Source organism: Brevundimonas sp. Br13 (assembly GCF_055391505.1).
Genome location: NZ_AP044008.1, coordinates 1237599 through 1294494 on the forward strand (window position 1 = coordinate 1237599; position 56896 = coordinate 1294494).

Consider the following 56896-nt stretch of genomic DNA (forward strand, 5'->3'; position numbering starts at 1 on the left):
GCATCGCCAATGCGATGATGGACTCGGCGCCGATCGTCTGCATCACCGGCAATGTGGCCCAGGGGCTGATGGGGACCGACGCCTTCCAGGAGATCGACATCCTGGGCGTCACCCTGCCGATCGTGAAACACTCGATCCTGGTCCGCGACGCGGCCGATGTTCCAGCCGCCGTCGAGGAGGCCTTCCACATCGCCGCCTCGGGCCGTCCCGGTCCGGTCCTGGTCGATCTGCCCAAGGACGTGCAGTTCGCCACGACCACCGACGACTACGGCTTCCACATCCCCAACGAGACGCCGCGCATCGATCACGACGCCGTCGCCGCCGCCGAGGCCGCGATCCGCGCCGCCAAGAGGCCGCTGGTCTATGTCGGCGGCGGGGTGAAGATCGGCCGCGCGACCGAGGCTTTGCGCGCCTTCGTCGCCGCGACCGGCATCCCCCAGGTCTCGACCCTGAACGCCCTGGGCACCGTCCCGACCGACGCGCCGCGCATGCTGGGCATGCTGGGCATGCACGGCGCCCGCGCCGCCAATCATGCGGTTCAGGACAGCGACCTGCTGATCGTCGTCGGCGCCCGGTTCGACGACCGCGCCACCGGCAAGCTGGCCGAGTTCGCGCCCAACGCCCGCATCGTTCATTTCGACATCGACGCCTCCGAAGTCGGCAAGCTGCGGGCGGCCAATGTGGCCGTGGTCGGCGAGCTGAAGGACGGGATCGAGGCCCTGACGGCGCGCATGGCCGGCGGACCGGCCCTGGACATCCAGCCCTGGGTCGATGCGTGCGTCGACGCCGCCCGTACCGGCGCCTATCGCTATGACGCGCCGGGCGAGGGGGTCTACGCCCCGGCCCTGCTGAAAGAAGTGTCCGAAGCGGCCGGCGACGCCTTCGTCGCCGCCTGCGACGTGGGCCAGCACCAGATGTGGGCGGCCATGCACTGCCGCTTCTCCAAGCCCGAGGCCCACATCACCTCGGGCGGTCTGGGCGCCATGGGCTTCGGCCTGCCCGCCGGCATCGGCGCCAAGCTGGCCGATCCGTCCGCGACGGTCGTCACCATCGCCGGCGACGGCGGCTTCATGATGAACATCCAGGAGCTGGCGACGCTGAAGCGTTACGGCATCCCGTTGAAGATCGTGCTGATCGACAACTCCTCGCTGGGCCTGGTGCGCCAGTGGCAGGAGCTGTTCTTCGCCGAGAACTATTCCGAGATCGACCTGTCCGACAATCCGGACTTCGTGAAGGTGGCCGAGGCCTTCGGCATCGAGGCCTTCCGTATCGATCGCCGCGATCAGGTGTCCGAAGGCATCCAGCGCTTGCTGGCCGCCGACGGCCCCTGCCTGGCCCATGTGGTCATCGATCCCCGAGACAATGTCTGGCCGCTGGTTCCGCCGGGCAAGAGCAATGCTGAAATGATGGAGGGCTCCTGAGATGAGCAACACGATCCACGTCCAGATCGACCGTGCGGACGGTTCGCTTCAGCGTCTCATCGGTCTTGTGGAGCGCCGGGGCTTCCACATCGACGGCATCAACATGGCCGATGAAGGCGCCTTCCGCCGCATCGCCCTGACCATCCGCGGCCGCGACGCCGGCCGCTGCATCGACAACCTGGGTCGCCAGATCGACCGCCTGTTCGGCGTCCGCCGGATCGGCAACGACATTATTCAATCCGAGGCTGCGTAATGACCGCCGAACAAGTACGAGTATCCGGCGTATCCCGAACTGCGGAGATCGCCGCCGACCCCAACCGGGTCATCGTCTTCGACACGACGATGCGGGACGGGGAGCAGGCGCCCGGCTTCTCCATGACCGCCCAAGCCAAGGTGAAGATGGCCCAGGTCCTGAAGGACCTGGGCGTCGACGTTATCGAGGCCGGCTTCGCCGCCGCCTCTCCGGGCGACGAGGACTGCATCCGCCGCGTGACCGGCGAGGTCGAGGGGCCGATCTTCTGCTCCCTGTCGCGCGCCAACGAAAAGGACATCAACGCCAGCTTCCGCGCCCTGCGGCCGGCGCCCAAGTCGCATCGTCGCTGCCACACCTTCATCGGCACCAGCCCGATCCATCGCTCGGCCAAGCTGAAGATGTCGACCAACGAGGTTCTGGCCACGGCCGTCCGGGCGGTCGAATACGCCGCCAGCCTGTTCGACGACGTCGAGTTCTCGGCCGAGGACGCCTTCCGCACGGAGCCCGAGTTCCTGGCCGATGTGCTGGAGGCCGCCGCCGACGCGGGCGCCCGGACCCTGAACGTGCCCGACACCGTCGGCTATGCGACCCCGGAAGAGGTGCGCGAGACCTTCCGCGCCCTGGCGGCGCGGATCCACAAGCGCCACCCCCATGTGATCTTCTCGGCCCACTGCCACGATGACCTGGGCATGGCGGTCGCCAACTCCCTGGCTGCGGTCCAGGGCGGGGCGCGTCAGGTCGAGGGGGCGATCAACGGCATCGGCGAACGGGCCGGCAACGCCTCGATCGAAGAGGTCATCATGGCCCTGAAGGTGCGCGAAGACCGCTATGGCGTCGCCATCGGCGCCGACAGCCGCCATCTGGTCCGCGCCTCCAAGATCCTGTGCGAAATCACCGAGACGGTCATCGCCCGCAACAAGTCGGTGGTCGGCATCAACGCCTTCGCCCACGAGGCCGGCATCCACCAGCACGGCATGCTGGCCGACAGCCGCACCTATGAGATCATGCGGCCCCAGGACGTGGGCTTCGAAGGCAGCTGGTTCGTTCTGGGCAAGCACTCGGGCCGCCACGCCATCGCCAAGCGGGCCGAGACCATCGGCCGGCCCATCGAGGGCGACCGTCTGGCGGCCGTCGTCGCCGGCTTCAAACAGCGCGCCGACCAGATCGGCGAGATCAGCGACGCCGAACTGATCGCCATCATTGATCGCGTCGACGGCGTTGAGGAGACGGTGGCCCAGTATGCCTGATCCAAAGACCCTGTTCGACAAGGTCTGGGACGCTCATGTGGTGCGGCCGGAAACGGCCGATACGCCGGGCGTCCTGTATATCGACCTGCATCTGGTGCATGAGGTCACCAGTCCCCAGGCCTTCAGCGAGATCGAGGCCCGCGGCCTGAAGGTGCGCCGGCCCGACCGGACCTACGCCACCCTGGACCATTCGACCCCGACCCTGCCGGCGGGGCTGAACGGGCTGAAACCCTATGTCACCCCCCAGGCCGAGGCCCAGGTCCATACGCTGGAGCGAAACTGCGCCGCCCACGGGGTTCCCCTGGCCGGCTGGGGATCTGAAGACCGGGGCGTGGTCCATGTCATGGGGCCGGAGCTGGGCCTGACCCAGCCGGGCATGACGGTCGTCTGCGGCGACAGCCATACCGCCACCCATGGGGCGTTCGGAGCCCTGGCCTTCGGCATCGGCACCTCCGAGGTCGGCCATGTGCTGGCGACCCAATGCCTGTTGCAGCGCAAGCCCAAGGCGATGCGGGTGACGGTGACCGGACGGCTGGAGCCCGGCGTCTCGGGCAAGGACGTCGCCCTGGCCGTGATCGCCGCCATCGGCTTCGGCGGCGGCACCGGCTACGTCATCGAATATGCGGGCGAGGCGGTGCGGTCGCTGGACATGGAAGGGCGGATGACCCTGTGCAACATGTCCATCGAGGCCGGCGCCCGCGCGGGGATGATCGCCCCGGACCAGACCACGATCGACTGGCTGCGGGGCCGCAAACATGTCCCCGCCGACTATGAGGCGGCGACCGCCGAATGGCTGAAGCTGGCCACGGACCCGGGCGCGACCTTCGACAAGGAAGTCGTGATCGACGGCGCCGCCATCCGGCCGATGGCGACCTGGGGCACGACGCCGGACGCCGGCGCGCCGATCGGTACGCCCGTGCCCCAACCCCAGTCGGATTCCGACCGCAAGGCCATCGCCTATATGGGCTTCACCGCCGGCGAGGCGACGACCAGCCAGCCGGTGGACGTGGTCTTCATCGGCTCCTGCACCAACGGCCGCCTGCCCGATCTGCGCGTCGCCGCCGAGGTTCTGCGCGGCCGCAAGGTCAAGCCCGGCCTGCGAATGCTGGTGGTTCCCGGTTCGGAGGCCGTTCGCCGGGCCGCCGAGGCGGAAGGCCTGCACGAGGTCTTCATCGCCGCCGGGGCCGAATGGCGCATTCCCGGCTGCTCCATGTGCATCGCCATGAACGGGGATTTCGTCGCGCCGGGTCAGCTGGCCGTCTCGACCTCCAACCGCAATTTCGAGGGCCGCCAGGGCAAGGACGCCCGCACCATACTGGCCAGTCCGGCGACGGCTGCGGCGACGGCGGTGGCCGGTGTGCTGACCGATCCGCGCGTCTTCCTGAACGAGGTCGTGGATGCGTAGCGACACCCCCTTCCGCTCATCCCGGCGAAAGCCGGGACCCAGTGCTTTCGCGAAGCACAATGCGCGGGATCGCCGACAGGGCGCGACGGGTGACGCCTATCGCCCACAGAACTGGGTCCCGGCTTTCGCCGGGATGAGCGGAGTTTTTGATGTCTGAGCCCTTCACCACGCTGACCTCGAAGACGGTCACGCTCAGCCAGGCCAATATCGACACCGACCAGATCATTCCGGCGCGGTTCCTGACGACGACCACGCGCGAGGGTCTGGGCAAGGCGGCCTTCTATGACTGGCGCTATGAGGCCGACGGTTCGGAAAAGCCCGAAGCCATTCTGAACCGGATCGATCCGGCCGAGCATCGCATCCTGCTGGCGGGCAAGAATTTCGCCTGCGGCTCGTCGCGCGAACATGCCCCCTGGGCCCTGTACGACTATGGGTTCCGGGCGGTGATCTCGACCGAAATCGCTGACATTTTTACATCTAACGCCTTGAAAAACGGCCTGCTGCCGATCGTCGTCAGCCAGGATGTCTGGGACGATCTGGTGTCGCAGCCGGACCAGCCGGTCACAATCGACCTCGAAGCCCGGGAGATCCGGCGCGGCAATGCCCAGCCCGTGCCGTTCGAGGTCGAATCCTTCGCGCGCCAGTGTCTGTTGAACGGGGTGGACACCCTGGGCTGGCTGCAATCAAACCTGCCAGAGATCGAAGCCTTCGAGCGTTCGAGAGAGACCGTCTGATGACCCAAGCCGCCCCCAAGACCTATGAGATCGTCCTGTTGCCCGGCGACGGCGTCGGGCCGGAGGTGACGCGGGCCGCGCGCGACGTGCTGGCGGTCATCGGCGACTTCTACGGCCACAACTTCAACTTCACCGAACATCTGATCGGCGGCGCCGCCATCGACGAGACGGGCGAGCCCCTGCCTGAGGCGACGCGCGCCGCCTGCGTCGCCGCCGACGCCGTCCTGCTGGGCGCGGTGGGCGGCCCCAAATGGGACGGCGGCAAGCGCCGGCCCGAGGAAGGCCTGCTGGCGATCCGCAAGGCCATGGGCCTGTTCGCCAATCTGCGGCCGCTGCAGGTCTCGCCGGTCCTGGCGCACCGTTCGCCGCTGAAGCGCGAGATCGTCGAGGGCGTCGATCTGATCGTCTTCCGCGAACTGACCGGCGGCGTCTATTTCGGAGAGAAGACCCGCACCGCCGACCGCGCCACCGACCTGTGCGAATATACGGTTCCCGAGATCGAGCGCGTGACGCGCGCCGCCTTCCAGACCGCGCGCCAGCGCCGCGGCAAGGTGACCTCGGTCGACAAGGCCAATGTCATGGAGACCAGCCGCCTGTGGCGCGAGGTCGTGACCCGTATCCATGCCGAGGAGTTCCCCGAGATCGCGCTGGAGCACGCCCTGGTCGATTCCATGGCCATGCACCTGATCAGGAAGCCGCGCGAATACGACGTCATCCTGACCGAGAACATGTTCGGCGACATCCTGTCGGACGAGATCTCGGTGCTGGGCGGTTCGATCGGCCTGCTGCCGTCGGCCTCGCTGGGCACGGAAGGGCCGGGCCTGTTCGAGCCGATTCACGGATCTGCGCCGGACATCGCCGGTCAGGACCTGGCCAATCCGGTCGGCACGATTCTGTCGGCGGCCCTCTTGCTGCGTCACAGCCTGAAGCTGGAGGACGAGGCGGATTCCATCGAGGCTGCGGTGGCGGCCGTCCTGGCGGCCGGCGCCGTCACCGCCGATCTGGGCGGGGCTCTGGGCACGCGGGCCGCAACCGAGGCGGTGATCGACGCCATTCGCGCCATCCACTGGGCGGCGGCGCACCGGGTGCAGATGCACTGGGCGTAAGGCGCATCGCCGCCTCCCGAATTTCATGCCGGGAACATCGTTCCTCGAAACAAGAATCTAAGCCCCGAGCCCCGCACCGAGAACGGATCGTGCGGGGCTAAACTTTTTTAACGGAACCGTTGCAAGAAAGTTGCACCGTTTCCGCCTGACCCCCTTGCGTCAGACGCGATTGCAGTAAAACCTTCGCACTTGCGAGATTGCCAAGGGGGTATTTGCTTATGTCGCACGTTTGGAATCGACTTCCGGGGGTCGCTGCGCTCCTGCTTCTGACCATCGGGCTCTTTTACGCCGGCGGGGCCTTCGCCCAGACGCCTGCGGCGGCGCCCGCCCTGCTGGCGCACCAGTCGGCGCTGGAACTGGACGGCGCGGGCACGGCCTGGCTGGGCACGTCCACGGCCCTGGTCCTGCTGATGACCCTGCCGGGCCTGGCCCTGTTCTACGGCGGCATGGTGCGGCGCAAGAACGTCATCGCCACCATCACCCAGTCGGTCGGCGTCTTCGCCGTCGTCTCCCTGGTCTGGTTCATCGCGGGCTACAGCATCGCCTTCGGCGCCAACGCCGACGCCGCGCTCCAGCCCTATGTGGGCAGCCTGGACATGCTGTTCCTGAACGGCGTGAGCCTCGCCACGGCCAACAGCCTGCTGACCGGCATTCCGGAATATCTGTTCATCGCCTTCCAGATGACCTTCGCCATCATCACCCCGGCCCTGGTCACCGGCGCCTTCGCCGAGCGGATGAAATATTCGGGCCTGCTGCTGTTCACGGCCCTGTGGTCGCTGCTGGTCTATTCCCCCATCTGTCACTGGGTGTGGGGCGGCGGCTTCCTCGGTTCGGCCGGCGTGCTGGACTTCGCCGGCGGCGCGGTGGTTCACGTCAACTCGGGCGTGGCCGGTCTGGTCTGCGCCATCTTCCTGGGCCGCCGCAAAGGCTATGGTGTCGAGCCGATCAATCCGCACAACCCTGTCCTGACCATGATCGGCGCCTCTCTGCTGCTGGTCGGCTGGATCGGCTTCAACGCCGGTTCGGCGGGCGCCGCCAACGACCTGATGGGCGTGGCCCTGCTGAACACGGTGCTGGCCGCCGCCGCCGCCGCCCTGACCTGGAAGATCATCGAACTGATCGAAAAGAAGAAGGTCTCGCTGATCGGCATGCTGTCGGGCGTGGTCGCCGGCCTGGTCGCCATCACCCCCGCGGCGGGCTTCGTCGATCCCAAGGGCGCGGTCATCATCGGCCTGATCGCCGGTCCGGTCTGCTACATCTCGTCGGTCTGGATCAAGAAGCTGCTCCGTTACGACGACTCGCTGGACGCCTTCGGCATCCACGGCGCGGGCGGTCTGATCGGCGCCCTTCTGACCGGCGTCTTCGCCACCACGGCGATCAACAGCCTGTCGGAAGGCGCCAATGTCGGGGCCCAGGCCATCGGCCTGGCCTGGACGATCGCCTACAGCGCGGTCGGGACCTTCATCATCCTGGTGATCTGCAAGTTCACCACGGGTCTGCGGGTCAGCGAGGCGGAAGAAGCCGCCGGTCTGGACACCTCGTTGCACGGCGAGGCGCTGGAACACTGAAACCAGAGGGCGCGGCCCGCCGGCCGCGCCCTCCCTTCCGGCGATCCCATCGGGTGCTGGAACAAAAATAACGAAACCAAGGGGATAGATAATGAGAATGAAACTGTTCGGTACGGCCGCCGCTGCGGCCCTGGCCCTGGGGCTGACCGGCCTGGCCGCGCCCGCCTCGGCTCAGGACGCCAAGGTGGCCTTCAACGTCGGCGTGACCAGCGACTATGTCTTCCGGGGCTACAGCCAGACCAACGAAGATCCCGCCATCCAAGGCGGCGTCGACCTGACGGCCGGCAGCTTCTATGCCGGCGCCTGGGCCTCCAACGTTGATTTCGGCGACGACACCGACGCGGAAGTCGATGTCTATGGCGGTTACCGCACCGAGGCGGGCGGCTTCGCCCTGGACTTCGGCGTGATCGGCTACCTCTATGCCGGCGAACCGGACGGCGCTGATTACAACTATGCGGAGTTCAAGGCTGCGGCCTCGCGCGCCGTGGGCCCGGCCACCTTCGGCGCCGCCGTCTACTATTCGCCCGACTTCTTCGGCGCGGCGGATAAGGAAGCGACCTACGCCGAGGTCAACGCCGCCTTCTCGCCGGCGCCCAAGTGGACGATTTCCGGCGCCGTGGGTCAGCAGTGGTTGGACGTGTCCGACGACTACCTGACCTGGAACGCCGGGGTCGGCTATGCCCTCAGCGACAATCTGTCGGCGGATGCGCGCTATTACGACACGGACGTGGACGGGGTGCCCGCGGCCGAGGACCGTTTCGTGGTCGGTCTGAAGCTGACCTACTGAGCCCGTCTTCGGTGAAAAGCGAGGCCCCGGAGCTCTGGCTCCGGGGCCTTTTTCGTATCAGCGGGCGTAGCGGCTTTCGACCGGCTCGTACCGATCCCACACCTTGCCGTCGGCCAAGGACCGCAACAGCTTCAGATATTCGGCATGGGTCCAGGCCAGGGGGGTGGCCGAGTCGGTGTTCTGGCCCAGGGCGTAGTCGCGCTCGGTCGGGTCGCCGACCCCGTCCCAGACCTGTTCGGCCAGCATCAGCCCGTCATTGGCGAACCGCTCCATGCCGCGCACATAGGTCTGGCGGATGGCGGCGATGTCGGCGGCGGACGGAGCGCCGTTCAGGCTGACGCGGGCCAGCTCATAGTGGCCGCGCTCGCCGGTGAAGAAGGGCCAGACCCGACCCCGCTGACCAGGGCTCATCTGCCCGCCGACGCCATAGTTGGCGCCCGCGACATGATCCTCGCCATAGCCGTCGACGCCGTAGCGGCGCCAGCCCGGCGTCTGGTCGCCTTCCGGCCCGAAGTCGTAGCGGACCCGGTACAGGTCCTCCAGGCTCTGGTCGTCATACACGGGCAGGGTCGAAACGATGTGCGGATCGTCGGCCTTGCGCACCCCGTAGCGGACCAGTTCTAGGAAGCCGCCATCCACGACCCGGTCCTCCTGAGGCGCGATCTGGCCGTTGGCGGCGCCGATCGGGGCCTTGTCGTTCGGGTTCTCGTTCTGAGTGATGCGGATGAAATAGCGGCCGTCGCCGAAGTCGCCGCTGGTCGTGAACATCCGCTCTTCGATCTTAGAGGCGTAGCTGTCGGCGGCGAGCTGATAACGGGTCGCTCCCGCCGCATCGCCCGAGGCGCGCGCCATTTCGGCCGCGACCGTCAGCCCGGCCACCACGGCGGCGGTGGTGGAGGGGGAATAGCCCTGCTGCTCTTCCCAGCGCTCCTGCTGGGTGAAGGGCGGCTTGATCTCGGCGACGTTCCACAGAAGGCCGATCTTGCCGCCGTCCACCAGGAAGTCGGCCGCCGGCTTCAGCATCGAACGATAGTGGTCGGCCATCTGGGCGTCGGACAGCCAGCCCAGCTTCCACAGACGATAGCCCAGCATGATCGGCATGGCCGTCTGGTCCAGCTGGACCGCCACCCATTCCAGTTCGCCGTCCACATGGGTCTTCTGCAGGAACCAGCCGCCGACGCCGGTATTGCCGGGCGTGTTCGGGCCGACCTGGACCTGGGGCAGATAGTTGAAGGCCGCCAGCGGCGTCTCCTTGTCGCCCAGCGCCGCCAGGGCCATGGCCACCTGATAGAAGTCGCGCGGCCAGACCGCCTTGTAGCCGGTGGAGGATTTCGACGCATCCACCGTGTCGCCCCAGGGGTTGGACAGGGAGGCGATCAGGGCGCCGGCATGGGTGCGGTCCTCCTGCACCTTCAGCATCAGGGCCGAGGCGTAGGCCAGCTTGCCTCCGTCCGTCGCCTGTTCGGCGATGCGCGGCAGTTCGGTCAGGGAGGCGACATAGTCCTCCCAGCCGATGCGATCACCCTCGCCGTTGAACCGGGCCAGAACCTCGTCCAGGCCGACAGCGAAGGCGCCGTCCGCCGCCGCCTGGGCCTCGGCCTCGCTGGAGCCGAAGCCGATCACGAAATCTCGGCTCAGGCTCTGCCCCTGACGCAGGCGCGGCAGGGCGCCCGTCATCATCGTATTGCCCGCCGTCTCTCCGGTGGAGGCGTAGGTCCAGTCCATCCGGCCGTCCTTCAGGTCGGTCAGACCGTCCGATGCGCCGACGAAGCCGACGCCGGCCTTGTCGAACGGACGGCTCGGCTTGAGCACCAGATGGGTGTCGCCTTCCCAGGCATGGAAGGCCTGGCGCGTGACCTGACCCCGGTCGTCGACGCCGGTGTTGGCGATGTGCGGCTCCAGCAGCAGATAGGGCGTGGCCTCTCCGCTCAGGGCCGTGATCTTGACCCGCAGCACCAGGGCGTTGCGGTCCGGGTCGGTGAAGATGCGTTTCTCGATTTCGAACCGGCCGGCCTTGTCGCGCGTGGTGACCCTATAGGCCGGCGACAGGGGGCGGCCCTGGGCGTCCGTATGCAGATATTCGGTCTGCTCGGTGGTGTCGGCGCCCTCCACAGCCAGGCCGTCAGGGGTGACGACGGCGAAGCGAAGCGCCTTGATCTGGGCCTCGTGGATCAGGCCGTACATGGTTTCGGTCAGAACGCCGTCGGCGATGGAGAACCAGACCTTCGACACCGCGCCGGTCGGGCCGCCGTCACGGTACTGGCCGTCGACATAGGCTTCATAGGAGGCCCCGGCGCCGGTCTTGGCGGCGCTGGACCAGGTAGGCGGATCACCCGGCGCGCCCGGAGCGATCCCGGACTGGGCCGAGGCGGCCGAGGCGAGCGCCAGGCCGGCGGCGCCGGCGAGGCAGAAGGAACGGAAGTGACGCATTGTGGTCCTCACGGGTTGCGCGTGGGGGCGGGGGAAAGAAGAAAGCTCAGGGGAACGTCCAGCCGCTGGTTCCACGAGGCCTCATTGTGCTGGGCGCCGGGGAAGACCAGGCTCTGGAAATCGCCGGGGCCGTAGCCGCGACGGCGGAAGACGGCGTCCACCTGGGTCTGGAAGGCGGCGTAGAACTGATCCAGGGTCTCATCGCCCCGGTCGAAGTAGAAGCGGTTCGCGCCGGGCGCCGGCAGGCCGCGCTCGATCACCCCGGTCCAGGCGGCGACCAGACGTTCGCGCCAGGCCTCCAGGCCTGGGCCGTCCAGACCTGTGACCCGCAGCGGCCAATGGGTCGACAGACAGGCGGCGGCGGAGAAGACGTCCGGCCGTTTCATCACCGCGTACAGTGAGATCAGCCCGCCCATGCTGGAGCCGCTGATCAGGGTGTCCTCGCGGCCGGGCAGGGTGCGGTAGGTCCGGTCCACGAAGGGTTTCAGCTCTTCGGTCAGGAAGCGGATGTAGCCGTCCGACAGGGGCGGGCCGCCATAGACGGCCTGAACATCGCCGCGCATGTCCTCGGGCAGGGCCGCGATCAGATCGGCCGGGACATATTCCCGCAGGCGAAGATCCGTGTTCCAGACGCCGACCACGATGGGGGCGCGCACCTGACCGCCGGCGATCAGCCGCGTCAGATGCTCGTCCACCCCCCATTCGCCGAAGTTGGCCGTCGAGGGATCGAACAGATTCTGTCCGTCGTGCATGTAGAGGACGGGATAGGCCGCATCCGACGTCTCATAGCCGGGCGGCAGCCAGACGGAGACGTTCCTCGCCTTCACATGGGCCGAGGTCACGGCCTCGTGGAGGATCAGACGACCGGCCGCCGTCTGCGCCCGTGCGGCGCCGGCGAAGGGCAGGGCGGCCGCCAGGGCTAGGAGCGCGCGGCGGTTCACGCCCTTTGCTCCCGCACCCTCAGGGCGCTGAAGGCCGCCAGCAGGAAGGAGGCGGCGCCCAGCACCAGGGCCCAGATCGCCTGTCCGCTGAAGAAGTGCTTCAGAATCAGGCCCAGCACCGTGGCCGCCAGCAGCTGGGGCACGACGATGAAGATGTTGAACACGCCCATATAGACGCCCATCTTCCGCGCCGGCACAGCCGCCGACAGGATGGCGTAGGGCATGGAGACGATCGAGGCCCAGGCGAAGCCGACCCCGACCATCGGCAGCCACAACAGGCCCGGCTCGCGGATCAGGAAGACGCCGAACAGACCCGCCGCGCCGAGCGCCAGCATCAGGGCGTGGGTCGCCCTGCGGCCGATCCGCCTGGCCAGGACCGGCAGGGTGAAGGCCGCCAGGGCCGCCACCCCGTTATAGACCCCGAACAGAACCCCAACCCAGTCGGCCCCGGCGGCATAGGCGGCCGAGGTGGTGTCGGTCGTGCCGTAATGGACGCTGGTCACGGCGGCGGTGGTGTAGATCCACAGGGCGAACAGGGCGAACCAGCTGAAGAACTGGACCACCGCCAGGTCGCGCATGGTCTGGGGCATGCGATAGACGTCGTTCAGGATCTCGGTCACGGCGTTGACGATGCGGCGGCGCTGCATCAGGCCCACTGCGATCTGCAACAGGCCGAAGCCGACGAAGAAGCCGGCCAGGACCAGCAGCTCCTTCTCCAGATCGAAGGCGGCGATCAGCACCAGGCCGAGCCCCCCCAGAACGGCGCAGACCAGGCCCGAACCCATCCAGCCCCGCACGCTGCGGGCCGGCGGCTCCGGCGCATCGTCTGCCGGGGCGGCGCCCAGGGCTTCAAGGCGCGCGCGTTCGAAGGCGGCGAGCTGTTCGGGGCTGTATTCGCGGGTGCTCAGCACCGTCCACAGCACGGCCGTGAACAGGCCGGCGGCGCCGACGTAGAAGGCGATCTTGACCGACAGGGGCACGACGCCCGCCTCGGCCGTCGAGACCACGCCGAAGACGTTCGACAGCAGCCAGGGCAGGACCGAGGCGAAGACCGCCCCTGCGCCGATGAAGAAGCTCTGCATCGCATAGCCGGCGGTGCGCTGCTCCTCCGGCAGATTGTCGCCGACGAAGGCGCGGAACGGCTCCATGGTGATGTTGATCGAGGCGTCCATGATCCACAGCATGGCGGCGGCGAACCACAGGCCGGGGCTGTTGGGCATGGCGATCAGGGCCAGGGTGGTCAGGATCGCCCCGACCAGGAAATAGGGGCGGCGACGCCCGAACCGGGTCCAGGTCTTGTCGCTGAAATGGCCGACCAGGGGCTGGACCAACAGACCCGTCAGAGGGGCGGCGATCCAGAGGATGGCCAGGCTGTCGACCTCGGCGCCCAGGGTCTGGAAGATCCGGCTGGTGTTGGCGTTCTGCAGGCCGAAGCCGATCTGGATGCCGAAGAAGCCGACGCACATGTTCCAGATCGCCAGGCCGGACAGGCGCGGGCGGTGGGAGAGGAGGGGGGCGGCGGCGCTCATGACCTTCCCCCGCTTGCGGGGGAAGTGTCGCGTCGTGGCGCGCAGCGACACGCGTGACGATGGGGGGAGTTCAGCCTTCTGTCAGAAGACTTCCCTCTCCGACCCTGGATCGCTGCGCGATCGACGGGCCACCTCTCCCGCAAGCGGGAGAGGGTCTTAGTACCGCCCATCACCGCCGCCCCCGCCCGATCGGCACGAAGCGGATGGCCTGGCCGCCGCCGGGCGCCAGGGCCAGGGTCAGGACGTCGGTGGAGGTCACGTCGCGACGTTCGATGACGATGTCCTCGCGCTTGCCGCGATAGTCAGCCTCGGGGCCGTCGCGGTAGATCTCGGCCCGGTAGCGCCGGCCGTCGTCGAGGAAGTCGAGGGGCGCGGTCAGGACGCGCGGATGCTCGTCGGTGATGGCCCCCAGAGCCCAGACGTCGGAGGTCCGATCCTTGCGCGCTATGGCGACATAGTCGCCCATCTCGGCCGCGAGCACGCGGGTCTCGGCCCAGTCGACCGGCACGTCCTTGATGAACTGGAACGGCCCGGGGTTGGCTTCGTAATTGACCAGCAGGTCCGCCGCCATCTGGATCGGGCTGTAGATGACGACGTACAGGGCCAGCTGTTTGGCCCAGGTCGTCTGCACCCCGCCGGGGCTGCGCGTCTCCATGCCGAAGATGCCGGGGGTATAGTCCATCGGCCCGGCCAGCAGGCGAGTGAAGACCAGGTTCGGCTCGTGCTCGGGCGGATTGCCCGGATTGCCCCAGGCCGAATATTCCATGCCCCGCTGGCCCTCGCGGCTGATGATGTTCGGATAGGTGCGGCGCAGGCCCGTGTCCTTGAACGGCTCGTGGGCGTTGATCGCCACCTTGTGGCGGGCGCCCGCCTCGACGACCTTCATATGGTGCTGGGCCATGGCCTGGCTCTCGTGCCAGGCCATCACCATCCGGCGGTCCGGCCCGGCGACCCGAGCGCCGCCCGCATCGGCGACATAGCCGGTCTTGACCGAATGGACCCCCAGCCGCTCGTACAGGGCCATGGCCGGTTCCAACTGCTGCTCATAGTGGAAGGCGTTGCCGCCGGTTTCGTGGTGGCCGATCAGCTGGACGCCCTTTGACCGGGCGTGGGCGCAGACCGCCTCGATGTCGAAGTCGGGATAGGCTTCGGTGAAGCTGAAGTCCGAACCGTTGGCGAACCACTGGCCGTCCCAGCCCTTGTTCCAGCCCTCGACCAGCACCCCGCCCAGGCCGTGTTCGGCGGCGAAGTCGATGTGTTTGATGGCGTTTTCGGTCGTGGCGCCGTGTTTGGGGCCGGAGTTCCAGGTCTTCAGATCCAGGTGCATCTCCCACCAGACGCCGACGTATTTCATCGGCTTGAACCACGACACGTCCCCCAGCTTGTTGGCCTCGTTCAGGTTCAGGATCAGGCTGGACTCGATCAGACCGGCCGCCGTGTCCGACATCTGCAGCGTCCGCCACGGGGTGTTGAACGGCGCCTGGCGCACCACGGCGGCGTTGGTCAGGCCCGGCGTCAGCTGGGCGCGGAACTTGGTGTCCTCCGACCGGCGCAGGTTCATCCCGGCGTAGTCGATGCAGGCGGCCTCGTGGATCGAGACGTGCAGGCCCGACCGCCCCTTGACCGTCATTGGCGTCTGGGCGCTGCCGACCGCGCTGATCGGCGTGCGGCTGTAGAGGTATTCCTCGCGGTTCCATTCCCAGGCGGGGCACCACAGGGCCTCGCCGTCCTCGGCCAGGTTGAACTCGGTGATCTCCGAACCGATGCGGACCGTCTTCAGGGCGGGCTGGTCCGGGAATTCGTAACGGAAGCCCAGGCCGTCGTCATACAGGCGAAAGACGACATCGACGCGCCGTTGCAGGCCGCCGGTCTCGGCGTAGCGGACCCGCCACTCGTTGTAATGGTTGCGGATGAAGCGGCGCTCGCCCCAGGGCTGCTCCCAGGTCTCGTCGAAGGTCACGGGCTGACCGGCCGTGATCGCCAGGCCGCGCTCGAGGGCGGGGGCGTCGGTCAGCAGGAAGCCGAGCTTGGACGGGGCCACGACCATCCGCCCCTGACGCAGCACCGCATACATCGGCCGGCCGTCGTTGTCGGTGAAGGCCTCGACCGTCAGCACGCCGCCGGGCGAACTGGCGCGGGCGTGGGTCGGCGCGGTCTGGGCGCGAACGCCCGTGGCGCCGAAGGCCAGGATCGAGGCGCCGCCGAGGGCCAGGAAGGATCTGCGCTTCATCTGTGAACTCCGTTACGCCGCCTCTTGCCAACCGCCGCGAACGGTGGCTGAAACGTTTGCAGAAAAATTTGCAGGCTCGAAAGCCTGTGCTGAGGACCCGCGACCTTGAGCCGCAAGACAACCCGACTTGAAGACATCGCGCGCCTGGCCGGCGTCTCCGTCGCCACCACCTCGCGGGCGCTGAACGACAGCCCCGCCGTCAACGACCGCACCAAACAGCTGATCTGGAAGCTGGCGAAGGAGCACGACTATCCGTTCCGCCGCTACATGCCCGCCGGTCCGATCGGGGCTCAGGGCACCATCGCCCTGGTGACGCCGCGCCCCCAGGGGCGCGAGGGCCGGATCTCGGACCCCTTCTTCCTGGAGCTGCTGGCCGGGGTGGGCGAGGCGGCGCGCGAACGCGGTTGCGACCTGCTGATGAGCCACATCTCGCCCGCCACCTATGACGAACTGGCGGCGGCGATGAACACCAGTCGCGCGGACGGGGTGATCTTCCTGGGTCAGTCCAGCCTGCACGGCGCCTTCAACCGGCTGGCGGCGGGCGACCATCGCTTCGTGGTCTGGGGCGCCGACCTGCCGGAGCAGGACTATTGCTCGATCGGATCGGACAACTTCTCGGGCGGTCGCCGCGCGACCTCCCACCTGGCGCGGCTGGGCCGCACGCGCATCGTCTTTCTGGGCGACCTCGATCCGCCCGAGGCCATGCAGAGGCACCGGGGCTATCTGGAGGCGCTGGAGACGGCGGGCCTGTCGGTCGACGCCGAACTGATCGTCCCCGCCCATTTCGAGGTCGAATCCGCCGAGGCCGCCGTGGACGCCCTGGTGCGCCGAGGCGTCAGGTTCGACGGGGTGGTGGCCGCCTCCGACCAGATCGCCCTGGGCGCCGTGCGGGCCCTGCAGCATGCCGGCCTGACCGTGCCCGGCGACGTCTCCGTCATCGGTTTCGACAATGTGCCCTTCAGCCGCTATTCGCGCCCGGCCCTGTCCACCATCGCCCAGGATACGATGAAGGCCGGAAGGCTGATGGTGTCCAAGCTTTTGGACCACGGGGGCGCGACGGCCGGTCGGTCGGAACGGGTGCCCACCGACCTGATCGTGCGCGAGACCTGTGGCGGCTGAACGGATCATGCCAGTCTGAAGACCAGGCCGGCGAGCGGAGGCAGGGCGGCGCCGTCGGCCTCGGTCCAGTTGATCGCCTCGATCCGCGTCGCGTTTTCGGGCGGGCTCCAGTCGATCCGCTCGTGACCCAGGTTGAAGACGCACAGCAGCCGCTCTCCGCCGCCGCCGCGCTCCTGGCGTTCGAAAACCAGAAGGTCCGAGGTCTGGATCGGCGCCATGGCTCCGAAGCGCAGGGCCGGGTGCTGATGACGCAGCCGGATCATGCGGCGGGCGACGTGCAAGGTGGAGCCCGGATCGGCTTCCTGGGCATCCACCGCCAGCGGCAGGTGACGGGGATCGACCGGCAGCCAGGGTTCGACGGTGGAGAAACCGGCGTTGGCCTGATCCGCATGCCAGGGCATGGGCGTGCGGGCGCCGTCGCGGCCCAGGGTCTCGGGCCAGTTGGCGATGGCCTCGGGATCGACCAGCCGCTCGAACGGCACCTCGGCCTGGGGCAGGCCCAGCTCCTCGCCCTGATAGACGAAGACATTGCCGCGCAGGCAGACCAGCAGCATCAGGGCCATCTCGGCGAAGGCCTTGCGGTCCCGCCCTTGCGCCCAGCGCGACACGGCGCGCGGCGCGTCATGGTTGGAGAAGGTCCAGGACGGCCAGCCCTCGCCCTGCTGATCCGGCCACATGGTTTCGCCCCGCGCGACCAGTTCGCTCTTCAGCGTGTCGGCGTACAGATACAGGAAGCCATAGGCCGAGTGCAGCCGATCGGTCCCGGCGGTGTATTCCTTCATCTCGCGGTCGGCGTGATCGCCGCCGACCTCGGCGACGGTGAACCGCCCCTCATAGCTGTCGGTCAGGGCGCGGATCCGGTTCAGGAAGCCCAGGATCTCCGGCTGGCTCTGGTTGTAGATCTTGTCCTGGAAGTCGAAGGGGCGGGTGCGCTTCTTGCCGTCGTTGATCGGCGGATTGTCGGTCAGCTTCAGGTCGTGGATGGAGAAGTTGATGGCGTCCAGCCGGAAGCCGTCGACGCCCCGGTCCAGCCAGAAGCGCGCCGCTGCGATCAGGGCGTCCTGGACCTCGGGGTTCCTGACGTTCAGCTGCGGCTGCGAGGCCAGGAAGTTGTGCATATAGTACTGGCCGCGCCGCGCGTCCCAGGTCCAGGCCGGGCCGCCGAACACCGACTGCCAGTTCGACGGCGGCGATCCGTCCGGCTTGGCGTCGGCCCAGACGTACCAGTCGGCGTGCGGTCCGGTGCGCGAGGCGCGGCTGTCCAGGAACCAAGGGTGCTCGTCCGAGGTGTGCGAGAAGACCTGGTCGATCACCACCTTCAGGCCCAGGTCGTGGGCGCGCGCCACCAAGGCGTCGAAATCGGCCAGGGTTCCGAAGATCGGATCGACGTCGCAATAGTCGGCGACGTCATAGCCGAAGTCCTTCATCGGCGAGGTGAAGAAGGGCGACAGCCAGATGCCGTCCACCCCCAGCGAGGCGACGTGGTCCAGATGGTCGGTGATCCCCTTCAGGTCGCCGACCCCGTCGTTGTTCGCATCGGCGAAACTGCGGGGATAGATCTGGTACAGAACGGCGCCCCGCCACCATTCAGTGTGGGCGGTCGCCGGCTGGGCGGCGGTCGCGAGATCGAGGCTGTGGGCGTTCACTGGGGCGTGCTCTTGCAGATCAGATAGTCGAGAGGGGGGATGCGGACGGCGTAGCTGGCCGGCGCCGAGGCCTGGGATTCGCAGTCGCCGCGCACAGCTTGCCACCGCAGCGAACCGGGCTCCACCTCGACCTGGGCCGTGACTGCGGCGGTCGAGCTGTTGAACAGGACCAGGGTCTCGCCGCCGGACTCGTCCAGACGAGACAGGGCGAACAGGCCGGGCGCGTCGCCTGCCGCGCGGACGATCTGTCGGCCCCGGCGCAGGGCGGGATCAGCGGCGCGGATTCGGGCCATTTCGGCGATGGCCTTATAGAGGGGCGCTGTCGTGGCATAGGGCGTCTGCCGTCCGCCGATCGGCTGTTCCGCCGCATAGACCTGGGTCCGGCTGGGCCACATGTCCTGGCGCGAGTTTCCATAGCCGCCGGCGCCGGCGAAGCCCTGTTCGTCCCCGTAATAGAGGGTCGGCACGCCGCGGCTGAACATCATCAGGGCGTGGGCCAGTTTCACCCGGGCCAGGATCTCGGCCTCGTCGGCGTCGGGATTGGCCTGTTTCACGAAGAAGCCGACCCGGCCCATGTCGTGATTGCCCAGGAAGGTCGGCAGGACGGCGGCCGTCTCGGCGCCCTTCGCGTAGACGGCGTCGGCGGCGAACAGCCGGGCCAGGGCGTCGGTTCCCGTCTTGCCGGATGCGACCTCCACCGCGGTCTTCTGGAAGGGGAAGTCCAGCACGGCCGGATAGGCGTCCTCCCGCGTGAACCGCGCCGTCACCGCCGGGTCGGGGTCATAGACCTCGCCGAAGATGTGGAAGTTCGGAATGCCCCTGGCCCGCGCCCGCTCCAGCATGGCGGGGATGAAGGCCCGCCAGAACTCGGGGTTCACGTGGCGGGCGGTGTCGATGCGGAAGCCGTCGATCCCGTATTTGTCGATCCAGCCGCCGAAGACGTCGATCATGCCCTGGACCACGACGGGGTCTTCGGTCAGCAGATCGTCCAGACCGGCGAAATCCCCGTCCAGCGAGCTTTCGCCCGCAAACGTGCTGTCGCCCCGGTTATGATAGTGGATCGGGTCGTTCAGCCAGGCCGGGACCTTGGCCTTCTCCTCGCCCGTCGGGACATAGGGCGTATAGGCGTAGTCGGGCCGGGTCAGGCGCGAGAAGTCCCGCCCGTCGAAGCCCGCGTTGATCGCCGCCCCGTCCACCCCGCCGCGGCGGGTGTAGGGATAGTCGGCCCGGCTGCGGTATTCGCACGGCCGGTCCGGGCATTCGCGGTAGCGGATGACGTCGGCCGTGTGGTTGGCGACGATGTCCAGATAGACCTTCATGCCCCGCGCATGGGCCGCATCGACCAGGGCCCGCATCGCCGTCTCGTCGCCGAAATGGGGATCGACGGCCGTGAAGTCGGTGATCCAGTAGCCGTGGTGCGCCGCGCCGGTGTAGCCGTTGTGCGTCTGCACCGGCTTGTTCTTGAACACGGGCGCCAGCCAGACGGCGGTGGCGCCCAGGCCCTGAATATAGTCCAGCCGCTGCGTCACCCCGGCGAGATCGCCGCCGTGGTAGAAGTCGGTGTCCGACGGATCGAAGCCGCTTTTCAGCCGCTCGGGGGCGTAGCCGCCGTGGTCGTTCGCGGGATCGCCGTTGGCGAACCGGTCGGGCAGCAGGAAGTAAATGACCTCGTCCTGCGGCGGACGCTGACGCAGCGCCGTCAGGGCGTCGGCTGCGGGCGACGCGGCCGGGGCCTCGGCGCGGGCCTGAAAGGGCAGGGCCGAAAGGCTCGCCATCAGAGCCGTCGCTGCGGCCAAGGCGCGGGCGCGGTTCGTCTTGCGGGGGGCAAGGCTCATCCTGTCGGTCCTCCTGTCTGGAAAGTGCAAAGCCTTCCAGATCGATTTGCAAGATTTTGCAGTCCTGGGGCCGCCTGTCAACGCGGATTGGAATGATGCAATGCAGCGAAAGCTTGGCCTTATCCGTCCGTATATCCGCGTATACCGGGCTTTTGTAGCTCTGGAGAGTGCGACGAAAATGCGTCGCCCACATTAACGGCTTGCAACCTTGTCCAAGATTTGCATATTTTTGCGAAGGCTTCGGCTGCGACATTCAGAATCGCGGCGGCCCCCAGGGAGGATGACCATGTCTCTACGTCTTAACCGGCGCGTGCGCCTGCTGTCGGGCGCTGCTGTCGGCGCCGCCGCCTTCGTCGCCGTCGGTGCGGCGCAGGCTCAAACCGCGACCACCGGCCAACAGGCCGATCAAGCGCCGACCGAAGTCGGCGAAATCGTCGTCACCGGCATCCGTCGCTCGATCGAGGCCTCGATCTCGGCCAAGGCCAACAACACCTCGATCGTCGAAGTCATCTCCGCCGAAGACATCGGCAAGCTGCCGGATGTCTCGATCGCCGAATCCCTGGCGCGCCTGCCCGGCGTGACGATGCAGCGCCTTGACGGCCGCAGCCAGCAGATCTCCATCCGCGGCCTGGGCCCGGACTTCACCACCGCCCTGCTGAACGGCCGCGAACTGGTCACCACCGGCGACAACCGCGGCGTCGAATTCGACCAGTTCCCGTCGGAACTGCTGGGCAGCGTTGTCGTCTACAAGACCCCGGATGCGGCCCTGCTGGGTCAGGGTCTGGCGGGCTCGGTCGATCTGCGCACCGTGCGGCCCCTGGCCTACGGCCGTCAGGCAATCGCCCTGAACTATCGGCATGAGTGGAACGACATCGGCGCCCTGAACTCGGGCACGACCGACAGCGGCGACCGCTACACCGTCTCCTACATCGACCAGTTCATGGACGGCACCCTGGGCGTCGCCCTGGGCTACGCCCATATGAGCTCGCCCTATCAGTCCGAGCGGTTCAACGCCTGGGGCTATCCCACCTATTCCGACGGCAATCTGCTGACCGGCGGCGTCAAGCCCTACGTCATGTCCTCGGAGCTGGAGCGCGACGGCTATATGGGCGTGCTGGAATGGCGCCCGAACGACCGCATCCATTCGACGATCGACGCCTTCTATTCCGAGTTCAAGAACACCCAGGTCCTGCGCGGCATCGAATTTCCGCTGGCCTGGGGCGGCTCTTCGGGCGACTGCACCGTCAACGTCGCCTCGCCCGTCTGCCGTCCGGCGCCGTCGCTGCGCCCCGGCTACACCGTGGAAGACGGCCTGATCGTCGCCGGCACCTGGGACAACATCAAGGGCGTGGTCCGCAACGACCTGAACAAGCGCGACAGCAACATCACCGCCCTGGGCTGGAATACCGAATTCGTCGCCAATGACGATTGGACCCTGGGTCTGGACCTCAGCTATTCGAAGGTCGAGCGTGACGACATCATCCTGGAGACCAACGCCGGGACGGGCCGCAACATCAACGGCGCCCTGGACACCCTGGGCTTCGAACTGACCGACGACGGGGTGACCCGGTTCAACAGCCGGCTCGACTACGCCGACGCCAGCCTGATCCGCATCACCTCGGCCCAGGGCTGGGGCTCGGACGTCATTCCGGGCGGACAGGTCGGCTATATGAACACGCCCTCGATCGAGGACGAGCTGAAGGCGGCCCGCATCACCGCCAAGCGGACTCTGCACCAGAGCCCGTTCAGCTCCATCGACTTCGGCCTGAACTATACCGAGCGCAACAAGAGCTTCGTCAACGACCAGTACTATATCGGCGTCCCCGGCGGCGGCGATCTGTTCGTGCCGTCGGAATATCTGCTGGCCCCGACCGACCTGGGCTATCTCGGCATTTCGCAGGTGCTGAGCTATGACGCCCTGGGCGTGGTCAACAGCGGCCTGCTGGATCGGGTTCGCAATCCCAACGCCGACGTCGCCGCCGGCAACTGGGAAGTGACCGAAAAGGTCTCTACCGCCTATATCCGCGCCAACATCGACCACGAACTGTTCGGCATGCCCCTGACCGGCAATGTCGGCATGCAGTTCGTCTATACGGATCAGAGCTCCAGCGGCTTCTCGGCGCGGCAGGTCGGCCCCGGCGTGGCTGAAACGGTCGCCGTCAACGGCGGTGCGGAATATCTGGAGATCCTGCCAAGCTCCAACTTCATCCTGGAGGTCGGCGACGACATGTTCGCCCGCTTTGCGGTCTCGCGCACCCTGGCGCGTCCGCGGATGGACGACATGCGCGCCTCGCGGAACTACAGCTACAACACCAGCCTGGCCCAATCGACGGACATCAACCGTTCGCCGTGGGGCGGCGGCGGCGGCAATCCGGAACTGCGGCCCTATATCGCCGACGTCGCGGACCTGTCGTTCGAGAAGTATTTCGCCAACCGCCGAGGCTATGTCTCGCTGGCCGGCTTCTACAAACACCTCGAAACCTACGTCTATAACCGCAACCAGATCTTCGACTTCAGCGGCTATCCGATCGGCGTGATCTCGCCGACCAACCCCGAACCGGCTCTGCGCCAAGGTCTGGTCGGTGCGCCGGACAACGGCGACGGCGGCTGGATCAAGGGTCTGGAGTTCTCGGTGTCGGCTCCGTTCGACCTGCTCCACCCCGCGCTCGAAGGCTTCGGGGGCGTCTTCAGCGCCTCGGCGACCGACAGCGAGGTCCAGCCCGACCCGACCCAGGCCCCGACCACCCTGCCGGGCCTGTCGGAGACGGTGGTCAACGGCACCCTCTATTATGAGCGTTACGGCTTCCAGGCGCGGGTCTCGGGTCGCTACCGGTCGGACTTCCTGGGCGAGGTCGCCGGCTTCGGCAACGGCCGCACCCTGCGGTCGGTCGCGGCGGAAACCGTGGTCGACGCCCAGATCGGCTACGAATTCCAATCCGGTCCGCTGGAAGGCCTGTCGATCCTGGCCCAGGTCAACAACCTGACCGACGAGCCGTTCAAGACCTTCGAAAACGGCGATGAGCGCCGGACCATCGACTATCAGAGCTACGGCCGGACCTTCGCGGTGGGCATGAACTACCGCTTCTGATTTCTCCCCTGAGCAAACTGTGGCCGCCTCGGAAACGAGGCGGCCTTTTTCTTCTGTGGGCCCACTGCGCGCCAAAGTTTGGTTACAGGCGCCCTTTTTCCGCTGGACGGCGCGTCCGCTATGGCCGAACCAAGGCGACCAGAACCGCGCGGGCACAGCGCGGCGTCTTCGTATCATCCGTAAGGGGGAATATTCATGTCCGCACCAGAGGCCGCAAGACGTCAGGGCACAGGCCTGGCCTTCGCCTATGTCACCACGCTCTTCTTCGCCTGGGGCTTCGCCACCTCGCTGATCGATCCGCTGATCGCGGCGGTGAAGCGGGTGTTCGATCTGAACAACGCCGAGGCCTTTCTGACGACCTTCGCCTGGTTCATCGCCTATGGGCTGATGTCCCTGCCGGCGGCGGCGGTGCTGGGCCGGCTGGGCTACAGCCGTTCGATCATCGGCGCCCTGGTCGTCATGGTGGCGGGCTGTCTGATCGTGCCGGCCGCCACGGCCGCCGACTGGTATCCGGGCGTGCTGATCGCCCTGTTCGTCATCGCCTCGGGCGTCACCCTGCTTCAGGTCGCGGCCAATCCGCTGGTGGCTGAACTGGGCGCGCCCAAGGGCGCCTCCAGCCGTCTGAATCTGTCCCAGGCCTTCAACTCCCTGGGCACCACGGTCGGTCCGTGGCTGGGGTCGCACGTCCTGTTGACGGGCGGCGTCTTCGCCGCCGGCGCCGTGGTCACGGCCGCCACCCGCACCCAGTCGCTGCGCAGCATCGACATGGCCTTCCTGGGCATGGGCGCCTTCTTCGCCGTGGTGGCCTTCTTCATCTTCACCGCCCGCAAGAAGATCAATGCGGCGGCGCCGGCCTCGACCGAGGCGGTCTCCCCGCTGAAGGCTCTGTCTTCGCCCTGGGCCATCTTCGGCGCCCTGGCCATCTTCCTCTACGTCGGTTCTGAAGTGGCCATCGGCGGCATGCTGACCAACTTCCTGGAAAGCCCCGAAATCCTGAACGCCCCCATCGAGACTGCGGGCAAGATGGTCGCCCTCTACTGGGGCGGCGCCATGGTCGGCCGCTTCATCGGCTCGGCCGTCCTGACCCAGGTCCGGCCGGGAATCGTCCTGGCGGTCTGCACCGTGACGGCGGCGGTCCTCTGCTTCGTCGTCAGCCGGATCGGCGGACCGACGGCGGCCTATGCGGCCCTGTCGATCGGCCTGTTCAACTCGATCATGTTCCCGACCATCTTCACCCTGACCCTGGAGCGGTCCACCGCCCCCACCTCGGCCACCTCGGGCCTGTTGGTCTTCGGCATCATCGGCGGCGCCCTGCTGCCCCAGGTGGCGGCGCGCATCGCCGACGCCGCCGGCGCGCTTCAGCCGGCCTTCGTCGTGCCGATGCTGGGCTATGTCGGCCTGACGATCTTCGCCGTGGCCTGCATCCGCACCAAGGCCAAGACCGAGGTGACGACCACCGTCTCGCACTGAGGCCGGTCTTCAGACACGACAAAGGGCGCGGAGAGCCATCTCCGCGCCCTTTTCAATTCCGCGCGGACGGTCAGCCGTCGATCAGGCCCTGAAGGATCGGGGCCAGGCGGTCGCGCATCTTTTCGCAGTCGGCCTGGTCGATGTTGAAACTGCCGCCGCCCAGTTCGCGGCTGACCGACATCCCCATGATGAAACCGGCCAAGAGGCGGGCGCGGACCCGGGCGTCTGGTCCGCTGATCCATTCCTCAAGCGGGCCGAAGAAGCGGGCCGTGCAGGTGTTCTGAACCATTTCAGCGGCCTTGTTCGAGCCGATGGAGCGCAGCATGATCGCCATGCCCTTCAGCTTTTCATCCTTCTTGGGCTCGAAGACGATCTCGTGGGCGACGCGCCGGCCGAACTCGGACTTGTCGCCCGACATCAGGGTGCTGCCGTCGCTGCAGCTGTCCAGGGCCGCCAGGAACAGATCGTCCTTGGAGCCGAAATAGCGGCTGATCAGGGCCGCATCGACGCCGACGTCGCGGGCGATGTCGCGCATGCCCACATCGTCATAGCTCTCGGCCGCGAAACGGTCGCGTGCTGCTTCGAGGATGGCCGTGCGGGTGGCGGCGGCGTTCCTCGGGCGGGGGCCGGGACATAACAAGGGGGCGACACTCCAGAATGAATAACCGTAGCCTCCATATGGCTTTGTCAACGCCTGTTGACAAGCGTCACGACGCCACCCATTAAGTCACCATGCGTTGACAAGGCCGGCTCCCCACCGGTCCTCATCCGCACGACAGGGATTTACCTCCGACAGGGAGATTGCGCAGATGCGCGGGCTGAAGATTGCGGCCGTGTCCGTCATGGTGACGGGCGCGCTTTATGGATGTTCCCCCAAGGCCGAGGGCCAGGCGCCCGGCGGCGCCCCGCCGGTGACGGTGGCCACGCCTCTGCAGCAGAAGGTGGTGGACTGGGACGAGTTCACGGGACGCTTCGAAGCGATCGAGAGCGTGGATGTCCGCGCCCGCGTCGGCGGCTATATCCAGGCGGTCCATTTCCGCGACGGCCAGATGGTCCAGAAGGGCCAGCTGCTCTTCACCCTGGACCCGCGCCCCGCCCAGGCCGCCCTGGCCCAGGCCCAGGCCCAGGTCGCCCAGATGCAGTCGCAGCTGACCCTGGCCCGCGCCAATCTGGCGCGCAGCGAGACCCTGCTGGCCTCCCAGGCCGTTTCCCGGGCCGAATATGACGCCAACAAGGCGGCGGTCGATGCGGCCCAGGCCAATCTCGCGGCGGCCAACGCCGCCGTTCGCACCGCCCAGCTGAACCTGGAATACACCCGCGTCACGGCGCCGACCTCGGGCCGGGTCTCGGATCGTCGCGTCGATCCGGGCAATCTGGTTGCCGGCGGCTCCTCGGCGGGCGACGTCCTGACCACCATCGTCTCGGGCGGTCCGATCCACTTCGTCTTCGACGGTTCGGAAGCGGTGCTGTTGAAATATATGCGAGACGGCGGCGCCAGCCAGGGCTCCCCGGTTCGCATCCGCCTGCAGGACGAGAGCGGCTTCACCCGCACCGGCCGGCTGGACTTTTCGGACAACGCCCTGGACACCTCGTCCGGCGTGATCCGCATGCGCGCCATTGTGCCGAACGCCGACGGCTTCCTGCGGCCCGGCCTGTTCGGCCGCGCCCAGGTCGCCGGCGCTGGCTCCTATGACGCCCTGCTGGTGCCCGACACCGCCGTCGGCACCGATCAGGCGCGCCGCGTCGTCTCGGTCGTCAACGCCGACGGGTCGGTCACGACCAAGCCCGTCGAACTGGGTCCGATCGTCCAAGGTTTGCGCGTGATCAAGTCGGGTCTGGCCCCGACCGACCGCGTCATCATCGCCGGCCTGCAACGCGCCGCCCAGCCGGGCTCCAAGGTCACGCCCAAGACCGGCAAGATCCAACCCGTCGCCCAACAGGCGCCGGACGCCCCGGTCACCCAGGCGGCCCCGGCCTCCACCGCCTCGTTCGCCACCAGCCTTTCGACCGGCGACTAAGCCATGAACATATCCCGCTTCTTCATCGACCGGCCGATCTTCGCGGCCGTGATCGCGGTGGTGATCACCATTGTCGGCGTCTTCGCCTATCCGCTGCTGCCCCTGTCGCAGTATCCGGAGATCGCGCCGCCGACGATCACCATCAACGCCGCCTATCCCGGCGCCTCGGCCGAAACCTTGGCCGAGACCGTCGCCGCCCCCATCGAGCAGGAGGTGAACGGCGTCGAGGACATGCTCTACATCACCTCCTCGTCCACCTCGGACGGGGCGGTGGCGATCACCGTCACCTTCCAGCCGGGCACCGATCTGGACGCCGCCCAGGTGCTCGTCCAGAACCGCGTGGCCCTGGCCGAACCGCGTCTGCCCGAGGCGGTCCGCCAAACCGGCGTGGTCGTCAACAAGGCCGAGAGCGGCTTCCTGATGATCCTGGGGCTGACCTCGCCCGACGGCTCGCTGAACAACGACTATGTCGGCAACTACGCCAACTCGACCCTGCGGGACCGCCTGCTGCGGATCGAAGGCGTGGGCGCGGTCCAGGTCTTCGGCGGCGGCAACTATTCGATGCGGGTCTGGATCGACCCGGCCAAGGCGGCCGAGCGCGGCCTGACCGGGCCGGACATCGTCGCCGCCCTGCGGGCCCAGAACGTCCAGGCCGCCGCCGGCTCCATCGGCCAGCCGCCCTTCCCGAACAGCGCCTCGGCCTTCCAACTGCCGGTCCAGGTCCAAGGCCGTCTGACCGATCCCGACCAGTTCTCCAACGTCGTTCTGAAGACCGACAGCGAGGGCCGTGTCACCTATCTGCGCGACGTGGCGCGGATCGAACTGGGGGCCCAGGACTACGGCATTCGCGGCTTCTTTGACGGCCAGCGCGGCGTCGGCCTGGCCATCGTGCAGCAGCCGGGCGCTAATGCGCTCGGCACCGCCGATCGGGTCCTGGCCGAGGTCGAGGCCGTCAAGGCCGAACTGCCGGCCGGGATGCAGGTCTCGGTGCCCTACAACCCCACCGAATTTGTCGCCGCCTCGGTTGAGTCGGTTCAGCACACCCTGATCGAGGCCGTGGTCCTGGTCGTGATCGTGGTCATGGTCTTCCTTCAGACCTGGCGCGCGGCCATCATTCCGATCGTGGCCATCCCGGTCGCCCTGGTCGGCACCTTCGCAGTGCAGCTGGCGCTCGGCTATTCGATCAACTCCCTGTCCCTGTTCGCTCTGGTTCTGGCGGTCGGCATCGTCGTCGATGACGCCATCGTCGTGGTCGAGAATGTGGAGCGGGCGATCAGCGAGGGTCTGTCGCCCAAGGAAGCCGCCTATCGATCGATGCAGGAGGTCTCGGGCGCCCTGATCGCCATCGGCCTGGTGCTGGTGTCGGTGTTCGTGCCGACCATGTTCGTGCCGGGCATTCCGGGCATCTTCTACCGCCAGTTCGCCGTGGTCATCGCCTCGGCCTCGGTCATCTCCCTGTTCGTCTCCCTGACCCTGTCGCCGGCCATGGCCGCCCTGTTGCTGAAGCCGCACGACAAGGACCACGGCCCGGTGCGCAAGCCCGGCGTCCTGGGGACCGCCGTCTATTACGTCGGCTGGGGCGGACGGAAGTTCAACGAGGGCTTCGACTGGCTGTCGGACCGCTATGGTCGTCTGACGGCGCGTCTGGTGCGCACGGTCGGCATCGTGCTGATCCTGTACGCCGGTCTGTTGGGCCTGACCGCCTGGCGTCTGGTCGACACCCCCTCGGGCTTCATTCCCGAACAGGATCAGGGCTTCCTGATCGGCGTGATTCAGCTGCCGGCCGGCGCCTCCCTGGACCGGACGGAGGCGGTGATGACCCGCGCCCGTCAGATCATCGAGGGCACCGACGGGGTCAACGGCACCGTGGCCTTCGCGGGCCTGGACGGCGCCAGCTTCTCGTTCGGATCGAACGCCGCCACCATCTTCGTGCGCCTCGATCCCTTCGAAGAACGCTCCAAGGAAGAGGCCGCCGCCGCCCTGGCCGGGGCCATCACCCAGGCCACGGGTCAGATCGAGGACGCGCAGATCTTCGTCATCGCCCCGCCGGCGGTCCAGGGTCTGGGCAACGGCAACGGCTTCAAGATGATGATCCAGGACACCTCGGGCGCCGGCTATCGCGCGCTGGAGGGGGCGACCTTCGCCATGATGGGCGCCGCCGCCCAGGCCCCGGATCAGGTCAGCCAGGTCTTCTCGACCTACAACACCGGCTCGCCCCGCATCTCGGCCGACGTCGATCGCGACAAGGCCCTGATGATGGGCGTCCAGCCCAGCGCCGTCTTCGATACCCTCGGCGTCTATCTGGGCTCGTCCTACGTCAACGACTTCAACCTTCTGGGCCGCACCTATCGGGTGACCGCCCAGGCCGAGCCCCAGTACCGCGACGACATCGCCGACATCGCCAACCTGAAGACCCGCTCCTCCAGTGGGGCCATGGTGCCGATCGGGTCGGTGGCCAATCTGGTCAATGACTCCGGCCCGTCGCGCGTGGTCCGCTACAACCTGTTCCCGGCGTCCGAGCTGCAGGGCAACCCGGCCATGGGGGTCTCCTCCGGCCAGGCCCTGCAGGTCATGGAGCAGATGGCGACCAGCACCCTGCCGCAAGGCTTTACCTACGAATGGACCGAGCTGGCCTACCAGCAGAAGGCGGCCGGTTCGGGCGCGACCATGATCTTCCTGATGGCCGTGGTCTTCGTCTTCCTGGTGCTGGCGGCCCAGTATGAAGCCTTCACGCTTCCGCTGGCGGTCATCCTGATCGTGCCCATGTGTCTGCTGGCCGCCATCATCGGTGTGAACCTGCGGGGGCTGGACAACAACATCCTGGTCCAGATCGGCCTGGTGGTTCTGATCGCGCTGGCGGCCAAGAACGCCATCCTGATCGTGGAGTTCGCCAAACAGGCCGAAGAAGAGCAGGGCATGAACCGGTTCGACGCGGCCGTGGCCGCGGCCCGGACCCGTCTGCGCCCGATCCTGATGACCTCCTTCGCCTTCATCCTCGGCGTCGTGCCGCTGATGCTGGCGAGCGGGCCCGGCGCCGAAATGCGCCAGTCGCTCGGCACGGCGGTCTTCTCCGGCATGCTGGGGGTGACCTTCTTCGGCCTGATCTTCACCCCGGTCTTCTATGTCGTCACCCGCTGGCTGTCGTCCAAACTGCCGCAGGGCAAGACGCCGACGCCCACCGGCGCCGAGACCGTCCGTTACGATCAAACTTCCAGCCTGACCGATCCTAATGCGCCGGCTCCGGCCACGGGTCGGGGAGGGGACATCTGATGACCCGCACCAAGACCCTCAGCTTCCTGACCGCCGCAGCCGCCGGCGCCCTGCTCGCCGCCTGCGCGGTCGGGCCCAAGGCGCCCGAGGCGGCTCTGCCGACCTCGGGGACCGGCGGCTTCGTCGGCGCGGCCAATCCGGCCGTGACCGCCGCGGCCCCGGCCCGCGACGACTGGTGGCGGCTGTACGACGATCCGACCCTGGACGGCCTGATCCGTCAGGCCTTCGCCGAGAACAACGAGCTGGAGGCGGCCTTCGCCAATCTGCGCGCGGTTCGAGCGTCCCTGTCCGAAGCCCGCGTCGGCCGCTTCCCCAGCACAACGACCAGCGCTCAGGCCCAGCGCAGCCGCGCCTCGGCCGCCACCGTCACCGGCCTGCCCGCCGGCGAGGACGCCCCCGAGATCGACACCTATGACGTCGGTCTGGCGGCCAGCTACGAGGTCGATCTGTTCGGACGGGTGGAATCCACCATCCGCGCCGCCCGCGCCGACGCCCGCGCGGCCGAGGCCGCCCTGGCCACGGTCCAGGTCTCGGTCGCGGCCGAGACGGCCCGCGCCTATGCCGACGTCTGCTCGGCCAACGCCCAGATCGCGGTGGCCGAACGGACGCTGGAGCTTCAGCGCAACACCGCCAACCTGACCCAAACCCTGCTCGACGGCGGGGCGGGCACCGGTCTGGACGTGGCCAGCGCCCGCGCGGCCCTGGCCCAGACGGCGGCGACCCTGCCGACCCTGCGGGCGTCGCGGAACGAGGCCCTGTTCCGCCTGGCCACCCTGACCGGCCGCACCCCGGCCGAGGCCGACCAGGCCGCCGCCGCCTGCGTCCGGCCGCCGCAACTCAGCCGGCCGATCCCGGTCGGCGACGGCGCGGCTCTCTTGGCGCGTCGTCCCGACGTGCGTCAGGCCGAGGCCAATCTGGCCGCCGCCGCCGCCCGCGTGAACGTGGCGACCGCCAACCTCTATCCGCAGATCAGCCTGGGCGGCTCCTTCGGCTCGACGGCGCTGGAGTCGAGCGAACTGGGCGACGACCAGAACTATCGCTTCAGCTTCGGTCCGCTGATCAGCTGGTCCTTCCCCAACGTCTTCGCCGCCCGCGCCCAGATCCAGGCCGCCGGCGCCCGCTCGGACGCCGCCCTGGCGACCTTCGACCAGACGGTTCTGACGGCCCTGCAGGAGACCGAGACGGCGCTCAGCAACTACGCCAACGAACTGGACCGCCGCGCCGCCTTGACCGAGGCGCGGGACCAGGCCGCCCGCGCCGCCACCCTGTCGCGTCAGCGTTTCAACGCCGGCGCCGACAGCTTCCTGGTGGTGCTGGACGCCGAACGCACCCAGGCCGCCGCCGACGCCGCCCTGGCCCAGTCCGACGCCCTGGTCACAACCTACCAGATCGCCCTGTTCCGCGCCCTCGCCGGCGGCTGGCAGGCCGAGAGCTGACGAGAGAAAATCCTCCGTCCCTTGGGGGGAGTGAAGACCGGACGCCGGCGGTCCTTCGGGCCGCCGGCGTTCGTGCGCCGAGAGCCGACAATCGTCCACAAGGACGTCGGCGTGTCGTGTTCCCAATTTGTTCTCTTCGTGCTTAAACCGACTGCGGCAGTCGGCGGCGTGACGGAGGATCAGATGAATGACGGAATCCTGGCCGATATGATGGCCGAGCTGGATGCGGAGCTGGCGCGGGCCGAGGCGTCCTTGCCGCAGCATCCCGAACACACCCGCCAGACCGAGGTGATGCGCGCCCTGGCCCTGGGTCTGGGCAATTTCGAACGGATGCGGGCGCACGACGTGCATCTGCTGGCCGCGCGCCTGTCGTCCGGCCGGTCATGAGAGAAATCAAACCGGAGTGATCAGGCCGGGACGATCAGGGCTGTCGCTTGAAGGTGTCGCCCACTTCGGCCGCATCAGGCCCGTCGGGCCCGGCGCTGCGCCGCTCTTGGTCGCCCACCTTCTTCACGTCTGCCTCTGGCGTCAGGGCGTCCGGCTTGCCCAACGGCTCAGCGCCGTTCTTCTTGCGGCCCTCGGTCTGAATGTCATCCATGATGGTCTCCCTTGCTGATGAGGGAGCGCGGGGCGCGCAGGCGGGTTCCGTCAGCGACCGGTATCCACCCTGGCCACCACCGACATGCCGGGCGACAGGCGCTCCAGGGCCGGTTGACCGGAATCCAGCCGGATGCGGATGGGGATGCGCTGGGCGACCTTGGTGAAGTTGCCGGTGGCGTTGTCGGGGCGGATGACGCTGAACTCGCTGCCGGCGGCGGGGGCGATGCGTTCGACGCGGCCGCGCAGGCTCTGACCGCCCAGAGCGTCGACAGTGATCTCGACCGGCTGGCCGATGCGGATGTCGCGCATCTGGGTCTCCTTCATATTGGCCGTGACCCAGACCACGTCGGGGACCAGACCCATCAGCTGGGTTCCGGCGGTGACATACTGGCCCTGGCGCACGCCGATCTCGCCCAGGCGGCCGGAGCGGGGGGCGATGATGCGGGTGTTGGCCAAGTCGATCTGGGCCAGACGGACGGCGGCCTGGGCGTTCTCGACCGAGGCGGCCAGGCTGTCGCGGTTGACCACGGCCGAGGTGACGCCGGTCTGGGCCACGCCCTCGGCGGCCTGGGCCTGGGCCAGCTGGGCCTGGGCGCTGCGCAGGGCGGCGACGGCGATATCGACATTGGATTGCGACACCCAGCCGCCGGCCTTCAGTGTGCGGGCGCGGTCGGCGTCGGCCTGGGCCTTGGTCAGGGCGGCCTGGGCGGCGGCGATCGAGGCGCGTTGCTGGGCCACGGCGCCGCGCGCGGACGCCTGGCTTTGGGTCGAGTTGGACAGGGCCGCCTCTGCGGAGTGCAGGGCGGCCTCGGCCTGTTCCAGCTTCTGGCGGTAGATACGGTCGTCGACCTGGGCCAGAAGCTGGCCCTGCTGGACCCTCTGGAAGTCCTGGACCGGCACGGCCGTCACATAGCCGCTGACCTGGGGGCTGATGATCGTCACCTGGCCGCGCACATAGGCGTTGTCGGTGCGCTGGACATGGCCGGTGAAGGGCGGCAGCCGCCAGGCGTAGAGAACCAGTCCGACGGCGAAGACGGCGACGACGGCCGCCACCACGGCCCAGAGGACGCGCTTGCGGGGTTCAGGCGCGGCAGGGGCGGCGGCCGGCGGCGGAGGAGCGGAGGGGGCGGTGTCGGTCATCGGGGGCTCTCAGGGATCAGTCGGCGGCGGCGACGGCGGCGGTTGCGGCCTCGGGCGCGGGGTTTCGGGCGTCACGTCTGGCCTGACGGCGCGCCTTGAGGCGGGGGCGCAGGTGGACCGCCGTCACCCAGGCGCAGCCCAGGCCGGCGACCACCGCAATGATCAGGAAGACGTCGTTATAGGCCAGGACATTGGCCTGCTGCGTCACCTGGCGCGTCAGCAGGGCCGCCCCCTCGGCGTTCAGCAGGGCGGGGTCGGTGATGGTGGACGAATAGGCGCCCGACAGCTGGCGCAGGCGTAGAACCACCTGGGGGTCCAGGCTGGTGATGTCGGCGGCCAGCTGGTTCGAATGGAATTTCTCGCGCACCACCTGGATGGTGCCGATCAGGGCCGAACCGGCCAGGCCGCCCAGGTTCTGAAGCACGCTGAACATGACGATGAAGCTGATGATGTTGCGGGCGCCCTGTTGCAGCACCTTGCCCACCCCGATCAGCAGGGCCGGGCCGACGAACAGGGCCGAGGCGAAGGCGATCAGGGCCTGGCTGAGATAGAGTTGGGCCGGGCGGGTCAGGACGGTGGCGTGGCTGTCGATGAAGGCGCCGACGGCGATCAAACCGAGCGCGATGGCGATCGGCAGGTTCAGCCGCGTCATGTCCAGGGTCAGGGCGGCGACCGCCGTGCCGGCGATCATGGCCAACAGGATCACCAGGAACAGGCCGTGCAGCTGATCCGGCCCCAGGCCCACAACGGTCAGAAAGCCCACGGCGCCCGAGGTCTGTTCCGACAGGGTAATGCGGATCAAGAGGATGGCGCCGAACAGGCGCAGGATGTCGGGGCCGGTCAGCCAGCGCACATTGATCAGCGGATTTCTGCGGTTGTATTCGATCATCAGGGCGGCGGTCAGCAGCAGGATCGCCCCCGCCAAAGCCCAGCCGATCCAGGCGGCCTCGGTCCACCAGACGATCCGGCCCAGGCCCAGAACGGCGGCCAGCAGGGCCACGCCGGGGGCGAACAGGGCGAAGGTGACGAAGTCCAGCGGCTCGAACAGTTTCAGTCGTTCTGACGGGGGAAGGCGCAGCACCTGCACCGCCGCCCAGGCCAGAAGCGCCATGCCCAGTTCGAAGGTGTAGAAGGCGCGCCAGTCGTTCAGCTCCAGCAGGCTGGGCATGATCAGGCGGGCGATGGGTACGGCGAAGCTGGACAGGCCGATGCCGATCACCAGGCCCTTCAACCGGTGCTGGGCCGGAAAGGCCTGGATCATATAGAGGAAGCCCAGGCTGCTGAGCCCCGCCGCCGCCATGCCGGCCACGGCCCGGACGAACAGGGTCGATTCATAGTTGTCGACGGCCAGGTGGGCGGCGCAGGTGACGACGAAGGCGGTCAGGCAGATCTGGGTGAAGAGGCGCAGGCCATACTGCTGGCGGAACTTGAACAGGATCAGGTTCATACAGGCGTTGGTCATGACGAAGACGACCGGCAACCAGGCCGCCTCGCTCGGGGTGATCCCCAACGACCCCTGAAGATTGGAGAGGTTGGCGGTCACGGCCGCATTGCCCAGACTGCCGACCAGGGCCACCAGGACGCCGGTCAGGGCGTACTGAAGCCTCAGCCAGGCCGTGTGGTCGGGCGTGGCGGGCGAGCCGGGCAGGGTGGGCCGCTCGTGCGGTTTCAGCGTCGCCAGATACTGGTCCCACGGCAGATGCCAGTTGTGGTCGGCGCGACGAGCCATCAGGAGGCCTCGGCCCGGGGGCGCAGGCCGTCCATGAGGAGGGCGCGGGTGCGCTGGGACACAGCCTGACGCTCGGCTTCATCGGCGCCCTGGAAGCCGGCGCCCAGCAGGGTGGCGATCAGGCGAATGTCCATCGGCCGCAGATCCTTTCGCACCAGACCGGCCGCCTGGGCGCGTTGCAGAGGGGCGGCGCCCGCCTCCATCAAGCTTTGCCGCAGGGGCGTAAGCGCGTCGGGCGACCGAACGTTCCGCACCAGGCCCGCCAGGCCGGCGTTGCGGATCATGTCCTCGGCCAACCGGTCCAGGAACCAGAAGAAGGTCTCCGGCGCCTCGCCCTGTTCGGCGGTGCGGCGGCCCAGGTCGGCGACGTCGGCCTCGAGCACCGCCAGGGCCAGTTCGGTGCGGTCGGCGAAATGACGATACAGGGTGCCCCGGCCGACCCCGGCTTTTTCCGCGATCAGGTCCAGAGGGGCGTCCAGGCCGTGGTCGGCGAAGACCGCGCGCGCGGCCTGAAGCAGGGCGGCGCGGTTGTGGATGACGTCCTTGCGGAGGGGTTTGCGGGCGGGGCGCGACATGGTGACGCGCTTAAATGGACACGGGTGTCCGTTTTTCAAGGATCCTTTGTTTTCGTCATTCCGGGCGAAGCGTAGCGGAGACCCGGAACCCAGCGGCGCGCGAGAGCGCGAACCTGTCGCGGATAATGTCTTTCAACATCATGCGGCGGATAGATTTCGCCTTCGGCGCCGCTGGGTTCCGGGTCTACGGGCCAAGCGGCCCTTCGCCCGGAATGACGAAAGAAGAAGAGGCCTAGAGTCCCTTCTCCAGCACCACGAAGTCCAGATCCGGCCGGGGCGGGTCGATGGGAAAGGGGCGCGTTTCGCCGGTGGGATGGTAGCCGCGCCGTTCGTACCAGGCGATCAGTTCGACGCGGCGATGGATGACGGTCATCTCCATGCGGCGGGCGGCGAAGCGGGCGACGGCCTCTGCTTCGGCGGCGGCGAGGAGACGGCGGCCCAGGCCGGAGGCTTGCAGGATGGGCTCGACCGTCAGCATGCCGAGGTAGGTCCGGCCGTCGCCGACGCGGGCCACCTGGACGCAGCCGATCGGGGCGCCGTTGCGGTGGGCCAGCAGAATGACCCGGTCGGGATCGGCGATCAGGGCCGACAGTTCCTCGGCGCTGGTGCGGGTGTCGAACAGCAGGTCCGCCTCGTGGGTCCAGCCGGCCTTGGCCGTCTCGCCCCGATAGGCCCGCTCGATCAGGGGATGAAGCGCGGCGACGTCGTCGAGTGTCGCCGCGCGGAAGGCGATCTCGCTCACCGCTCCCGGTCTTGGGAAACGCCCAGCTCCCGCACCAGATGATCCATGCCGTAGACGTCGCGCAGGGCTACGGTGACGGCCTGGGTGGTGACGATGACGCTGCGGTTGACGGTGCGGTCGTAGCCATAGGCGTTGCGCTGGGTCAGGACGGTGGAATCGAAGTTGGCGCCGATGATCTCGCCCTTCGCATTGATGGCGGGCGAGCCGGAAGAGCCGCCGATGGTGTCGGTCGAGACGGCCATGTCCATCGCCGCGTTCGGGTCGATCCGGTCCTTGGCCGCCAGCAGTTTGGGCGCGACGGCGAAGGGCTCGGCCCCCGTGGCGCGGTCCCACAGGCCGGCGAAGGTGGTGAAGGCGGCGAACCTCTGGCCCGGAACGTCGGAGCCTTCGACCTGGCCGTAGGTCAGGCGCAGGGTGCCGGTGGCGTCGGGATAGACGGCGTCGCCATAGGCGGCGAAACGGGCGGCGGCCAGCTGTTCCGAGGCGCGGTCGGTCGGGGCCTGAACGCGGGTCTCCCAGGCGTCGCGAACGGCGCGGGCGTCGGCGTCGATGGCCAGGGCGTACTGGATCATCGGATCGGTCGAGGCCTGGATCGCGGCCAGACCCCCGGTCCACAGGGCGCGGCGCACGGCCGGGTCGGCCAGGGTCGTGCCGGCGACAAGGCGAGCCGACAGGCCCTCGGGGCTTTCCTTGCCCAGCAGGGTGCGGACGGAAGGATTGTCGACCGTCAGCCACTCCCGGGTCTTGGACAGCCACCATTCCAGCCGGATCTGCTCCAGCTCGGGATAGGTGGGACGTTCGGCGAACAGGCGGGACTCGAGGCCCGACAGACGGCTGTCGGCGAACTCGGGCAGACGCTGGTCGGACGGCTTGGCCCGCTCCTGGGCGCCGCGCACCAGGGTGCGGGCATAGCTGAACAGTTGCGATCCCCCGGCGACCGAGGTCGTGCCCAGGCCCGTGCCGCCCTCCAGCAGCGCCATGGAGGGATAGAGTTCGCGGGCGACCGGCTGGACCGCGCTGAGGTTGGACCAGGGATCGACGCCGGAGGCGGCGGCGCGGGCGCGGAAGTCGGCTTCCTGCTCGGCTTTACGAGCCATGAAGGCCGGATCGATCAGGGCGGCCATCCGGCCGCGGCCGCGCTTGTAGGTGTTCTCCAGACCCACGATGGGGTCCATGGCGATGAAGGCCTGCTCCTCGCCCTCTTCGGAATAGCGGATCAGCCGGCCGCGCAGCTCGGACGCGATCAACTGGTCCAGCGGCAGCACCACGTCGCGGATGGTGGTCAGCTGGTCCATCGTCAGAAGACGCTGGGTGGCGCCGGGGTTGCCGGAGATGAAGACGGCCTCGCCCTCGGTCGGCTTGTTTGGGTTCCAGGCGAAATGGGTCGGGGTCTCGACCGGCTTTCCGTCTTCGTACAGGCGGATGAAGGCCGCATCGACGGCGAAGCGGGGGAAGGAGAAGTTGTCCAGATCGCCGCCGAAGGTGGCGGCCCGATCCTCAGGCACCCAGGCCAGGCGGACGTCGGAATATTTGCGGTACTTGTAGAGTTTGAACTGGCCGCCCCGGTACAGGCTGACGACCTGGCAGCGGATCTTGGGGTCGTTTCCGCAGGCTTCGCTTTCGATCCGACCGGCCTCGGCGTCGCGGGCCTGGGTGAAGGCCTGGCCTTCAAGCCCTTCGCCCGCCTTGTGCATCCGCTCGGTCACGTCCGAGATATCGGTCAGGATCTCGGCGGTGGCGCCGGGGCATTTCAGCTCTTCCTCGCGCGATTTCGGCAGGAAGCCGGTCTCGGCGTAGTTGACCTGGGGCGTGGACAGGTTGGCGACGCAGGTGGCGACGCAGTGATTGTTGGTCATCACCAGGCCCTGGCCCGAGACCACGCCCGCCGAACAGCCGCCGAACTTGACCGAAGACAACCGCACCCGGTCCAGGAAGGCCTGGTCGATGTCGGTTCCCAGCGCCTGGTTGGCGCGGGCGATGGGGAAGTTGTCGAAGGTCCACATGCCTTCTTCGGCGGAGGCCGCAGAGGCGGCTGCGACGGCGAGGACGGCGGCGGAGGCGAGAAGGGCGAGGCGCATGGGGGTGGTCCTTGAAGTCTCCTCCCCATCGCTCCGCGATGGGGAGGTGGCGCGGCGCGACTTCGCGCCGTGACGGAGGGGCTCTGAGATACATGACAGGCGCCGGTGCGGTGGTGAAGAGCCCCTCCACCGCTTCGCGGTCCCCCTCCCCGCAAAGCGGGGAGGAGACTTTATGACCCGGCCTTTATCGCCGCACGCCCAGTTCGCGCAGCAGGCGCGGCTGGTTGTAGACGGTGCGCAGGGCCTCGGTGATGGCGGCGGTCGAGACGGTGACGGTGCGGTTGAGCTCGCCGTCATAGCCGAAGCTGCCGCCCAGGGAGTGGATGTTGCCGTCGAAGGCGGCGCCGATGACTTCGCCCTTGGCGTTGATCACGGGCGAGCCCGAATTGCCGCCGATGATGTCGTTGGTCGATACGAAGTCATAGACGGTCGACTTGTTCACCTTGCCCTCGGCCGCCAGCCAGTCTTCGGCCGCGTTGAAGGGCTCGGCGCCCGTATTCCGCTCGTACAGACCGCCGATATAGGTGAAGGGCTCCACCGTCACGCCGCGATAGGTCCAGCCCTTAACCTGGCCGTAGGAGAGGCGCAGGGAGAAGGTGGCGTCGGGATAGAGGTTGGTTCCGTAGACCGCGAACCGGGCCTGGGCGATCTTTTCGGCGGCGCGGCTGGTCGGGCCGGACACGGCCGCTTCCCACTGGGTGCGGACGGCCTGGGCGGCGTCGTCATTGGCCAGAACGAACTGGATCATCGGATCGCCCGAGGCGGCCAGCTGTTCCGGCGTCATGGCCAAGGCTTCGGCGCGGAAGGCCGGATCGGCCAGGCGGGTGCCCTCGACGGTGCGCTCAGCGATCTGCTCGGGACTTTCCTTGCCCAGCAGGGCTTTAACGCTGGGATTGTCCACCGTCAGATATTCGCGGGTCTTGGACAGCCAGAACGACATCTGAATCTTCTCGATGTCGTCGGAGATCGGGGCGTCCTGCGCCAGGCGGCGGCCCAGGGCGGCGATGTCCGCCTCGGAATAGCCGGCGCGGCGTTCGGCCGCAGGCTTGGCCCGCTCCTTGGCGGCGCGGACGATGGCCTTGGCGTAGCTGTACAGCTGCGAGCGCGGACCCGATTCCAGCTGGCGATAAGGCAGGTAAAGGTCGCGCTGGGCGGCGGCGGCGCGCTCCAGCTCGGCCCAGGGGTCGCCGATCCGTTGGGCCAGGGCGGGGTCGGCCGCGACGCGCTGGCGCAGCTCCTGCTCCTCAGCGCGCTTCTTGGCCATGAAGGCGGGGTCGGTCAGGGCGCCCTGCTGGCCGTAATAGACCTTGAAGCTGTTCTCCAGGCCGAAGATCGGATCGACCGAGACCCGCTTGGCCTCTTCGCTGGTGGTCGCATATTCCAGCAGGCGACCGCGCAGTTCCGAGGTCTGGATCAGGGTGATCGGCAGCTGCTGATCGCGCAGGACCTCCAGCTGGGCCATGGTCAACAGGCGCGAGGTCGAGCCGGGGTTGCCGGCGACGAAGGTTACGTCGCCTTCCTTGGGCGCATTGGGGTTCCACGTCAGGTGGTTCGGCGTGGAGACCGGCTTGCCGTCCTCGTAGGCGCGCAGGAAGGCCGCATCCAGGGCGTAGCGCGGGAAGTTGAAATTGTCCGGATCGCCGCCGAAGAAGGCCGCCTGAAACTCGGGCGCGAAGACCAGACGCACATCCTCGTACTTGCGGAACTTGTAGAGCTTGTACTGACCCCCGCGATAGAGGCTGATCACCTGGCAGGTCAGCTTCTGATCGTCGCCGCAGACTTCCTTTTGAATCTTGTCGATCTCGGCGGCGCGGGCGCGGACGAAGGCGGCGCCCTCAAGCCCGGCGCCGGCGGCGGTGACGCGGTCGGTGACGTCGGTGATGTCGGTCAGGATCTCGGCCGTCTGGCCGGGGCATTTCTTCTCTTCCTCGCGGGTCGCGGGCATCCAGCCGTTCTTGACGTAGTCGTTCTGGGCGTCCGACAGGTCCTGAACGCAGCTGACGACGCAGTGGTGGTTGGTCAGGATCAGGCCTTCGCCCGAAACCAGCGAAGCTGAACAGCCCGGCAGACGCACGGCGGCGTTGCGCACCCGATCCAGCCAGGCCTGGTCGAGGTTCGTGCCGTATTTCTCATTCACCGTGGCGATGGGGAAGTTGTCGAAGGTCCACATGCCCTCATCGGCCTTGGCGGGAGTCGCAGGCGCGGACAGGACGACGGTCGCGGCGCCCAGGGCGGCCAGCGAGGCGGTGAGACGAAGGGACGGCAGGGACATTTGGAAACTTCCTCCAGAGCGCGGGACCGGGCTGATCCGCTGTTATCTTGTAACTAGCGCCGTTTCATCGACGCCGCCAAGAGCCAGACGCCGATAGCCCGGCGATCGGTCCCTCGCAATCGCGCCGATGCGAAGCCTTACCCCGATTTAACTTGGCGCTGAGGCACGCGCCGGTCAGATAGACCCCATACCGGGGGTTTATCGACGACCATGTCGCTTGCATTATCAACCTTGCTCTACGAGTGGCGCCGCTACATGGCCGCCATTGTGGCGCTCGCCTTTTCGGGCCTGCTGGTGCTGGCCCAGGTCGGCATGTTCATGGGGATCGGCAAGGCCTTTACGGCCCAGATCGACCGCGCCCGCGCCGACATCATGATCCTGAGCCCCGGGGCCACGGCCCTGTTCAACGGCGGCCCCTCGGGCGTGCCGCGGCGCATCATGCCGGTGGTCTATCAGCACCCCGAGGTCTTGGCCGTCGCCGACCTGGACGGGTCCGGCGGGCGTTGGCAGAACATCGTCAAGGACAAGGAGCCGGGCGCCGAGCCCGCCGCCCCCGGCGCCAAGAAGATGGAGTTCGTCAACGTCACCACCATCGACGCCATGCCCGGCGCGGTGACGGTGCCCGTCGACTATTCCGACGATCTGGTCGAGGCCCTGCGCCAGCCCTATGCGGTGGCGATCGACCAGACCGCCCTGGGGCGGTTGGGCGTCAAACTGGGCGACCAGGCCACCTATAACGGCAAGACCGTGCGGGTCGCGGCCGTGACCCAGGGCTATCCCAATATGATGCAGGCCACGGTCGTCATGTCGCGCGACACCCTGCGGATGCTGGGCGAGGCCAATACCGGCGAACGGGTCGGGCCGCTGATGGTCCAGATCAAGGATCCCTCGCGCGCCCCGATCGTGGTGGCCCAGCTGAACGCCATCTCCAACGGCCAGTTCAAGGCCTGGACGCGCCAGGACCTGGCCAAGGCCAATGAGGGGGCGATGATGAAGGAGAGCTTCATCGCCATCATGCTGGGCTTCTCGCTGTTCCTGGGCATTCTGATCGGGGTGGCCATCACCTGGCAGACCCTGCGCGGCGCCATCATGGCGAACATCAAGGAGTTCGCCTCTCTGCGGGCGCTCGGCGTCTCCATGGGGTCGCTGCGGCGGATCGTGCTGGAACTCAGCTTCTGGGTCGGGATCGCCGGGGTCCTGGCGGCCTTCGTCCTGACCTGGGCCGTCAGCCTGCTGGCCGCCGGCTCGGGCCTGACCATGTCCTTCCCGCCCACCATGGTGATGATGGTCTCGGCCATGCTGGTGGTGATCGCCCTCGTGTCCGGCTTCCTGTCGCTGGGCGTCCTGAAGAAGAGCCAGCCTGCGGACCTGCTGCGATGAGCGTTCATACCAAAGTCCACGGCAAGCACGGCGATTTCGCCATCGAGGCCAAGGGTCTGGTCAAGCGGTTCAAGACGGGCCGCAGCTGGGTCGAGGTTCTGAAGGGCGTCGATTTCGACGCGCGCCACGGCGACCTGACCATGGTCATGGGGCCGTCCGGCTCGGGCAAGTCGACCCTGATCGCCAATCTGTCGGGCCTGCTGAAGCCTGAAGAGGGGCGGGTCGATATTCTGGACGTCGACGACCTGTGGAAATACGGCTCGGGCCGGATCGACAAGTTCCGGCTGGATCACTGCGGCTTCATCTTTCAGGGCTTCAACCTGTTTCCGTCGCTGACCGCGCTCCAGCAGGTGATGACGGTCCTGAAATATCAGGGCCTGTCGCCGTCGGAAGCCAAGAAGCGCGCCACCACCGCCCTGGAAGAGGTCGGCCTGGGCCATCGTCTGAACCAGCGGCCCAGCGCCCTGTCGGGCGGCGAGAAGCAGCGCGTCGCCATCGCTCGCGCCCTGGCCAAGAACCCACAGATCCTGTTCGCCGACGAACCGACCTCGGCGCTGGACGGCGAAAACGGCCAGGTGGTCATTCGACTGCTGCGCCGGGCCGCCACCGAACACGGCGCCGCCGTGATCTGCGTGACCCACGACCCGCGCCTGGAAGCCTGGGCCGACCGGGTCATCCACATCGAAGACGGCAAGATTCTGGACGATCAACGCCGCACCCCTGATCCCGACGCCCAGCTGGCGTCCCACTAAGCTCTTTTCGAACGGACTGAACCGTCATGCCCGCCTTTCTCAAAAACAAATGGCTCTGGATCGGCCTGATCCTGATCGTGGTCCTGGTCGTCGGCTTCATGGCCTTCAGCAAGGCCGGCGCCGCCAAGAAGGCCGAGGTCGAAAAGGCCGCCGCCCAGAAGATCGACAGCCCCTACGCCGCCATCGCCAACGGCAAGGCCGACGTCGAGGGCGGGGTGATCAAGGTCGCCGCCCGTCGCGGCGGCGTGGTCCGCGAAGTCTTCGTCAATGAGGGCGACAAGGTGGTCGCCGGCCAGATCCTGGCCCGCCAGGAAGACGACGAGACCCGTCTGGCGGCCCAGAGCGCGGCGGCCGCCGTGTCGGAGGCGCGCGCCCAGCTGGGCATGACGCGGGTGGAGCTGGCGACGGCTCGCCGCGAATATGAGCGGCTGTCGAAACTGGCCGCGACCAATTTCGTCGCCGCCCAGCGTCTGGACCAGGCCCGCGATCAGATCGCCCAGGCCGAGGCCCGAATGGCGTCCCAGAACGCGGCCGTCCAGACCGCCCAGTCCCGCCTGGACGAGGCCCGCTATAATCAGGAGCTGACGGTGATTCGCGCCCCGATGAACGGCCGCATCGCCCGCCGCTACGCCCAGCCGGGCGCCGGCGCCTCGACCCTGAACGTCACGGCCATGTTCGACCTGGAGCCCGAGACCGACCGCATCGTCCGCGCCGAGATCGTCGAGGCCGACCTGCCCAACGTCACCGTCGGCCAGGAGGTCGAGCTGACGCCCGAAGGCGATCCCACCAAGATTTCGGTGGGCCGCGTCCTGCGCCGCGCCGCCGTCTTCGGCGCCCGCCAGCTACAATCCGAGGACCCGTCGGCCCGCACCGACGAACGGGTGGTCGAGGTCGTGGTCTCGGCCGACGACACCCCCTTCCTGATCGGCCAGCGCGTCCTGGTGAAGTTCATGAAGCCCGGTCAGAAGGCCGGCGTCGCCCGTCCGGTCGCCGCCGGCGTCGGTCCCGCCCAGGCCATGCGCGCGGCGGGACAGAAGTAAGGGACCGCATCAGCGGCCGGTGAAATCCGCCGGCCGCTTTTCCAGCACGGCGGCGACGCCTTCCTGATGGTCGTCGGTCATATGGGCCAGGGCCTGCATGGCGGCCGACAGCTCCAGGATCTGTTCGAAGGTCTGGTCGCGGCCCTGGCGCATCAGGGTCTTGGCCATGCGCAGGGCCTGGGCCGGCTGGGCGGCGATTTCACCGGCGGTGATCAGGGCCTCGTCCATCAGCCGGTCGTGGGGAACCACGCGGTTGACCAGACCCCAGCGCTCGGCCGTCTCGGCGTCGATGCTGCGCCCGGTGAACAGCATTTCAGCGGCGCGGGCGTAGCCGACGTCGCGCGGCAGCCGCCAGGCCCCGCCGTCGCCGGGAATGATGCCCAGCTTCAGAAACGGCACGCCGAAGCTGGCCCGGTCCGAGGCGATGCGGATGTCGGCTGTGGCGGCGATGCCGCAGCCCAGGCCCATGGCCGGGCCGTTGATGGCCGAGACCAGCGGAATCTCCAGATCATAGAGGCTGCGGACGATCCGGTGGACGACGCGGCGATAGCGGGTGCGGATCTCCGCGCCCGAGCCTTCGAACAGGTCGCGCCGGTCGCGCATGGCGGTCAGATCGCCCCCGGCCGAAAAGGCCCGCCCCGCCCCGGTCAGGACGACGCATTTGACCGTCATGTCGGCGTTGGCGCGGGCGCAGGCCTCAGCGAATTCGTCGCCGTCGCCCAGGTCGGGCAGGGCGTTCAGCCGCGCCTCACGGTCCAGCGTCCAGATCAGCACCGCGCCTTGGCGGGTTTCGGCAATCAGCCCCATGGGTCGTCTCCCTTGTTCCCCCTCTCATCGTCCGCCGCCGTCGCGTCAGGCAAGGTCGGAATTGCAAAAGCCCCGGTCGGGACCGGGGCTCCTGCACGTCCGGCTCGCGAAGCCGTCAGCGTTTCTTGGGCGTATAGGGTACGAAGTTGGACGGATGGCTGGCCGCCCGTCCCGAGTTAGACGGCATGTGCCGACTGTTGACCAGCATCCCGCCCCAAAGGGCGAAGGACATCATGGCGTGTTGGAGGTTGCGCTCCTTATCGTTCATCTTGGCGTCTCCTTTCGCAGAACGATGAAAAGAGACGCGTCGTACCTAGGGATCTCACCATCAGTCGTTTCGCGTCGATGACCAAGATAGCCATCTCCGTCCAAAATGCAAATTTTTAAGTCAGTAACCGGAGCAATTTTTATGAAGATGTCGCGTTGAGCGCGCCCAGCCCGCCCCGGCTTCCGCCGAAGGCGATCGCCACGCCGTGCGTCATGGTGTGCGCGGTCGATGGCGAAAGCGGCCTGTGCCTGGGCTGTTTTCGCACGCTGAAGGAGATCGCCGGCTGGCGCGCCCTGGGGGAGGAAGAGCGGACGCGGATCATGGCGGAACTGCCGTCGCGGCGCGGCCGGATCGACCCCGCCAAACTGGGCTGAGGGGGCGGGGTCGGGGGGATGGGCGTTTAAGACTTCGTCAGCCACGTCGCTTCACCGCATCCCAACGGGCGACGGTTATTGAAAGGGCATGATCCGTATCGATCTTCAGTCTGTCGTCGTGCTGGGCGCCTCTCTGGCGGCCTCGTTCGCGACGGCCCTGGCGATCCGTCACCTGGACGGCGGCGACCCCGCCCTGGCGGCGGCCCAGCCGGAACGCCTCGTCGTCGCGCCCGCCCCGGCTTCTGGGACCGCGACCCAGGTGGTGAAGGGGCCGGACGGTCACTACTGGGCGCAGGCGACCATCGAGGGCCGGGCCGTGCGGGTTCTGATCGACACGGGCGCCAGCGTGGTGGCCCTGACGCGGGCCGATGCGCGACGGTTGGGCGTCGATCCGGCGCCGGGCGCCTTTACGGGGCGGGTGCAGACCGCCTCGGGCCTGGCCCGCGCCGCGCCCGTCGAACTGGCGGCGGTCTCGGTCGCAGGCGCGCGGGTCGAGCGAGTCCAGGCCCTGGTGGTCGAAGATGGGCTGGCCTATTCCCTGTTGGGCATGAGCTATCTGGGGCGGCTGTCGGCCTTTGAGGCGACGCCCAGCGGTCTGACGCTGAGACCCTAAAGATCCTGCATCTGACGCCGAGCTTCGCGGAAATACTGCCAGCCGGTCCACAGGGTGATGACGGCGGCGAACCAGATCAGGAAGACGGCGAAGGCTTCGAAGGCCGGCTGCCAGGACAGGGGCGAGCCGTCCTCGTTCTGAAGGCCGAAGGCGTCCCACAGCAGGGTCAGTTGCAGGGCCGCCAGCGCCACCATCTGGACCGTCGTCTTCCACTTGGCGGCCAGGGTGACGGGCAGTTCGATCCGGCCGGCCATGGTCTCGCGCAGGGCCGAGACCGCGAACTCGCGGAACAGGATCAGGCCGCAGGGCAGGGCGATGCCCGGCAGGGAGCCGGACGCCAGCACCCCCAGGATGGCCCCGGTGATCAGGACCTTGTCCGCGATCGGGTCCAGAATGGCGCCCCAGCGGGTGGTCGAGTTCCAGCGCCGGGCCAAAAAGCCGTCGACCCAGTCGGTCGAGGCGGCGATGACGAAGATCCAGAAGGCCCACAGGCCGAACTTCAGCTGGGTCTCGGGCGACAGCCAGGCGTCCAGCGCCCCCGGCGCGGCGCCGGCCAGCATGGCGAACATCACCACCCCGGCGAACAGGCGGATGCCCGTCAGGATGTTCGGGATCGGATTGGCGCGGTGGGCGGGCGCGGTCATGACGGGGTCTCCAGCAGGGACGCGAGCAGGGGGTGAAGCGTCTCCGCGAACGGATTGGCGACGGTGACGCCTCGATAGACGAAGCCGTCCTGCATGTCTTCGGAAAGCAGAAGGCCGCAGCCAGCTTCGGCGGCAGCGCATAGGATGATGGCGTCCCAGATCTGGTGCGGGTGGGTGGCGACTAGTTCAAAGGCCGAGAAGACGACGGCTTCGCTGGTCGCGGGCACGATTGCGAGGCGTCGCCAACTGTCCGCGATCTCCGACGCCATCGCGGGTGTCATTCGCGCCTTGCCGGTCAGGACGCGGTGCAACTCTCCCAGGCATTGGGCGGCGACAATGAGCTCATGATCCGCATGAAGCCGGTCGATCAGTCGTCTGCCCGCAGCGCGTCGTGCGGGACCGTTGAGCCCTTCAGCGTAGACGATGACGTTCGTATCGAGGGCGATCCTCAATCGTACAGCTCTTCGCGGGTCCAGGGGCCTATGTCGATCGAGGGCATGGCGCTCCACCGGTCCAACATGGCCTTGAACGCCAGCTGACGGCGCGCGCTTTCTTCCTGCTGCCGGGCCAGTTCTTCCCGTCGAGCAGCTTCCGCGCTTTGACGCGCCACTTCCTGATCCTGCAGAAGGCGCAGACCGTCGCGAACCACTTCGCTCATATTGGCATAGCGGCCTGTCTTCACACGATCTCGAGCGAACTGCTCCAGTTCCGGGGTCAGGTGGACGTTGGTGGCCATGGGGTGAACATAACAAGAATAGGCGAGCCGGGGAAGGCGGTCGTCACCCCAACGGCTCGAACCTCGCCTTGTCAGTCAGGGCGGTCAGGACGCCGTCGGCGATTCCGAAATGAAGCCCGCTGAGCTCCAGTTCGCCCTTGGCTTCACGCTCGGCGATCCAGGGAAAGGTGCGCAGGTTTCGGATCGACAGACGCACCACGGCCTCTTCGGCGGCGCGCTCCAGTTCGTTCGGCGCGACGGTTTCGGCGACGTGCTGAACCACCGGCGTCCCCTGGGCGATCCAGGGGGCCACGAAGTCGGCGACGACGTCGGGCGCGCCGTTGATCATGGCGTTGACCCCGCCGCAGTGGGCGTGGCCCATGACGACTATGCGTTTGACGCCCAGAACCTTGACCCCGAACTCCAGGGCCGCAGAAACCCCGTGCAGCTTGCCGTCCGGTTCATAGGGCGGAACCAGATTGGCGACGTTGCGGACGACGAACAACTCGCCCGGCTTGGCGTCGAAGATCAGGGCCGGATCGGCGCGGCTGTCGGAACAGGCGACGATCAGGGTGTGCGGCTTCTGGCCCTTTTCAGCCAGGGTTTCGTACTCGGCGTGCGCCTCGGGCCAGTGTTCGGCGCGGAAGCGGCGATAACCTGACAGGAGAGGGTCTTTGGACGGATCGGACATGGGGCGGGTATAGGACCCAATCTCGGGGCGGGGGAGAGGTGAAAACGGGAAAATCGCCGTCGCCTCTCCGGTTCCCCAGCCCCACTCGCCTCGCGTCTAGGCCCACAGCCAGACTGCGGCCGCCGTATAGAGGGCGATGCCGATCACGAGGTTGAAGGGAAAGGTCACGGCCAGGGAGGTGGTGACGAAGACGCCGGGATCGGCCTTGGGCGCCGCGACCCGCATGGCGGCGGGCACGGCGATGTAGGAGGCCGAGCCCGCGAGGACGGCCAGCATGGCCGCGTCGCCGAGTCCGAGACCCGCCAGTCGTCCCAGGGCCAGGGCGACGCCTGCCGACAGGACGGGGAAGCCGAGGGCGAAACCGATCACCGGCCAGGTCAGCTTGCGCCGATCCGCCATCAGGCTGCGCGCGGCGGTCAGACCCAGGTCCAGCAGGAAGAAGCACAGGGCGCCCTGGAACAGCGGATTGACGAACAGGTCCAGCTTCTTCAGCCCCGCCTCGCCTGAAATGAGGCCGACCAGGAAGCTGCCCAGCAGCATCACCGTCGCCGCCCCGACCAGAACTTCGCGCAGGACGACGCCCCGGCCGGTCGACGGCTCGCGGCCGGCGCCGTGCATCAGGACCAGGGCGGTCAGGATCGCCGGCGTCTCCATCAGGGCCAGCACCGCCGCCATATAGCCGCCGGGCGCCAGGCCCAGGGCGGTCAGATGCTGCTGACCGGCGGCGAAGGTCACCACCGACACCGATCCATAGGTCGCCGCCAGGGCGCACAGGGTCGGACGATCCAGTCGCGACGTCCAGCGCAGCAGGATGAAGGCCAGGAGCGGCATGAAGGCGCTGAGCGCCAGACCTATGGCCCCGGCGGTGAGAAAGTCGGCCTGAAGCCCGGCGGCCCGCGCTTCCACGCCCCCACGAAAGCCGATGCAAAGCATCAGATAAAGGGAGATCGCCTTGGCGACCTGCTCCGGTATGGACAGGTCTGATCGAGCAAAGGCCGCAGCCGCGCCTACGAAGAAGAACAGGATGGCGGGCGAGGACAGCAGTCCGAGACTGGCGGTGATATCGGGCATGGGGGCTCCAACACTCAGTGCGGGCCCTTTGCCCGCCCCGCCCCAGACGCGCCAGTTTATTGACTTGATGTGCGGCATAACGAACAGTTATGGCATGACCAGTCTCGACATCGATCTGCTGCGGACCTTCGTGACGGTGGTCGAAACCCACAGCTTCACCCGGGCGGCCCAGCAACGCGGCCTGACCCAGCCGGCCGTCAGCTTGCAGATGCGCCGCCTGGAGCAGCAGCTCGGGGCGCCGCTTCTGGACCGGGGCGGCGCCACGGTGGGGTTGACCACCGAGGGGGCGGCCCTGCTGCCCCAGGCGCGGCGGCTGTTGAAGCTGAACGACGAAATCATCGCCACCCTGAGCGACGGCGAGCCCGAGGGCGAGGTGCGGTTCGGGGCGCCGGAAGACATCGCCACGGTTCATCTGCCGGGCATACTGGGCGCCTTCGCGCGCAGCCATCCGCGCATCCGGCTGTCGGTGACATGCGACTATACCGCCAATCTGCTGGATCAGCTGTCGCGCGGACTGCTGGACCTGGCCCTGGTCAAGCGCGAGGCCGGGGGCGCCGACCTGGGGCTGAAGGTGTGGAGCGAGCCGCTGGTCTGGGTGGCCCAGGACGCCTCGGTCGCCGAGGCCTCGCCGCTGCCCCTGATCATCGCGCCTGCGCCGGACATCTATCGCAAGCGCGCGCTACAGGCGCTGGAGACGGCGGGGATCGGATTCCGGGCGTCCTTCACCTCGCCCAGTCTTGCCGGTCAGATGGCGGCGCTACGGGCGGGGCTGGGCGTCGGAGTTCTGCCGGCCGCCATGGCGCCGCGCGATCTGGCGGTGGTGAAGACCCTGCCCGCCCTGCACGACAGCGAGATCGCCCTGGTGTCGGCGCGCGGCTCGGGCGGTCCCGCCAAGCTGCTGGCGCAGGAGGTGTTTCGAAGCCTGGAGCGTGCGCCGGATCGCGCCTAGCCCTGAATCACCGCGCCTGGGGATGGAAGAAGGCGTAGATGCGTTCGGCCAGGGCCTGGCTGACGCCGTCCACTTTGACCAGGTCGGCGACCGAGGCGCGGCCGACGCCCTTGGCCGAGCCGAAGGCGTGGAGCAGGGCCTTCTTGCGGCCCGGGCCGACCCCTTCGATCTCGTCCAGCGGATTCCTGCGGATGTCCATCGAGCGGCGCTTGGCGTGGGCGCCGTTGGCGAAACGGTGGGCCTCGTCGCGCAGCCGCTGGAGATAATAGAGGGCCGGGGACTTCAGCGGCAGCATGAAGGGCGGCTTGCCGGGCATGAAGAACTTCTCCATCCCCGCGTCGCGATCCGGTCCCTTGGCGACCCCCACCACGGCGATGTCGTCCAGGCCCAGGTCGGCCATGACGGCCAGAACCTCGGCCAGCTGGCCCGCGCCGCCGTCAATCAGCAGCAGGTCCGGGCGCACAACTTCCTCGCCCTCCTCTTCGTCCTTGACCAGACGGGCGAAGCGGCGGCGCATGACTTCGCGCATCATGCCGTAGTCGTCGCCGGGCGTCAGATCCTCGCCCCGGATGTTGAACTTGCGGTACTGGGACTTCTGGAAGCCTTCGGGGCCGGCCACGATCATGCCGCCCACCGCATTGGTTCCCTGGATATGGGCGTTGTCATAGACCTCGATCCGCTCGGGCCGGGCCTCCAGGCCGAAGGCCTCGCACACCTCGTCGAGGATCTTGCCCTGGGCGGAGCTTTCGGCGAGGCGACGGCCCAGGGCCTCTTTCGCATTGGTCAGGGCGTGGTCGACCAGGGCCAGCTTCTCGCCCCGCATCGGCCGAGCGATCTCCACCTTGCGGTCCGCCTTCATCGAAAAGGCTTCTTCCAGCAGCTCCAGCTCGTGCGGCCGGACGTTGGACAGGATCAGGCGCGGGATCGGCTTGTCCTCGTAGAACTGGCCCAGGAAGGCGGCCAGGATTTCGGGATCGGTGTCGGTCTTGTCCACGCGCGGGAAATAGGCGCGCCCGCCCCAGTTCTGGCCGGCGCGATAGAAGAAGACCTGGACGCAGGCCTGGCCGCCGTCGGTGTGCAGGGCGAAGACGTCGCCCTCGGCCACGCTGTCGGCGCTGACGGAGTTCTCCATCGAGATGGCGGACAGGGCGCGGATGCGGTCGCGGACCCGGGCGGCCTGTTCGAAATCCATGGCGTCGGACGCGGCCTGCATCTCCTGCGACAGGCGGCTGATGACGGCCCGCGACTTGCCGCGCAGGAAGGCCTCGGCCTCGTCGACCAGCTCGCCGTAGTCCTCCAGCGAAATCAGACCGGTGCAGGGCGCCGAACAGCGCTTGATCTGGTGCAGCATGCAAGGCCGGGTGCGGGTCTCATAGACGCTGTCTGAGCAGGAGCGCAGCAGGAAGGCCTTCTGCAGGGTGTTCAGCGTCCGGTTGACCGCCCAGGTCGAGGCGAAAGGGCCGAAATACCGGCCCGGCGTGGTGTGGGCGCCGCGATGCTTGCGGATCTGGGGGGCGCGGTGATCGCTGCGGATCATCAGCTCGGCGAAGGACTTGTCGTCGCGCAGCACCACGTTGAAGCGCGGCTTCAGCTTCTTGATGAAGTTGGATTCCAGCAGCAGGGCTTCGGTCTCGGTGGCGGTGACTACCAGTTCCATCGACCGGGTCAGGGAGACCATCAGGCCGATCCGCTGGGTGTGGAACCGCCCCTGCGCGTACTGGACGATGCGCTTCTTCAGCGACTTGGCCTTGCCGACATACAGACAGGCGCCGTCCTCGCCATACATGCGATAGACGCCCGGCTTGTCGGGCGCCCGACGCGCCTCGTCGGCGATCAGGGCGGCGGCCTTCAAGGTCGAATCGAGCGTCTCCTCGGTCATCGGAATGGATATAGGGGCTCGGAAGGAGGGGCGGAACAGACCTTCCCCCGCTTGCGGGGGAAGTGTCAGCTCGTCGAGCGTAGCGAGACGGCTGACGATGGGGGGAGTTTCACTTCAGGGAAGAAGACTTCCCTCTCCGTCGCTGGATCGCTGCGCGATCGACGCGCCTCTCCCGCAAGCGGGAGAGGGTCTGGGTTTACGAGCGGCGAACCAGAAGGACGCCGGCCAGAACCAGGCCCACCCCCGCGATCCGGCCCAGGTTCAGCGGCTGGCGCGGCACGCCCAGGGCGCCGAAATGATCCAGGATCAGGCTGAGCAGCAGTTGGCCCCCGACCATCAGGGTGATGGTCATGGCCACCCCCAGGCGCGGCACGCCCCAGGCGGCGGCCACCACGAAACAGGCGCCGTAGACCCCGCCAAGCCAGGCGTACCAGGGCAGGGCGCGGGCGGCGGCCATGTCGGGCCGGGTCTGCATCAGGGCGGCGAGGATGCCCAGCACCGTCGTGCCCACGGCGAAGGAGATGAAGGCCGCATTGACCGGCGAGGCCACGGCGGTCGCCAGCTTGGCGTTGGTCGGCGCTTGAAGGGCGGTGGCGCCCCCGGCCAGGACGACGACGATGACGGCGAGGAGCGACGGGTTCATGGCCCCTGGCTAGCACGCCGCCGGCCTTTTGTTAGCCCGAGATGAAGCGGGCGGCGCGTTCGCCCTCCGGATCGCCGGCGGCGCCGAAGCCGCGATTGATCGTCATGTGGCTGTCGTCGGGGGCGGGAACGACCTCGGCCCGGCCGCCGGCGCGGGTCAGGGCCTCGGCCAGGCCCCGGCTCTGGACGGCCGAATCCTGACGCCGGGCGACGTGGAAGATCAAGAAGGGCGGATAGGCGACGCCGGGGCGGACGCGCAGGGTGGGCGATAGGGCGGCGGCCTGGTCGCCGAAGGCCTGGTCATAGGTCTGGCCCAGCCACTGGTCGATGCGGCCGTCCCCGCGCGGCGCCGTGGCGTCATAGCCGGCGCCGTCCAGCAGGATCACCCCCGCCAGATCCGACGGCCTCAGCCCGAACGCGCCCAGATAGTCGGGGTCGATTCCGACCAGGGCGGCCAGATGCGCCCCGGCCGAATGGCCCATCAGATAGAGCGGCCGGCCGGGCAGGCGGCGTTTCAGGTCGGCCACGGCGGCGGCGACGTCCATGGCCGACTCGCGGGCGCTGACGGCGGGCGCCAGTCGATAGCCGGTCGAGGCCAGGGTCAGGCCGTGGCGGCGGGCATAGGCCGGCAGCTCATTGACCCGCGTCCGCTCGCCTCGCGACCAACCGCCGCCGTGGACGAACATCAGGACCGGTCCTGCGCCCCGGTCGGCATAGAGGTCATAGGCCTGAAGCGGATCGGGGCCGAAGGCGACGGTCTGGGACGGCGCCGGGGTCGCCGCGGGCGGCCCCGTTCGACGGCGCCGCCGATCTCCGCGCGATTGGGCCAGAGCGGCATTGGGCAAGAGGGCGCCGAGGGCCAGCCCCATCAGGGCCAGGCGACGGGAGACGGGCATAGAACGATCCTTTCCGAACAGGCTTGGCCGTTCTGAAACGGATCGGCGGATCGTTTCCGTCTCACCAGAGGTCGGAAACCGGGGCGCCGTCGAAGATTTCGGCCAGCCGCGCGCGACAGCCCCGATTGACGTCGGCGGGCAGGGCGGCGGGGGGAAACCAGCCGACCTCGGCGATCTCGCCGCGGCTGGTCGGTTCGCCCGGATCGAAGGCGTCGATGAGGAAGACGGCGACGTGATCGCCGGGAAAGAACCGCTCATTGGAATGGATCGACACCAGGCGCGGCGCCGACCGCGCGATCAGCCCGGCCTCCTCACGCAGTTCGCGCACCACGGCCTGATGGGTCGTCTCGCCCCGATCCACCCCGCCGCCCGGCAACCACCAGCCCTTCAGATAGGTGTGCCGCACCAGCAGCACCCGCCCCCCGGCGTCCGTCGCCACGGCCCGCACGCCCAGCGTCTTGCCCCGCGTGAGGCGCGACCAGGCGAAGAAGAGGGGACGGGTGAAGGGTTCGACGTGGATGCGCCAGTTCATGGGGGTGTCGGTCGTTCGGGGCGGCGGGGGGAGCGATGTTGGCTTACCTTAAAAAGGAAGCAGGGCTGCATTGCGCCAAGACCGGTCATTGGTCTGCGAGCGACAATCGGACATCCGAGCGCGGACACTGGTGACCTCGCCTCAGCCGCGCGGTCGCCAGTAGATTGAGGCACGAAGCTAGAGCTCGACCTGATCGCGGCTCGGAAAACGCCAGACTGCAGCCTTAGACCAGCGCCACCCTTAGCTCGGGCACGGCCGCCGCAATGACACTGGTGAAATCTCGGTCCGAGGTCACTACCACCAGGTTGCGCTCCACCGCCTGCGCCGCGATCCAGAGGTCATTTTCGTCAATCTGCAGGAGCTGACCGGTGACCCGGTCGGTCCAGCCCTCGACCCAGCGGGGGATGCGCTTCCTGACATCTACCCTGTGCAGCGCCACGCTGGACTTCACGTGCGCGAACGCCTCGGCGGTGTAGCGCCCGAACTCGGCCAGCGGATGCTCCTCAGCTCGCTCGATGCAGGCCTCGATGTGCGCAAGGGGCCGACCCGCCGCCCGCGACAGCGCAAGTCCGAATCGTAGTTCGGCGATGGTGACGGCCGACACCAGTTGCGGCGATCGGGCATCAAAGGCCGCCACGGCCTGGCGAATGGCAGCATGGTTCGGCCGACTAGCGTCGTACAAAACCGAAACCAGGTTCGTGTCGAGCAGGTAAACGTCCATTTAGCGGACGTACTGCTTGAGCGCCGCGACCTCTTCCTCGGGCGCCGGCGTGAAGACGTCGAGTGCCCATGGCCCGCGGTTTTGCTGAACCAGCGGCCCGATATACTCATGCAACGGAATGTAGGCGGTGAACTCTTCGGGAAGCCAGCCATCGAAAGTGTGGCCGACGCGCCGCTCATGCTCGTGGCCGCGGAAGAACTCCAGCAGCCTACGCTCGAGCCGGGGCGGTAGGTTATAGGCCTTCAGCACCTCCGCATCGACTTCGACCAGCAATCGGCTCAGCAGTTCGTCGGTTCCGGCTGGTTGCAGCCCATATGCCCGCGCGGCAGCCCGTGCCTCTCGGTAACGTCGGACCGCCTCCGCGACATCCTCCAAGCCTCGGCGCTTGGGCATCGGCAACTGTTTGAGAAGCTCGTTCGTGAAGTGCTGGTTCGAGGCTCGCTCGGTCAGAAAGGCGTTCGTCAGAGGCCCGTTCAGGATGGCCTCAAGGGCTTCGGTCGGCACGGAAGCATCCGTCGACCAGATGCCAAAGAAGCTTTGGGACGCCACCAATCCCGACGCGTCATAGGCGGCGGCCAGCCGCCACGGCCCGCGAGAGAGGCGAGCGACATTGGTGAGGATCTTCGGTTTGTCCCAAGGCCGCGAGAGCGGGCCGGGGAACATGGCCGCCTCCGGATCCATGTTCAGATAGACCGGCTCGCCGACCTCGAATTGGCCAAGCGAGTCCGCCGGCTTGAAGACTCCGCGCGCGAAGCCGTCGCGCGGAGTCTTCGAGAGACCGTCGCCTTGCTTCCACCACTTCAGACCCCGGTACACGTCGGCGAACCTGTCGAGGCGTGGATAGCGGTCCAGATGTTCCCAAAGCTCGTCGAGCTGCCCGATCCAGAGCTCGCCTCCGGTCACCACCTTCGAGCGGCGTCGCTCGGTACTAACCTTGCCAGTGGCCAGGAACGCCGACCGATCGCGATCCTCGACCACGGTGGACACCAGTCGCGTCGAGCCGCTCTCCTCTCGCAGCTCGCTCGCGACCAGCACCGCGGCCTCGAAACCGGCGCGCTGGAAGACTCGGTCGGGCAACGAGGTCAGCTCGATCCGGCCATAGAGCTCGGCCACCCTTTGCCGCAGCCCGGCGTACTGCTTCTGCCGCAGGAAGCCTTGCGGCAGCACAAACCCGATCGCCTCCGGCCGGGCCTCTAGCACCGTGCGCAGCACCGCCATCGGCTTGGAGAACGACTTGGCCGCCATGTCCGCGTACTCGGCGCGCTCCCACGCCTCGAAGTCCTCCCAGGGCGGATTGCACAGCACCACCCTGGCTGCCGCCGTCTCGCGTGCCAGCACGCCCGGGCGGAACAGGTCTTCGGGCGTGATCTTCCAGCCGTTGGCGTTCGGGTAGTCGGCGAGGATGAGCGAGAGCGTCGCCACCTCGCATGCGAAGGTGTCGATCTCAGCTCCGCGGATGCGCGGCACGAGGAAAGCGTGCCGATCTTCGCCGCCCAAGCCCTCCGGGAGCAGGTCGCGCATGTGCCTGAGCGCGGCGACGAGGAAGGTGCCGGCCCCGGTGAACGGCTCGAAGATCATCAGATCGTCCAAGTCGAAGCGCTCGAGGCCGAGCTGGCCGACGACGTACTCGGCCACCTGTCGCGGCGTGCTGTGGGTGCCGAACCGCTTGCGCGTGTCGGCCGTCACTAGCGTGTTCTCGTAAACGAACGCCAGACTATCTGAGGAGATGTTGCGGAAACTGATGGCGTCGCGCAGCAGCTGCCAAGCGGCCGATAGCGACGGCTCCGGAATTACGGATGCCGACGGCACGGAAAAACTGCCCAGACTGTAGTAGCTCTCGATGCCGGCGAGCACCTTGCTGACGGGCGCATTCGACCAGGAGCTGGCATCCGGGTGCACGCGATCCAGCAAGATTTTCGCCGCCAGCAAGCGGAAGGTCGTGCGGAACGCCGCCTCCTCGCGCTCACCGCTGGAGCCGTCCAGCAAACGCCCGATCACCTGTTCCAGCAGACGGTCGAGTTTCTCCTCGACCTCGTGCTCGATCGTCGGGATAAGCCCCAAATCGACGAAATCGAGCTGGTAAGCGGTCTGGTTCTGTCCCAGCGACTTGGCGCGATGAACGGCCTGTGGCCGCCACCGCTCCGCATTGCGGGCGAAGAGGTCCGGCAGGGCGTCGAGGGCGACCCGCTCCAGAAGCCGTGGTGCGCCCTGCGCGCTCACGCGCCACACACCCACGTCCTCCTGTCCGATCGC

At 67.9% G+C, this 56896-nt stretch carries 48 protein-coding genes (2 of these 48 only partly in view); 21 read left to right on the plus strand and 27 right to left on the minus strand.

Features of this window, described 5'->3' with window-relative positions; genetic code table 11:
• The 8 genes from ilvG to ACZ5M6_RS06175 all read left to right on the plus strand — a co-directional run.
• On the plus strand, positions 1 to 1421 hold the 3' portion of the coding sequence (ilvG, locus tag ACZ5M6_RS06140) for an acetolactate synthase 2 catalytic subunit (RefSeq protein WP_464159915.1). It extends 292 nt beyond the left edge of the window; 1421 of the gene's 1713 nt are visible here — the last part of the coding sequence; the start codon falls outside the window, past its left edge; the stop codon is at positions 1419 to 1421.
• A gap of 1 nt (position 1422) precedes the next feature.
• Positions 1423 to 1674, plus strand: coding sequence for an ACT domain-containing protein (locus ACZ5M6_RS06145; RefSeq protein WP_287395499.1), 252 nt, complete (start codon positions 1423 to 1425; stop codon positions 1672 to 1674).
• The gene (locus tag ACZ5M6_RS06150; protein ID WP_464159916.1) at positions 1674 to 2921 is read left to right on the plus strand and encodes a 2-isopropylmalate synthase; all 1248 of its coding nucleotides are present in this window, start codon (positions 1674 to 1676) and stop codon (positions 2919 to 2921) included. The genes ACZ5M6_RS06145 and ACZ5M6_RS06150 overlap by 1 nt, the downstream gene beginning before the upstream one ends.
• Positions 2914 to 4326 carry a 3-isopropylmalate dehydratase large subunit gene (gene leuC, locus ACZ5M6_RS06155; protein WP_464159917.1) on the plus strand — a complete coding sequence of 471 codons (1413 nt, stop codon included), beginning with the start codon at positions 2914 to 2916 and terminating at the stop codon, positions 4324 to 4326. The genes ACZ5M6_RS06150 and leuC overlap by 8 nt, the downstream gene beginning before the upstream one ends.
• A 149-nt stretch (positions 4327 to 4475) precedes the next feature.
• Positions 4476 to 5060: a 3-isopropylmalate dehydratase small subunit gene (gene leuD / locus ACZ5M6_RS06160; RefSeq protein ID WP_464159918.1), complete on the plus strand. Its 585-nt coding sequence runs from the start codon at positions 4476 to 4478 to the stop codon at positions 5058 to 5060.
• On the plus strand, positions 5060 to 6166 hold the full coding sequence (gene leuB, locus ACZ5M6_RS06165; RefSeq protein WP_336970428.1) for a 3-isopropylmalate dehydrogenase: 1107 nt from the start codon (positions 5060 to 5062) through the stop codon (positions 6164 to 6166). The genes leuD and leuB overlap by 1 nt, the downstream gene beginning before the upstream one ends.
• Before the next feature lie 218 nt (positions 6167 to 6384).
• Entirely contained in the window at positions 6385 to 7734 is a 1350-nt protein-coding gene (locus ACZ5M6_RS06170; protein WP_464159919.1) for an ammonium transporter, read from the plus strand.
• Positions 7735 to 7831: 97 nt separating this feature from the next.
• Positions 7832 to 8521: a TorF family putative porin gene (locus ACZ5M6_RS06175; RefSeq protein ID WP_464159920.1), complete on the plus strand. Its 690-nt coding sequence runs from the start codon at positions 7832 to 7834 to the stop codon at positions 8519 to 8521.
• A 57-nt stretch (positions 8522 to 8578) separates the two neighbouring features.
• Here the strand turns inward: ACZ5M6_RS06175 and ACZ5M6_RS06180 are convergent, their stop codons facing one another.
• From ACZ5M6_RS06180 to ACZ5M6_RS06195, 4 genes are all read right to left on the minus strand, one after another.
• Positions 8579 to 10951 carry a glucan 1,4-alpha-glucosidase gene (locus tag ACZ5M6_RS06180; protein ID WP_464159921.1) on the minus strand — a complete coding sequence of 791 codons (2373 nt, stop codon included), beginning with the start codon at positions 10949 to 10951 and terminating at the stop codon, positions 8579 to 8581.
• A gap of 8 nt (positions 10952 to 10959) precedes the next feature.
• On the minus strand, positions 10960 to 11892 hold the full coding sequence (locus tag ACZ5M6_RS06185) for an alpha/beta hydrolase (protein ID WP_464159922.1): 933 nt from the start codon (positions 11890 to 11892) through the stop codon (positions 10960 to 10962).
• Positions 11889 to 13421 (minus strand): MFS transporter, encoded by a 1533-nt coding sequence (locus tag ACZ5M6_RS06190; protein ID WP_464159923.1) that lies wholly within the window; start codon positions 13419 to 13421, stop codon positions 11889 to 11891. The genes ACZ5M6_RS06185 and ACZ5M6_RS06190 overlap by 4 nt, the downstream gene beginning before the upstream one ends.
• A 169-nt stretch (positions 13422 to 13590) precedes the next feature.
• Positions 13591 to 15651 carry a glycoside hydrolase family 97 protein gene (locus ACZ5M6_RS06195; protein ID WP_464159924.1) on the minus strand — a complete coding sequence of 687 codons (2061 nt, stop codon included), beginning with the start codon at positions 15649 to 15651 and terminating at the stop codon, positions 13591 to 13593.
• Positions 15652 to 15756: 105 nt separating this feature from the next.
• Between ACZ5M6_RS06195 and ACZ5M6_RS06200 the strand changes: the two genes are divergently transcribed.
• The gene (locus ACZ5M6_RS06200; RefSeq protein WP_464159925.1) at positions 15757 to 16770 is read left to right on the plus strand and encodes a LacI family DNA-binding transcriptional regulator; all 1014 of its coding nucleotides are present in this window, start codon (positions 15757 to 15759) and stop codon (positions 16768 to 16770) included.
• A 5-nt stretch (positions 16771 to 16775) separates the two neighbouring features.
• Here ACZ5M6_RS06200 and ACZ5M6_RS06205 read toward each other — a convergent pair whose 3' ends face one another.
• Together ACZ5M6_RS06205 and ACZ5M6_RS06210 are read right to left on the minus strand one after the other, a co-directional pair.
• A complete protein-coding gene (locus ACZ5M6_RS06205; RefSeq protein ID WP_464159926.1) occupies positions 16776 to 18416 on the minus strand; it encodes an alpha-amylase family glycosyl hydrolase in 1641 nt (546 codons plus the stop codon).
• Complete coding sequence (locus tag ACZ5M6_RS06210) at positions 18413 to 20251, minus strand: alpha-amylase family glycosyl hydrolase (protein WP_464159927.1); 1839 nt, start codon at positions 20249 to 20251, stop codon at positions 18413 to 18415. The genes ACZ5M6_RS06205 and ACZ5M6_RS06210 overlap by 4 nt, the downstream gene beginning before the upstream one ends.
• A 286-nt stretch (positions 20252 to 20537) precedes the next feature.
• Between ACZ5M6_RS06210 and ACZ5M6_RS06215 the strand changes: the two genes are divergently transcribed.
• Together ACZ5M6_RS06215 and ACZ5M6_RS06220 are read left to right on the plus strand one after the other, a co-directional pair.
• Positions 20538 to 23339: a TonB-dependent receptor gene (locus tag ACZ5M6_RS06215; RefSeq protein ID WP_464159928.1), complete on the plus strand. Its 2802-nt coding sequence runs from the start codon at positions 20538 to 20540 to the stop codon at positions 23337 to 23339.
• Between the two features lie 195 nt (positions 23340 to 23534).
• Positions 23535 to 24809, plus strand: a complete 1275-nt coding sequence (locus tag ACZ5M6_RS06220) for a sugar MFS transporter (protein WP_201464141.1) — start codon at positions 23535 to 23537, stop codon at positions 24807 to 24809.
• 70 nt (positions 24810 to 24879) lie between these two features.
• On the opposite strand, the gene ACZ5M6_RS06225 is transcribed toward ACZ5M6_RS06220, so the two are convergent.
• Complete coding sequence (locus ACZ5M6_RS06225) at positions 24880 to 25500, minus strand: TetR/AcrR family transcriptional regulator (protein WP_464159929.1); 621 nt, start codon at positions 25498 to 25500, stop codon at positions 24880 to 24882.
• A 118-nt stretch (positions 25501 to 25618) separates the two neighbouring features.
• On the opposite strand from ACZ5M6_RS06225, the gene ACZ5M6_RS06230 reads away from it, so the two are divergent.
• From ACZ5M6_RS06230 to ACZ5M6_RS06245, 4 genes are all read left to right on the plus strand, one after another.
• Complete coding sequence (locus ACZ5M6_RS06230) at positions 25619 to 26827, plus strand: efflux RND transporter periplasmic adaptor subunit (RefSeq protein ID WP_054764935.1); 1209 nt, start codon at positions 25619 to 25621, stop codon at positions 26825 to 26827.
• Between the two features lie 3 nt (positions 26828 to 26830).
• Positions 26831 to 30097, plus strand: a complete 3267-nt coding sequence (locus tag ACZ5M6_RS06235) for an efflux RND transporter permease subunit (RefSeq protein ID WP_054764936.1) — start codon at positions 26831 to 26833, stop codon at positions 30095 to 30097.
• Positions 30097 to 31533, plus strand: a complete 1437-nt coding sequence (locus tag ACZ5M6_RS06240) for an efflux transporter outer membrane subunit (protein ID WP_152949657.1) — start codon at positions 30097 to 30099, stop codon at positions 31531 to 31533. Before ACZ5M6_RS06235 ends, ACZ5M6_RS06240 begins: the two co-directional genes overlap by 1 nt.
• A gap of 183 nt (positions 31534 to 31716) precedes the next feature.
• Positions 31717 to 31920: a hypothetical protein gene (locus tag ACZ5M6_RS06245; RefSeq protein WP_054764938.1), complete on the plus strand. Its 204-nt coding sequence runs from the start codon at positions 31717 to 31719 to the stop codon at positions 31918 to 31920.
• A 34-nt stretch (positions 31921 to 31954) separates the two neighbouring features.
• On the opposite strand, the gene ACZ5M6_RS06250 is transcribed toward ACZ5M6_RS06245, so the two are convergent.
• The 7 genes from ACZ5M6_RS06250 to ACZ5M6_RS06280 form a co-directional block, all read right to left on the minus strand.
• On the minus strand, positions 31955 to 32131 hold the full coding sequence (locus ACZ5M6_RS06250; protein ID WP_182714330.1) for a hypothetical protein: 177 nt from the start codon (positions 32129 to 32131) through the stop codon (positions 31955 to 31957).
• Between the two features lie 50 nt (positions 32132 to 32181).
• Entirely contained in the window at positions 32182 to 33273 is a 1092-nt protein-coding gene (locus ACZ5M6_RS06255; RefSeq protein WP_464159930.1) for an HlyD family secretion protein, read from the minus strand.
• Positions 33274 to 33289: 16 nt separating this feature from the next.
• A complete protein-coding gene (locus tag ACZ5M6_RS06260; RefSeq protein ID WP_464159931.1) occupies positions 33290 to 35002 on the minus strand; it encodes an MFS transporter in 1713 nt (570 codons plus the stop codon).
• Positions 35002 to 35577, minus strand: a complete 576-nt coding sequence (locus ACZ5M6_RS06265; protein WP_464159932.1) for a TetR family transcriptional regulator — start codon at positions 35575 to 35577, stop codon at positions 35002 to 35004. Before ACZ5M6_RS06265 ends, ACZ5M6_RS06260 begins: the two co-directional genes overlap by 1 nt.
• Before the next feature lie 232 nt (positions 35578 to 35809).
• Positions 35810 to 36319 carry a GNAT family N-acetyltransferase gene (locus ACZ5M6_RS06270; protein WP_182713991.1) on the minus strand — a complete coding sequence of 170 codons (510 nt, stop codon included), beginning with the start codon at positions 36317 to 36319 and terminating at the stop codon, positions 35810 to 35812.
• Positions 36316 to 38397, minus strand: a complete 2082-nt coding sequence (locus tag ACZ5M6_RS06275; protein WP_464159933.1) for a S46 family peptidase — start codon at positions 38395 to 38397, stop codon at positions 36316 to 36318. Before ACZ5M6_RS06275 ends, ACZ5M6_RS06270 begins: the two co-directional genes overlap by 4 nt.
• A 184-nt stretch (positions 38398 to 38581) precedes the next feature.
• A complete protein-coding gene (locus tag ACZ5M6_RS06280) occupies positions 38582 to 40669 on the minus strand; it encodes a S46 family peptidase (protein WP_464159934.1) in 2088 nt (695 codons plus the stop codon).
• A gap of 210 nt (positions 40670 to 40879) precedes the next feature.
• Between ACZ5M6_RS06280 and ACZ5M6_RS06285 the strand changes: the two genes are divergently transcribed.
• The 3 genes from ACZ5M6_RS06285 to ACZ5M6_RS06295 are packed head-to-tail and all read left to right on the plus strand — an operon-like array spanning position 40880 to position 43841.
• Positions 40880 to 42049: an ABC transporter permease gene (locus ACZ5M6_RS06285; protein ID WP_464159935.1), complete on the plus strand. Its 1170-nt coding sequence runs from the start codon at positions 40880 to 40882 to the stop codon at positions 42047 to 42049.
• Complete coding sequence (locus ACZ5M6_RS06290) at positions 42046 to 42801, plus strand: ABC transporter ATP-binding protein (RefSeq protein WP_152949665.1); 756 nt, start codon at positions 42046 to 42048, stop codon at positions 42799 to 42801. The genes ACZ5M6_RS06285 and ACZ5M6_RS06290 overlap by 4 nt, the downstream gene beginning before the upstream one ends.
• 26 nt (positions 42802 to 42827) lie before the next feature.
• Entirely contained in the window at positions 42828 to 43841 is a 1014-nt protein-coding gene (locus tag ACZ5M6_RS06295) for an HlyD family secretion protein (RefSeq protein WP_152949666.1), read from the plus strand.
• 9 nt (positions 43842 to 43850) lie between these two features.
• Here ACZ5M6_RS06295 and ACZ5M6_RS06300 read toward each other — a convergent pair whose 3' ends face one another.
• Complete coding sequence (locus ACZ5M6_RS06300) at positions 43851 to 44648, minus strand: crotonase/enoyl-CoA hydratase family protein (protein ID WP_464159936.1); 798 nt, start codon at positions 44646 to 44648, stop codon at positions 43851 to 43853.
• Positions 44649 to 44763: 115 nt separating this feature from the next.
• A complete protein-coding gene (locus ACZ5M6_RS06305) occupies positions 44764 to 44916 on the minus strand; it encodes a hypothetical protein (RefSeq protein WP_007390126.1) in 153 nt (50 codons plus the stop codon).
• A 155-nt stretch (positions 44917 to 45071) separates the two neighbouring features.
• Between ACZ5M6_RS06305 and ACZ5M6_RS06310 the strand changes: the two genes are divergently transcribed.
• Entirely contained in the window at positions 45072 to 45290 is a 219-nt protein-coding gene (locus ACZ5M6_RS06310; protein ID WP_054764949.1) for a DUF1289 domain-containing protein, read from the plus strand.
• A gap of 88 nt (positions 45291 to 45378) precedes the next feature.
• Positions 45379 to 45903 carry a retropepsin-like aspartic protease family protein gene (locus ACZ5M6_RS06315; protein ID WP_464159937.1) on the plus strand — a complete coding sequence of 175 codons (525 nt, stop codon included), beginning with the start codon at positions 45379 to 45381 and terminating at the stop codon, positions 45901 to 45903.
• On the opposite strand, the gene pgsA is transcribed toward ACZ5M6_RS06315, so the two are convergent.
• The 5 genes from pgsA to ACZ5M6_RS06340 form a co-directional block, all read right to left on the minus strand.
• On the minus strand, positions 45900 to 46547 hold the full coding sequence (gene pgsA / locus ACZ5M6_RS06320) for a CDP-diacylglycerol--glycerol-3-phosphate 3-phosphatidyltransferase (protein WP_444572294.1): 648 nt from the start codon (positions 46545 to 46547) through the stop codon (positions 45900 to 45902). The genes ACZ5M6_RS06315 and pgsA overlap by 4 nt on opposite strands.
• Positions 46544 to 46999 carry a PIN domain-containing protein gene (locus ACZ5M6_RS06325; RefSeq protein ID WP_201464150.1) on the minus strand — a complete coding sequence of 152 codons (456 nt, stop codon included), beginning with the start codon at positions 46997 to 46999 and terminating at the stop codon, positions 46544 to 46546. The genes pgsA and ACZ5M6_RS06325 overlap by 4 nt, the downstream gene beginning before the upstream one ends.
• Entirely contained in the window at positions 46996 to 47283 is a 288-nt protein-coding gene (locus ACZ5M6_RS06330; RefSeq protein ID WP_182713985.1) for a type II toxin-antitoxin system ParD family antitoxin, read from the minus strand. Before ACZ5M6_RS06330 ends, ACZ5M6_RS06325 begins: the two co-directional genes overlap by 4 nt.
• A gap of 43 nt (positions 47284 to 47326) precedes the next feature.
• Positions 47327 to 47953, minus strand: coding sequence for a carbonic anhydrase (locus ACZ5M6_RS06335; RefSeq protein ID WP_152949671.1), 627 nt, complete (start codon positions 47951 to 47953; stop codon positions 47327 to 47329).
• Between the two features lie 96 nt (positions 47954 to 48049).
• Positions 48050 to 49024: a sodium-dependent bicarbonate transport family permease gene (locus ACZ5M6_RS06340; RefSeq protein WP_464159938.1), complete on the minus strand. Its 975-nt coding sequence runs from the start codon at positions 49022 to 49024 to the stop codon at positions 48050 to 48052.
• A gap of 94 nt (positions 49025 to 49118) precedes the next feature.
• Between ACZ5M6_RS06340 and ACZ5M6_RS06345 the strand changes: the two genes are divergently transcribed.
• Entirely contained in the window at positions 49119 to 49973 is an 855-nt protein-coding gene (locus ACZ5M6_RS06345) for a LysR substrate-binding domain-containing protein (RefSeq protein ID WP_464159939.1), read from the plus strand.
• Between the two features lie 7 nt (positions 49974 to 49980).
• Here the strand turns inward: ACZ5M6_RS06345 and uvrC are convergent, their stop codons facing one another.
• The 6 genes from uvrC to ACZ5M6_RS06375 form a co-directional block, all read right to left on the minus strand.
• Positions 49981 to 51852 (minus strand): excinuclease ABC subunit UvrC, encoded by a 1872-nt coding sequence (gene uvrC, locus ACZ5M6_RS06350; protein ID WP_464159940.1) that lies wholly within the window; start codon positions 51850 to 51852, stop codon positions 49981 to 49983.
• A gap of 196 nt (positions 51853 to 52048) precedes the next feature.
• Positions 52049 to 52495, minus strand: coding sequence for a DMT family transporter (locus ACZ5M6_RS06355; RefSeq protein WP_464159941.1), 447 nt, complete (start codon positions 52493 to 52495; stop codon positions 52049 to 52051).
• A gap of 31 nt (positions 52496 to 52526) precedes the next feature.
• Entirely contained in the window at positions 52527 to 53390 is an 864-nt protein-coding gene (locus tag ACZ5M6_RS06360) for an alpha/beta hydrolase (protein WP_464159942.1), read from the minus strand.
• Positions 53391 to 53451: 61 nt separating this feature from the next.
• Entirely contained in the window at positions 53452 to 53922 is a 471-nt protein-coding gene (locus ACZ5M6_RS06365; protein ID WP_464159943.1) for an NUDIX domain-containing protein, read from the minus strand.
• Positions 53923 to 54145: 223 nt separating this feature from the next.
• On the minus strand, positions 54146 to 54643 hold the full coding sequence (locus ACZ5M6_RS06370) for a PIN domain-containing protein (RefSeq protein ID WP_464159944.1): 498 nt from the start codon (positions 54641 to 54643) through the stop codon (positions 54146 to 54148).
• Positions 54644 to 56896: the 3' portion of an N-6 DNA methylase gene (locus tag ACZ5M6_RS06375; RefSeq protein ID WP_464159945.1), read on the minus strand. Its footprint extends 243 nt past the window's final position; 2253 of the gene's 2496 nt are visible here — the last part of the coding sequence; its start codon lies beyond the right edge, outside the window; the stop codon is at positions 54644 to 54646. It lies immediately after the preceding gene.

Excerpts from the sequence above, each read along its gene's own strand:
- uvrC (WP_464159940.1), bottom strand. The coding sequence starts at position 51,852 with ATGACCGAGGAGACGCTCGATTCGACCTTGAAGGCCGCCGCCCTGATC.
- ACZ5M6_RS06330 (WP_182713985.1), bottom strand. The coding sequence starts at position 47,283 with ATGGCCACCAACGTCCACCTGACCCCGGAACTGGAGCAGTTCGCTCGA.
- ACZ5M6_RS06190 (WP_464159923.1), bottom strand. The coding sequence starts at position 13,421 with ATGAGCGCCGCCGCCCCCCTCCTCTCCCACCGCCCGCGCCTGTCCGGC.
- ACZ5M6_RS06220 (WP_201464141.1), top strand. The coding sequence starts at position 23,535 with ATGTCCGCACCAGAGGCCGCAAGACGTCAGGGCACAGGCCTGGCCTTC.
- ACZ5M6_RS06365 (WP_464159943.1), bottom strand. The coding sequence starts at position 53,922 with ATGAACTGGCGCATCCACGTCGAACCCTTCACCCGTCCCCTCTTCTTC.
- ACZ5M6_RS06150 (WP_464159916.1), top strand. The coding sequence starts at position 1,674 with ATGACCGCCGAACAAGTACGAGTATCCGGCGTATCCCGAACTGCGGAG.
- ACZ5M6_RS06295 (WP_152949666.1), top strand. The coding sequence starts at position 42,828 with ATGCCCGCCTTTCTCAAAAACAAATGGCTCTGGATCGGCCTGATCCTG.
- leuD (WP_464159918.1), top strand. The coding sequence starts at position 4,476 with ATGTCTGAGCCCTTCACCACGCTGACCTCGAAGACGGTCACGCTCAGC.
- ACZ5M6_RS06240 (WP_152949657.1), top strand. The coding sequence starts at position 30,097 with ATGACCCGCACCAAGACCCTCAGCTTCCTGACCGCCGCAGCCGCCGGC.
- ACZ5M6_RS06195 (WP_464159924.1), bottom strand. The coding sequence starts at position 15,651 with ATGAAGCGCAGATCCTTCCTGGCCCTCGGCGGCGCCTCGATCCTGGCC.
- ACZ5M6_RS06285 (WP_464159935.1), top strand. The coding sequence starts at position 40,880 with ATGTCGCTTGCATTATCAACCTTGCTCTACGAGTGGCGCCGCTACATG.
- ACZ5M6_RS06260 (WP_464159931.1), bottom strand. The coding sequence starts at position 35,002 with ATGGCTCGTCGCGCCGACCACAACTGGCATCTGCCGTGGGACCAGTAT.
- ACZ5M6_RS06355 (WP_464159941.1), bottom strand. The coding sequence starts at position 52,495 with ATGAACCCGTCGCTCCTCGCCGTCATCGTCGTCGTCCTGGCCGGGGGC.
- ACZ5M6_RS06215 (WP_464159928.1), top strand. The coding sequence starts at position 20,538 with ATGTCTCTACGTCTTAACCGGCGCGTGCGCCTGCTGTCGGGCGCTGCT.
- ACZ5M6_RS06290 (WP_152949665.1), top strand. The coding sequence starts at position 42,046 with ATGAGCGTTCATACCAAAGTCCACGGCAAGCACGGCGATTTCGCCATC.
- pgsA (WP_444572294.1), bottom strand. The coding sequence starts at position 46,547 with ATGACCGCGCCCGCCCACCGCGCCAATCCGATCCCGAACATCCTGACG.
- ACZ5M6_RS06280 (WP_464159934.1), bottom strand. The coding sequence starts at position 40,669 with ATGTCCCTGCCGTCCCTTCGTCTCACCGCCTCGCTGGCCGCCCTGGGC.
- ACZ5M6_RS06230 (WP_054764935.1), top strand. The coding sequence starts at position 25,619 with ATGCGCGGGCTGAAGATTGCGGCCGTGTCCGTCATGGTGACGGGCGCG.
- ACZ5M6_RS06235 (WP_054764936.1), top strand. The coding sequence starts at position 26,831 with ATGAACATATCCCGCTTCTTCATCGACCGGCCGATCTTCGCGGCCGTG.
- leuB (WP_336970428.1), top strand. The coding sequence starts at position 5,060 with ATGACCCAAGCCGCCCCCAAGACCTATGAGATCGTCCTGTTGCCCGGC.
- ACZ5M6_RS06175 (WP_464159920.1), top strand. The coding sequence starts at position 7,832 with ATGAAACTGTTCGGTACGGCCGCCGCTGCGGCCCTGGCCCTGGGGCTG.
- ACZ5M6_RS06345 (WP_464159939.1), top strand. The coding sequence starts at position 49,119 with ATGACCAGTCTCGACATCGATCTGCTGCGGACCTTCGTGACGGTGGTC.
- ACZ5M6_RS06145 (WP_287395499.1), top strand. The coding sequence starts at position 1,423 with ATGAGCAACACGATCCACGTCCAGATCGACCGTGCGGACGGTTCGCTT.
- ACZ5M6_RS06335 (WP_152949671.1), bottom strand. The coding sequence starts at position 47,953 with ATGTCCGATCCGTCCAAAGACCCTCTCCTGTCAGGTTATCGCCGCTTC.
- ACZ5M6_RS06250 (WP_182714330.1), bottom strand. The coding sequence starts at position 32,131 with ATGGATGACATTCAGACCGAGGGCCGCAAGAAGAACGGCGCTGAGCCG.
- ACZ5M6_RS06305 (WP_007390126.1), bottom strand. The coding sequence starts at position 44,916 with ATGAACGATAAGGAGCGCAACCTCCAACACGCCATGATGTCCTTCGCC.
- ACZ5M6_RS06370 (WP_464159944.1), bottom strand. The coding sequence starts at position 54,643 with ATGGACGTTTACCTGCTCGACACGAACCTGGTTTCGGTTTTGTACGAC.
- ACZ5M6_RS06340 (WP_464159938.1), bottom strand. The coding sequence starts at position 49,024 with ATGCCCGATATCACCGCCAGTCTCGGACTGCTGTCCTCGCCCGCCATC.
- ACZ5M6_RS06300 (WP_464159936.1), bottom strand. The coding sequence starts at position 44,648 with ATGGGGCTGATTGCCGAAACCCGCCAAGGCGCGGTGCTGATCTGGACG.
- ACZ5M6_RS06245 (WP_054764938.1), top strand. The coding sequence starts at position 31,717 with ATGAATGACGGAATCCTGGCCGATATGATGGCCGAGCTGGATGCGGAG.
- ACZ5M6_RS06210 (WP_464159927.1), bottom strand. The coding sequence starts at position 20,251 with ATGAGCCTTGCCCCCCGCAAGACGAACCGCGCCCGCGCCTTGGCCGCA.
- ACZ5M6_RS06315 (WP_464159937.1), top strand. The coding sequence starts at position 45,379 with ATGATCCGTATCGATCTTCAGTCTGTCGTCGTGCTGGGCGCCTCTCTG.
- ACZ5M6_RS06170 (WP_464159919.1), top strand. The coding sequence starts at position 6,385 with ATGTCGCACGTTTGGAATCGACTTCCGGGGGTCGCTGCGCTCCTGCTT.
- ACZ5M6_RS06255 (WP_464159930.1), bottom strand. The coding sequence starts at position 33,273 with ATGACCGACACCGCCCCCTCCGCTCCTCCGCCGCCGGCCGCCGCCCCT.
- ACZ5M6_RS06360 (WP_464159942.1), bottom strand. The coding sequence starts at position 53,390 with ATGCCCGTCTCCCGTCGCCTGGCCCTGATGGGGCTGGCCCTCGGCGCC.
- ACZ5M6_RS06265 (WP_464159932.1), bottom strand. The coding sequence starts at position 35,577 with ATGTCGCGCCCCGCCCGCAAACCCCTCCGCAAGGACGTCATCCACAAC.
- leuC (WP_464159917.1), top strand. The coding sequence starts at position 2,914 with ATGCCTGATCCAAAGACCCTGTTCGACAAGGTCTGGGACGCTCATGTG.
- ACZ5M6_RS06275 (WP_464159933.1), bottom strand. The coding sequence starts at position 38,397 with ATGCGCCTCGCCCTTCTCGCCTCCGCCGCCGTCCTCGCCGTCGCAGCC.
- ACZ5M6_RS06180 (WP_464159921.1), bottom strand. The coding sequence starts at position 10,951 with ATGCGTCACTTCCGTTCCTTCTGCCTCGCCGGCGCCGCCGGCCTGGCG.